Here is a 56,632-nt window from a genome sequence, read left to right as displayed (position 1 = left end):
ACTACCCGCGCCCGGCGGTCGGAATTGTGGCGCTCCAGGATGACAAAGTGCTGCTGATTCGTCATTACCGCTATCTGATCGATAAGGTGGTGTGGGCTATCCCGTCAGGCGGCATCGATGAAGGTGAAGAGCCCGCCGTCGCCGCGCTGCGCGAACTGCGCGAAGAGACCGGCTGGCAGGCGCAACGCGCTGAGGAAATCATCCGCTACAACCCGTCATACGGCAGCAGCGACCAGCTGTTTATCACCTGGCTCGCCACCGATTTAAGCTGGGTTGGCATGGACGCAGATCAGGATGAAGTGATGGAAACCGGCTGGTTTACCTTCGAGGAGATAAACCAGCTGATCGCCCGCGGCGAAATGCCGGACGGGCTGTCTCTGGTGCCGCTACTGCACCTGATGGCGCAGCGTAGATGATTACCAGCCCGGTACCGCGCCGCCGTTGAAGATGGTTTCTGCCGCCTTCACCACTTCCGGCGACTGGTACGACTGCATAAACTCTTTCACGTTTTCGGCGTCTTTATTGTCTTCACGCGCCACAATGATGTTCACGTACGGCGAGTTTTTGTCTTCAATAAAGATGCCATCGCGCACCGGCGATAACCCGGTTTGCTGCAGGTAGGTGGTACTGATAATAGCGACATCGACCTTCGGATCGTCCAGCACCCGCGGCAGCTGCGCGCCCTCCAGCTCCATAATTTTCAGGTTTCGCGGGTTACTGGTGATATCCACCGCCGTCGGCAGCAGGCCGGTACCCGCTTTGAGGGTAATCAGCTGCTCTTTTTGCAATAACAATAGCGCGCGGCCGAGGTTGGTCGGGTCATTGGGAATGGCGATGGTCGCGCCATCTTTAATATCGGCAACGGATTTAATCTTGCGCGAATAGCCGGCCATGGGAAAGACGAAAGTATTGCCGATGGCCACCAGGTGGTAGCCGTGCGCTTTGTTGTCTTGTTCCAGATAGGGACGATGCTGGAAGACGTTGGCATCCAGCTCCCCGGCGTTGGTAGCATCGTTCGGCAACAGCGAGCCGCTAAAGCCCACCAGCTCGACGTCGAGGCCATACTTTTCTTTCGCCACCTTCTTCGCCACTTCCGCCACATCCTGTTCCGCACCGTTAATCACGCCGACTTTTATGTGTTTGGCATTGTCATTCTTCTGGTCACAGCCCGCTAACAGCAGGCCAGCCAGCATCACTGCCGCCGCCGTGCGTAAACGCCATTTCATCGTTAGTACCCCGTCAGTCCATGGAAAATCATTATTATTTTTCGAGCAAAACTATAACGATTTTGTGCTCGATTTTTAAACACGAAAAGGTATCAATAAGATGAAAATCGTCTAAGCGCGGAATGAAGCGATGGCCAGCAGCTCCCCGGTAGCGCTTACGCTTACCGGGGCTACCGGCCGAATGCCCAACCATAGCCCGGATGAGGCATTAGCCGACATCCGGGACTCTTCCCCGGTAGCGCTTACGCTTACCGGGGCTACCGGCCGAATGCCTAACCGTAGCCCGGATGAGGCGTTAGCCGACATCCGGGACTCTTCCCCGGTAGCGCTTGCGCTACCGGGGCTACCGACCGAATGCCCAACCGTAGCCCGGATGAGGCGTTAGCCGACATCCGGGACTCTTCCCCGGTAGCGCTTACGCTTACCGGGGCTACCGGCCGAATGCCTAACCGTAGCCCGGATGAGGCGTTAGCCGACATCCGGGACTCTTCCCCGGTAGCGCTTACGCTTACCGGGGCTACCGGCCGAATGCCCAACCGTGGCCCGGATGAGGCGTTAGCCAACGTCCGGGACTCTTCCCCGGTAGCGCTTACGCTTACCGGGGCTACCGACCGAATGCCCAACCATAGCCCGGATGAGGCATTAGCCGACATCCGGGACTCTTCCCCGGTAGCGCTTACGCTTACCGGGGCTACCGGCCGAATGCCTAACCGTAGCCCGGATGAGGCGTTAGCCGACATCCGGGACTCTTCGCCGGTAGCGCTTACGCTTACCGGGGCAACCGTAGCCGGGGAAATACGCTTAACTCAGGTCAACGTTTTTGCTGGCGAACAGCCAGGTGAGGACAAAACCGCATAGATACGAAACCACCAGACCGCCGGCGTACACCGCCATCCCGGCATAAATTCCGCTTCCGGAGGTCATCAGCGGCAACGCCACCAGCCCCGAGGGGCCGAACACCGTGTTCAGGCCGACCGGCAGCCCCAGCCAGGCAATCAGGCCCACGAAGAAACCGCCGCAGGCGCCGCCGATACAGGCGGTAATAAACGGTTTCATACGCGGCAGGGTTACGCCGTAAATCAGCGGTTCGCCAATGCCGAGGAAGCCTGGAATGATCGCTCCTTTGATCTGGGTTCGCAGCAGCGAATCGCGCTTCGCGCGCCAGAACAGCGCCAGCGCCGCACCCACCTGCCCGGCCCCGGCCATCGCCAGGATCGGGAACAGCGAGTTAAAGCCCTGCGCATCCACCAGCGCAAAATAGACCGGCACAAACCCCTGATGCACGCCGAACATCACCGCCAGCAGGAACAGCCCGGCCAGCACCGCCGAGCCAAACGGATTGCCGTTAAGATGCAGGAACAGCCACGACATACCGGTAAACAGCCAGCCGCCAATCGGCATAATCACCGTAAAGGTCACCGCGCCCATAATCAGCAGCGTCACCGCCGAGGTGAGGATCATATCGAGGTTAGCGGGCATTATCCGCCGCACCTGACGCTCCACCCACGCGCCAAGAATCGAGGCGATTAGCACGCCGATAATATTGCCGCGCGGGTCGATACCGTGGCCGAAGAAGGTCGAAATTCCGGCGTAGAATCCGCTGGTTGCTTCCGGGTTGTAGCCCAGCACGAACAGCGAGGCGATAATCGCGCCGTTCACGCCCGAACCGCCGAAGGCTTTCTGAGCGTTATAGCCAATCAGGATACTCAGGAAGGTAAACATCCCTTTGCTGAATACCTTCATGTAGCCAATCAGCGCCACCAGGCTGGCGTTAGGGTGCGCGTTCTCCAGCACGAAGATTTGTTCCGCCAACGTGGCAAAGCCCAGCAGCAGACCGACGGCGATGAATCCGGGGATCAACGGCGTAAAGATAGTGGCGAACTTCGCGAGAAATTTCTGTACCCCGCTGGTCTGTTTGCTCTTCAGCGCCTGCTTTTTTTCCGCCGCCACATCCGCCAGCGAGGCGGCTGCCTGCGGCGCCGCGTCCATCAGGCCGTTCATCATTTCCGCGGCGGTCTGCGCCTTGCCGGGGCCTAATACCACCTGGAACTGTTCATCGCTGACGATAACCCCCATCACGCCGTCAATCTGGCGAATGGCGGCGCTATCGGCCAGGCTTTCATCGCGCAGGGTCAAGCGCAGGCGCGTCATGCAGTTACCCGCCTGCGCCACGTTTGCGGCCCCGCCGACGTGGGCCAGGATCCGCGCTATCATCTCTTTCGTTATTTTTGCCATTGCCTGTTACCTGTCTGTCGGCGCTCAGGTGTTGCCTAGCGCCTTGCGGATATAACCGTTGTTTTTCGCCAGCAGCGACTGCGCTTCTGCGGCGCTTAAGTCAGCCAACACCATCACAATCGCCGTCTTACAGTGGCGGCCGCAGGCATCCAGCGCATTCTGCGCGGTGGCGCGATCGCAATCGGTCGCTTCCATCACGATAGACACCTGGCGCTCAATCAGCTTGGCGTTGGTCGCTTCCACATCAACCATCAGGTTGCTGTAGACCTTGCCGATGCGGATCATCGCCCCAGTGGAGATCATGTTCAGCACCAGTTTCTGTGCGGTGCCGGCTTTCAGGCGGGTCGATCCGGTAACCACTTCCGGGCCGACCACCGGGGTAATTGCGACATCCGCCAGCTGCGCCATTTCACCGTGCGGGTTACAGCTGACGATAGCAACAAACGCATTCTGGCTATGGGCGTATTCCATCGCGCCAATGACGTACGGCGTACGCCCGCTGGCCGCCAGCCCCACCAGCACATCACGGTTGCTGAAGTTAAGGTTCTGCAGATCCATCGCCCCTTGCGCTTTATTGTCTTCCACGTTTTCCACGGCGCTCAGAATCGCTTTATGTCCGCCGGCGATAATCCCCACCACCTGCTCCGGACGGGTGCCAAAGGTTGGCGGGCATTCGCTGGCGTCCAGGATACCCAAACGCCCCGACGTACCGGCGCCGATGTAAATCAGCCGCCCGCCGGCCCGCAGCGCCGCCGCCACTTTATCCACGACTTCCGCTATCTGCGGCAAGTAAGGCGTTATCGCCTGCGCCACCAGCTGATCTTCATGGTTTATCACCGTCAGCATGTCGACGGTGGAGAGGGTGTCAATGTTGGCGCTGTTGGCGTTGCGTCGCTCGGTCAGCAGTTTGCTCAGGTCGATACTCATAAAAACCTCGTTATTCTCAGTTGCGCGCAGTATAAGGAATTTTTTATTCCATTCATGTGAAGAGTATCACGATTAATACGCTGGGGATAATAGGAGAATTGTAGGTATATCCAGAGATGTTGCGGTAATAAAGGTGGAATATTTTATTACCGCAACCTGGAGTTAACGCATGTGCCAGGAGTGATTAAGGTGCTATAACGCGTCCGAAGAGGAACATTAACTGGCGCCGCCGCCCAGCGATTGCCAGAGCGTAATGCGGTTATTGAGGTCGGTCTGCTGCAGCGACAGCAGCGTCGCCTTCGCCGACCATAGCGTCCGCTGGGCGGTCAGCACCGACAGATAATCGCCGACCCCGGCCTGGTAACTCTTCATCGCGATATCCAGCGACTTCTGCTCGGCGGCAACATACTGCTGCTGGGCATCGAGCTGTTCACTCAGCGTTTCCCGGCGCGCCAGCGCATCGGCAACGTCCTTAAAGGCGCTCTGAATGGATTTCTCGTAGGTGGCAATCAGCCCCTTTTTCTCAGCCTGCGCATAGCGTAGCTGCGCCAGATTACTGCCGCCGGTGAACAGCGGCAGGCTGATGGACGGGGCGAACGACCACACCTGCATGCCATGGCTAAACAGCGACGATAGCGAATCGCTGCCGACCCCGGCGCTGGCGGTCAGCGAAATGGAGGGGAAAAAGTTCGCTCGCGCCGCACCGATATCGGCATTAGCGCTCTTGAGATTATGTTCCGCCTCCTGAATATCCGGCCGGCGCAACAGTACCGATGATGATACCCCCGCCGGCACCAGCGCGATGCTGTTATCCCCCAGGCTCTCCAGCGTACCGGGCAGCAGGCTCTCCGGCGCGGTTTCCCCCGCCAGCAGGTTAATGGCGTTTTTATCCTGCGCCACCAGCGTACGGTAGCTGGCGACGCTGGCTCGCGCCTGCTGATAGACGCTTTCCGCCGAACTTAAATCACCGGCGGAGGCGATGCCCACCGCCATCTGGCGAGCGACGATTTTGCGCGAGTTCTCCGCGCTATCCATCGTCTGCTGCGCCAGCGCCAGATTGCTATTATCCGTCGCCAGCGTCACCCAGGCGGTGGTCAAATCGGCAATCATCGTCAGTCGGGTATTTTGCGCGGTGAATTCGCTGGCAAGCCAGCTTTCTCGCGCCGCACGCGACAGGCTCTGGTTCTTGCCGAACAAGTCCAGTTCGAAGCTCGAGACCGCGCCGTCAGCCTGCGAGGTAGAACTTAAGCCGCTGGCGATCGTTTTGCTGCGGGTATGGCTCAGCTCGGCATCGACGGTGGGAAACAACGATGCGCGCGTTTCGCCATACTGGGCGCGAGCGGCTTCAATATCGGCCAATGCTTTTTGCACATCGCGGTTGCTATTAAGCGCGATGCTGACCACTTTTTTTAACCGCACATCATTGACCACTTTTTGCCAGTCGCCGACCACCGCCGTTGATTCGCCGTGTGCGCCGGGAAGGGTCGCCGGCACCGGCGCGGCCGGGCGCTCGTAGTGCGGGTCAAGAGAGACACAGCCCGCGGTCAGGAGCGCGATAAACATTAAACTCAAACGAAACATAACTTACTCCTGAGAAGGACGTGGGCGGGTAAAGAGACGCTTCACCAACACAAAGAACAGCGGGACGAAGAACACCGCTAGCAGCGTCGCCGTCAGGGTGCCGCCGATAATCCCGGTACCAATCGCCACGCGGCTGTTGGCCCCGGCGCCGGTAGCAATGGCCAGCGGCAGTACCCCGGCGATAAATGCCAGCGAGGTCATGACAATCGGACGCAGACGGGTCTGCGCGGCGCGGATCGCCGCCCGCGAGAGCGAATAGCCCTCATCCACCGCGGATTCAGCGAACTCAACGATAAGAATGGCGTTCTTCGACGACAGGCCAATGGTCGTCAACAGCGCCACCTGGAAATAGACGTCATTACTTAAGCCGCGCAGCGTGGCCGCCAGCGCCGCGCCAAGCAGGCCTAACGGGATGACCATGATCACCGAGAACGGCACTGACCAGCTTTCATACAGCGCCGCCAGGCACAGGAACACCACCAGAATCGAAATGGCGTACAGGCTCATCGCCTGGCCGCTGGCCAGTTTTTCCTGTAGCGAAATACCGCTCCATGCCCAGGTGGAACCCGCCGGCAGGCTATCGGCCAGTTTTTCCATTTTGTCCATTGCCGCCCCTGAGCTGAAGCCCGCGGCGTTTTCCCCCTGGATCTCAAAGGCGGCCGAGCCGTTGTAGCGTACCAGGCTTTCCGGGCCGTATTCCCAATGGGTGGTGGCGAACGCGGTGAACGGCGTCATGCTGTTATCGCTGCCGCGGACAAACCATTTACCAAGATCGGACGGCACGGCGCGCGCGTCGCTCTCGCCCTGGATATAGACCTTTTTCACCCGGCCGCGATCGATAAAGTCGTTGACGTACGTGCCGCCCCAGGCGCTGGAGAGCGTATCGGTCACGTCGCTGAGCGACAGCCCCAGCGAGACGGCTTTGTTGTTATCGATATCCACCTGCAGCTGTGGCATTTGTGGCAGATCGTTGGCGCGAACCGACTGCAGTTCGCCGCTCTGATTGGCTGCGGCCAGCAGTTGGCTGCGCAGCTTCATCAGGCTATCGCGATCGGTACCCCCGCTGGCCATCAGCTCGAAAGTGAAGCCATTACTTTGCCCAAGGCCGTCCACCGATGGCGGCGTCATAGCGAACAGGGTGGCGTCGCGGATCGCGCCCAGCTCTTTGTTGGCGCGCAGCGCAATGGCCTGCGCGGTATTTTCGTCGCCTTTGCGCTGCGACCAGTTTTTCAATGAGACGAAGGCCATACCGGCATTCTGACCGCTGCCGCTGAAACTGAAGCCGTCGACGGTGAAGATAACCTCGGTATTGGCTTTCTCTTTGGTGAGGAACCAGTTGGTCACCTGACGGCGCACCTCGGCGGTACGCACCGCGGTCGCCCCGGCAGGCAAGGTGTACTGGACCATGATTTCGCCCTGATCCTCCACCGGCAGGAAGCTGCCCGGCAGTTTCCACATCGCCAACGCCATCGCCCCGCAAATCAAGGCGTAAGCGCCCATCATCACCGCGCCGCGGCGTAGGCCGCCGAGTACGCGACGCTGGTAGCCCTCTTCCGTACGCCCCCACAGGCGATTAAAGGCGCCGAAGAATCCTTTGTCATGAGGTTTGGAGTGGCTTAGCAGCGCGCCGCACAGCGCCGGAGTGAGGGTTAGCGCTACCACCACCGACAGCATCATCGCCGAGATAATCGTCACCGAGAACTGGCGATAGATTACCCCGGTTGAGCCGCCGAAAAAGGCCATTGGCAGGAATACCGCCGACAGCACCAGGGCGATCGCCACCAGCGCGCCGGAGATTTCGCCCATCGATTTTTCGGTGGCTTCGCGAGCGGGCAGCCCTTCGTCGCGCATAATACGTTCGACGTTTTCCACCACCACAATGGCATCATCCACCAGCAGGCCGATCGCCAGCACCATGGCGAACAGCGTCAGGGTATTAATGGAGTAGCCGAACAGCGCCAGCACCCCAAAGGTGCCAAGTAACACGACCGGTACCGCTACCGCCGGAATGAGCGTCGCGCGGAAATTCTGCAGGAACAGATACATTACGCAGACCACGAGAATAATCGCTTCAAACAGGGTCTGAATGACGTCCTCGACCGAGATTTTGATGAACTCGGTGCTGTCTTTCGGGTAGGCGATATCGTAGCCCTGCGGCATTTGACGCTGGAATTCAGCGATTTTGCTTTTCACCAGCGTTGCGGTATCCAGCGCGTTGGCGCCGGGTGCCATCATCACCGCAATCCCGGCTGCGGGGTGGCCGTTCAGATTAGCGGTAGCGGTGTAATCCTCGCTGCCCATCTCCACCCGCGCGACATCGCTCAGGCGCACCACCGAACCGTCGGACTGGCTCTTTACAATGATCGCTTTGAACTGGTCAGGAGTTTGCAGCCGCGACTGCGCGCGCACGGTGGCGGTCAATTGCTGGGCATTGGACGACGGTAGCGCGCCGATTTTACCCGCGGAAACCTGCACGTTCTGCGCCTCAATAGCCGACTGTACGTCGGAAGGCATCAACGAGTAAGAGGCGAGTTTGGTCGGGTCCATCCAGACGCGCATCGCGTATTCGGCGCCGAATACCTGCAGGCTGCCGACGCCCTCCACGCGCGCCAGCGGGTCCTGCATATTGCTGACCAGCCAATCGGAGATATCAGAACTGGTGGCGCGGTTGGTTTTGTCATACACCGCGAGGATTAACAGGAAACTGCTTTGCGATTTTTCTACCGTTACGCCAGATTGCTGTACTTCACTCGGCAGACGCGATTCCGCCTGCTGCACTTTGTTTTGTACCTGTACCTGCGCAGTATCCGGATCCGTTCCCTGCTCAAAGGTGACGGTAATACTTACCGTACCATCCGAACTGCTGGTGGAGGTGAAATAAAGTAAGTTATCCAGTCCGGTGAGCTGCTGCTCGATAACCTGGGTGACGCTGTTTTCCAGGGTTTCTGCGGAAGCTCCGGTATAGGTAGCGGATATTTTGACCGCCGGCGGGGCGACGTCCGGATATTGTCCCACCGGCAGCGTGCGGATCGCCAGCGCCCCGGCAAGCATGATAAGGATAGCGATCACCCAGGCAAAGACCGGGCGACGTACGAAGAAACGGGAGAACATCAGGCATTGCCTCCGTTATTTTTGACGGCAACGGCCTTCACCGCTTGTCCGGGGGACACTTTACCGGTGCCTTCGACAATCAGCTTGTCGCCCGCTTTCAGACCGCTCAGCACCAGCCATTTATCGCCGTAGGTATCGCCGGTTTGCACGGTACGCTGCTCAACGTTGTTGTCGGCATTGACAACCAGCGCCGTGGCGTCGCCTTTGGCATCGCGGGTGATACCCTGCTGCGGCGCGAGGATCGCGTCGTTCATGATGCCTTCATCGATACGCGCGCGGACAAACATTCCCGGCAGCAGGACGTGCTGCGGGTTGGGGAAGATGGCGCGCAGGGTCACCGAGCCAGTGGATTCATCGACGGCGACTTCGGTGAGCGCCAGGCGCCCTTTTTCGGGATAGGTACTGCCATCTTCAAGGGTTAACGTCACGCTGAGGGTATCGCTATTGCTGGCCAGGCTCTGCCTGCGTAAGCGCAGGAGATCGACACTGGATCGCGTCAGATCGACATACATGGTGTCGAGGCCGCGGATCGTCGCCAGCGCGGTATCCTGGTCGGCAGAGACCAGCGCTCCCGGCGTAACCGAGGAGATGCCGATGCGCCCGGCAATCGGCGCGGTGACGGTGGTCCAGTTCAGGTTGATGCGCGCGCTCTCGAGCGCCGCTTTTTTCGACTCCACGCTGGCCTTGTCCTGGGCGCAGGCGGAGGCAGCGTCATCGGCATCCTGGCGAGAGACGCCGTTATCTCTGACCAACGACGCGTAGCGTTGGGCTTTCTGGCAATCAGAGACCACCAGCGCCTGGGCCTGCTTCAACGCGGCCGCCGCTTCGTTCCAGGCGGCGCGATAACTGGAGGGATCGATCTGGTAAAGGGCCTGCCCGGCCTTCACCATATCGCCTTCGGTAAACAGGCGCTTCTGAATGATGCCGCCGACCTGCGGGCGCACTTCGGCGCTGAGCGAGGCGGTAGTGCGGCCAGTCAGTTGGCTGACCACCGGCACCGGCTGGGCTTGCAGCGTAACAATTCCCACCTCCGGCGTGGGTTGTTGCGGCGCAGTTGTCTGCGCATTATCGCATCCGCTCAGGAGAAATAATGCTGTCGCGATGGGGGCTATGATGTGTTTCATTTTATTTTCTCAAGATGTAAGACGTCCCCCCGTGAATTAAATCGCGAGGAAAAGAGGGGCGCTGCGGCATTTTCGTCTCAATGGAAATATCGCAATGAAGCTTAGATGTTCCTTAACACTATTATTATTGTGGGGATTCTCAGCCCGCCCTTTCGAAAGTCATGGAAAGGTTATTTCGCTTACTTTGAAGGACAAAATTAAGACAAAAAATAATGGAGAAAATAAGAATATTTTGTGAAAGTCAGTAGAGGAAAATATAACGATAGCCTGTGCAACTGGAGAAACTTAATGGCTCTAATAATTACAAAAAGCATTAATCCCGACGATCAACAAGAATTGTTTGCCGGCCTACGGCAGTATAATCAGCAGTATCTCGACGCAGATCAGTTTGGCGATCTGGGCATTTACTCCCGCGATGAGCAAGCGGTAATGCGCGGCGGGCTTATCGCCAAACGCAAAGGCAACTGGCTGTGTATCGAATACTTATGGGTGAGCGAAGCGACGCGCGGCAATGGTCTGGGCCGCGAGCTTATGCAGGAAGCGGAACAGCAGGCGCAGGCGTTGGGCTGCAGTCATCTCCTGGTCGATACCTTTAGCTTCCAGGCGCTGCCGTTTTATCAGAAATTAGGCTATCAGTTGCAGATGTCGCTGCCCGATTTCCCGCACGCGGGTATGCAGCGCCACTACTTGTCGAAAGCGCTGTAACGATAACCGCGGATAAGGCGCGACTTTTGCGCCGGATGGCGGCTACGCCTTATCCGGCCTACAGTTCTTAGGTAGCCCGGACAAGGCGCAACGCGCCGCCTCCGGGAAAATCCCTGCGCCAGGAGAGTCATAACGCAGAAGCAGTGTCGGCATCTGAATTAACACCTTAACCGCCGACCCCGTGGCCCATTAACGCCAGCGCGTGGCTCACAATGGTCTGCCGGGTTACCGCCTGTAAACGCGGATCGCTATGGATGCGCGAGAACGGCACCAGCACCAGGCTAATCACCGTGGTAAACAGCAGCTCCGGCGCCAGCGCCGGGTTAATTTTCCCCTCCTGCTGCCAGCGACGAACCGTCTCCAGCATCACCTGAAAACGCTCCTCGCCGAAGCGCGCATCCATGTGCTGGCGCAGCATCGGCATCTCGCCGATGATCTCCTGCATCCACAGCGGCGCGAACCAGGCATTTTGCTCCGCCATGTCCGCCAGCGTCTCAACCATCATCGTCAACGCCGTCACCGGATCCTGCGGATGGTCGACAAATATGCGGCTGATATCGTTGCGCAGCGGCATAAAGCGCTCTTCCAGCAAATTCTCAATCAGCGCTTCACGCGACGTAAAATAGTAATTCAGCATCGCCGGCGTCACCCCGGCCTCTTTGGCAATGGCATTTAGCGACACGCGGGCCGCGCCGTGACGAGCAAACAGCGCCAGGGCGATATCGATTAACTGCTCGCGGTTAGCGGTTCCCGGCTTTTTACCGCGTGGCCGACCGGGGCGGCGCGGCGCTTCATTAGCTTTTAGTGCTGGCATATGCTGGCGATCTCTTGACCCGATTCATCATTTCCCTAAATATTAATTATGCATTTAATTAATTTCAAGAGAGTGATGCAATGACATCTGAAGTCGCAAGCCAACCGGCGCCGTCAATCCGCCTGCTGTTCAGCGCCCTGCTGCTGGTGATGCTGCTGTCGGCGCTGGACCAGACCATCGTCTCCACCGCCTTGCCTACGATCGTTGGCGAGCTCGGCGGGCTGGATAAACTCTCGTGGGTGGTCACCGCCTATATCCTCAGCTCGACCATCGTAGTGCCGCTGTACGGTAAATTCGGCGATCTGTTCGGGCGTAAAATCGTGCTGCAGATGGCGATCGTGTTGTTTCTTGCCGGTTCCGCGCTTTGCGGGCTGGCGCAGAACATGACGCAATTGGTACTGATGCGCGCGCTACAGGGGCTCGGCGGCGGCGGCCTGATGGTGATCAGCATGGCGGCGGTCGCCGACGTTATCCCTCCTGCCAACCGCGGACGCTATCAGGGGCTGTTCGGCGGCGTCTTCGGCCTGGCGACGGTTATCGGCCCGCTGATCGGCGGTTTCCTGGTACAGCACGCCTCGTGGCGCTGGATTTTCTATATCAACCTGCCGCTGGGCCTGTTCGCACTGCTGGTCATCGGCGCGGTATTCCACAGCAGCAACAAACGCAGCCAGCATCAGATTGACTGGCTGGGGGCGATTTACCTCAGCATGGCGCTGTTGTGCATCATCCTGTTTACCTCGGAAGGCGGCAGCGTCCATGCGTGGAATGACCCGCAGCTGTGGTGCATTCTGGCCTTCGGCATCGTGGGGATCATCGGCTTTATCTATGAAGAACGGATCGCCGCCGAGCCGATTATTCCGCTGTCGCTATTCCGCAACCGCAGCTTCCTGCTGTGTAGTCTGATTGGCTTTGTTATCGGCATGTCGCTGTTCGGTTCGGTCACTTTCCTGCCGCTCTATCTGCAGGTGGTGAAAGAGGCGACGCCAACCGAGGCCGGGTTACAGTTAATCCCGCTGATGGGCGGCCTGCTGCTGACCTCGATCATCAGCGGCCGGGTGATTAGCCACACCGGGAAATACCGGATTTTCCCGATTATCGGTACCCTGCTCGGCGTGACCGGCATGGTGCTGCTGACCCGTATCACCATTCATTCGCCGATGTGGCAGTTATACCTGTTTACCGGCGTGCTCGGCGCGGGCCTGGGGCTGGTGATGCAGGTACTGGTACTGGCGGTACAGAACGCGATGCCGGCGCAGATGTACGGCGTCGCCACTTCCGGCGTGACCTTGTTCCGCTCGATTGGCGGCTCCATCGGTGTGGCATTGTTCGGCGCGGTCTTTACCCATGTGCTGCAAAATAACCTGCAGAAACTGCTGCCGGAAGGCGCGGTGCTGCCGCCAGCCATGAACCCGGTGGCGGTACAGCATCTGCCTGCGGCGATCCGCCTCGATTATCTCGACGCCTTCGGCGCGGCGATCCATGCGGCGTTCCTGATGGCGGCCTGCATTATGGCCGTCGCGTTTGTTCTTTCCTGGCTATTGAAGGAGGCGCCGCTGAAAACCGCGGCGCATTAAGCGGCCCCGGCAATACGCAGCAAGGACTGGCGCAGCGCCGGCGCGGCAAAATCGATAAATTTCCGCAGCTTAAGCGGCGCCAGCTCCCGCGCGGTATATAACAAATGAACCGGCGCGGGCTCCGGCTCGACGCTTTCCAGCAGCAGACGCAGTTCCCCGCAGCGCAGGCCATCCAGCGCCTGATAGTGCAGCAAGCGGGCCACCCCAACGCCCAGCCGGGCGGCATCGGCGGCGCTCTCCGGCGTGGTGACGGCTAACACCGGCGGCAGATGAATGAGCTGGTCCTCGCGCTCAACGGCGCGAAAGCGCCAGCCGCGATAGGGCATCGGCGATTCAATACGGATGATCGGCATCGCCGCCAGATCGCGCGGACGCTGCGGTTCGCCGTATTTCGCCAACAGCGCGGGATGGGCGCAGGCGACAATGCGCATCGCACCCAGCCGGGTCGCCACCATGCTGCTATCAGCCAGTTCGCCAATCCGTACCGCCAGATCGATATGGTCACCGACCAGATCGGCATTACTGTCGCTGAGTAACAAACGTACGCGAATCTGCGGATAACGGGCGATAAATTCACTAATAACTGGCAGAACGTGCTGTCGACCAAACATGGTCGGCGCGGAGATCACCAGCTCGCCCTTCGGCTCCTGGTATTCACCCGTTGCCCGGCGTTCGGCGTTTTCCACCTCTTCGAGGATCCGCCGCGCAGCGGCGACATAATCGACGCCGGCATCAGTGAGGGTGAGTTTACGGGTGGTGCGCGTCAATAAACGGACTCCCAGCGCGCTCTCCAGCTCGCCGATATTACGGCTCACGGTCGTTAGCGGCATATTCATCGCCCGCGCCGCCGCCGACATACTGCCCAGTTCAGTGACTTTCACCAGCAGCGTCATAGCGCTTAATCGGTCCATTATTCTCCCGTTATCTGGAAAGATGATTACCAGATAAGCAGTATTATCATTTTTCACAGCACAGTCCATGATAGCCCCCTACCTTCAGGAGGCGTTATGGCAGCAACCTTTCTCGATATCGCTATCACCCCGGATGTCATGGATGTGCAACATGAAATGGGCAGCGACCAGCTGTGGCAAACGCCGCACAGCCGCCGTCAGGCGGATCGCTTCGGCGCCAGCGAAGAAGGGATGATCGCTACCCGCGACAGTTTTTATCTGGCGACGGTGTCGCAAAGCGGCTGGCCCTACATTCAGCATCGCGGCGGCCCGCCGGGTTTTCTGCGCCTGCTGGATGACGCCACGCTGGCCATGGCCGATTTCGGCGGTAATCGCCAGTACATTACCACCGGCAACCTGCGCGGCAGCGACCGGGCCTGCCTGTTTTTGATGGATTACCCGCGCCGTGCCAGGCTGAAGATCTACGCTACCGTCGAGGTGCTGGCGGCGGAAGAGCAGCCTGAGCTGCTGGCGTTAGTGACGCCGGCAAACTATCGCGCCCGCATCGAACGCCTGTTTCGTTTTCATCTGCAGGCTTTTGACTGGAACTGCCCGCAGCACATTACGCCGCGCTACAGCGCACAGCAGGTCGCGGAATACAGCCAGAGCCTGCAAGAGCGTATTCATGAACTGGAGCAGGAGAATCAGCGCCTGCAGCATCAATTATCCCCAAAAGGAGAGTCCTGATGAGCGAACAACGTCCCCCGTTACCGCCGTTCACCCGCGACAGCGCAGTGCAGAAGGTGCGCGCCGCAGAAGATGGCTGGAACAGCCGCGATGCGCAAAAAGTCGCGCTGGCTTATACCGTGGATAGCGAATGGCGCAACCGCAGCGAATTTGTCCACGGACGGGGGCAAATCGTGGAGTTTCTGCAGCGAAAATGGCGTAAAGAGCTGCAATACCGGCTGATTAAGGAGCTATGGGCGTGGCAGGATAATCGCATCGCCGTACGCTTCGCCTATGAGTGGTGCGACGACAGCGGCAACTGGTTTCGTTCGTACGGCAATGAAAACTGGCAGTTTGATGAGCACGGCCTAATGGCCACGCGCTACGCCTGCATTAACGATTTGCCGATCGCGGAAAGCGAGCGCCTGTTCCACTGGCCCCAGGGTCGCCGCCCTGACGATCATCCGGGGCTAAGCGAACTGGGACTGTAAACAGGCGCGCGACGACGGGTTAATCGGCTTTCGGGAAGTCCACTACCGTGTCGTTAACCCGGTTCACCATGTTGGTGAACAGGATGGCGCTGACGGCGCTGATGATCTCAATCACCTGCTGGTCGCTAAAACCGGCGTGACGCAGCGCGGCGACATCCGCTTCCGGCAGCGTACCGGTGGTGGTCACCAAGGTTTGGGCGAATTTCACCAGCGCGTCCAGGCGCGCATCTTCCGTATACTCGCCGCGGCGCAGGGCGTGGATTTGCTCGCCGCTGAAACCCGCTTTTTTGGCCATCAGGGTATGGGCGGCCAGGCAGTAATCACAGCCGGTCGCTTCGCTGACCGATAAATTAATCGCCTCCAGCTCCTGCGCGCTAAGGCTGCTTTTATGCAGCATCGCGTTGTGCGCCAGCGCCTGCTGGAGCGCCGCCGGCGAGTGGCCGCCGATGGTCAGATAGGCATTCGGCACTTTACCCATCGCTTTTTTAATTCCGGCGAAAATATCGGCGGCTTTACCGGTGGCATCTTGTTCACGGATATCGGCTAAACGGCTCATGGTGTACTCCTGTTATTTGAGGGTATGTTGTGGCAATGGAGACATCTTAGTGGTCGGCGACGTGCTAGACTGGCGCTCTTCGTCTCATTTTTTTGTCTTATCGTCTCAGGAGTCGCATGGATAGTTTGAGCCATCTGTTGACGCTGCTGGCCCCACGTTGCGAAGTGAATCTGCATTGCCGTTTCGGCGGCCGCTGGCAGGCCGGACACGATCAAATGCGCGCGGGCGTGGTGCCGTGGCACTTTGTGTTGCGCGGCGAAGGGCGTCTAACCGTCGGTCATCAAACCCGCCACATGCGCGCCGGCGACGTGATCCTGCTGCCGCACGGTTCGCCGCATCTGATGGAGAGCCTGGTGGAGTGGGGCCAGGTACTGCCCGTCGCCCATCGCTTTAACGGCACGCTAACGGAAGTGCGTACCGCCGTGGAAAGCGACGCGCTGGAGATGCTCTGCGGCGAGTTTTACTTCGGCCCGCACGTCAACTGGCTGTTCGCCGAAGAGTCGGCGCTTATCCATTTACATACCGATGAGCGCGAAGATTGCCCGGAACTGAATATTTTGCTTAACGTGCTGGTACGCGAAAGCCTGGCGGAACATCCCGGCGGTAGCGCTATCGTGCGCAGCCTTGGCGATACGCTGCTGGTGCTGCTGTTACGTACCCTGCTCGGCGCGCAGGAGCCGCCGGGCGGCCTGCTGCGCCTGATGAGCGATGCGCGGCTGATGCCGGCCGTTCTCGCGGTGCTGGCCGCGCCGGAACAGCCGTGGACTATCGAGAGCATGGCGGCGCGGGCGTTTTTATCGCGCGCCACCTTCGCCCGCCATTTTGCCCGCGTCTATCATCTGACGCCGCAGGCGTGGCTGTCGCAGCTGCGGATGGCGATGGCCGCTCGCCTGCTACATCTCGATCGCCAGGCGCGGCTGGAAGTGATTGCCGAACGCTGCGGTTTTCAATCACAGGCTTCATTTGCGAAAACCTTTAAAAAACACTACGGCATGACGCCGGGCGAGTGGCGTCGGCAGTAAAGCGCGCGCCGCGTCGCGCCGTGCTATGATTCCTGCTTTGCGCTATTTCACGCGAGGGAAAAATGGGTTCCAGCAAAAGAGGGATGTTGAACGTATTGATCGCCGCCGTCCTGTGGGGCAGTTCCGGGGTCTGCGCGCAGTACATTATGCAGCAAAGTCAGATGTCATCGCCCTATCTGACCATGATCCGCCTGCTGTTCGCCGGGCTGATTTTGCTGATGCTCGCCTTCGTTCACGGCGACAAAATTTTCCGCGTTATGCAAAACCGCAAAGATGCCCTCAGCCTGCTGTTTTTCTCGCTGGTCGGCGCGTTAACCGTGCAGTACACCTTCCTGATGACTATCGAGAAGTCGAACGCCGCCACCGCCACGGTGCTACAGTTTTTGTCGCCGACGATTATCGTCGCCTGGTTCGCGCTGGCGCGTAAGGCGCGGCCCAGTCCCTTTGTGCTACTGGCGATTGGCACCTCGCTTGCCGGCACCTTCCTGCTGGTCACCCACGGCAACCCAACCTCGCTCTCCATCTCGCCGGCGGCGCTGTTCTGGGGGATCGCCTCAGCCTTCGCGGCGGCGTTTTATACCACCTATCCCTCAACGCTTATCGCCCGCTACGGCACGCTGCCGATCGTCGGCTGGAGCATGCTGATTGGCGGGGCGATGCTGTTGCCGTTTTATGGCAGCCAGAGCGCGAACTTTGTAGTGAACGGCCGTCTTCTGCTGGCGTTTTTCTATCTCGTGGTGATCGGCACCTCGCTGACCTTCAGCCTGTATCTCAACGGCGCTCAGAAAATTGGCGGCGCGAAAGCCGGGATCCTCAGCTGCGCCGAGCCGCTGAGCAGCGCCCTGCTCTCTCTATTGCTGTTGGGCATTACCTTTACTCTGCCGGACTGGCTGGGGACGCTGTTGATTCTCTCTTCGGTCATTCTTATCGCGGTGGATTCCCGGCGGCGGGTACGCGCGGCGTAATAGCAATTGTCTGATTTTAAACAACAAAAAATGTCTAACATTTGCGCAATTCACCTGCTGCGCATATAGTTGACTGAAGCGAAAAGTGAAGGAGAAGCGCCATGAAAGCGTGTTGGATGTTGTGTCTGGTTACTGCCCTTAGCGCCAGCGCGGCGTGGGCCGAATCGCCGCTGCAAAGCCTGCAGTTTGAGCAGCAAAAACAGCAGGTGTTGAAAGCGGTGAAGGAAAAATGCGCCCCGGCGAGCACCCTCAGCGATAACGATTTCGCCAATAAAATCCTCGCCTCGAAAGACAACCAGAGTTACGTTCGCGAAGCGACGCTGGCGAAAGAGCGCAATAATCAAAAAGGCTATCTGGCCGCCATTGATAAAATTCGCTGCCCGGGTAAATAACCCGCAGTGATGCAGGCGGATATTCATATGTTTAAAGTACTACCCCTCCGCCTGCAGCACTGTCACGACGTGGCGCTCAGCATGAGCAAAGCCAGCACTATGCAGTTGCAACAGTTGAAGGCACAGCTTGCCGCAGAAATGGGGGCGCCTGTAGGAATCCATACCATGGGGATCCCGGCAGCATTTAGCACGCTCGGAATAACTATCAGTCTTGCTATTCCGCAGTTGTGGTTAGGCTACTGCATCCTGAGCGTACTCCATCAGCCTGCCGAAAGCGTGTTTGCGTGGGTAGTGCTGATTTCGTTGCTGATCGCTGGTATCAACGGCATCACGATGTTTATGATCGGCAAAGGCAGCATGCGCGCCGTGCGAGTGCATATTATGTTAGCGGTGATGAGTCTGGTATTAACGGTGGTCTACCTGCTTTACGCACTGAGTGACGCCTCTTACCCGGGAGTTAATCTAACAGCGGCACTGGTGGGCGCCATTATGTTGCTGCTCAGCGGCGTCTGTATCCATTCCACCGCCTTTTATAAGATGCTGTTGTTCACGCTGCATAACCGCGCGTGGCGCCAGTTAATCAAACTCACGCGCTAAATGCGCGACCCGTAACCTGGCCCGATATTAGGGAATAATTAAGTCGCCGCGCAGCAGGCTGCCGCCGGGCTGCGGGCTTTTGCCGATCAGCCAGTTGACGATCCGCGAAGCCATCGCATCCATCGAATACTCAATCGCCGGGATGGTTGGAATACCCGGCATCTGCAGCGAACCCGCGAGACTGAAGACCATCACCTTTTCCGGCACCGCGCGGTTAAACGCCTGCAGCTGCGGCACTACCCGCTGCGCCTGCAGTTCATCGCTCACCAACAGCGCATTAAAGTTCAGGGTAGTGGCGTTATTCATCAGCTCCTGCACCGCCACCGACGACGAGGCGCAGTCCAGGAAGACCAGGTTGCGATTAAACGGCAGGAAGTTCTTCTCCAGCGCATGCTTATAGCCCAGCAGCACCTGGTCGGCAAAGCCGCTCCCCTGCGGATGGATCAGCGCAATCTGCCGCCGCCCCTGATTAATCAGATAATGACAGGCGGTTTCCGCGGCGAAGGCGTGATCGAACTGAATACTGTTCTCGCCATCGCTTTCCAGACAATCAATCAGCACCACATCGGGGCGCTCGATCTGCAGCGGAAAGCGCGCGCCGATGATCAGCACGTCATCGCACAGGCCACAGGTAAGTTCATCCAGCGCACTTAATACGTCGCCGCGGTTATTGGCGAAGCGCAGCAGTAGATGTTTCTGATGCTGGCTGAGCTGTTTTTCCAGGGCGTAGAGATAGCTGGTGGTCTGATTGATGTTGTCCTGCGCGCAAATCACGCCGATACAGCCCGTCGACTGGCTCAGTAAGGATTGGGCAATCATATTAGGCCGGTAGTTAAGCGTTTCCGCCGCCTGGAGCACCGCCTGGCGGCTGGCCTCTTTTACCCCGCGCGAACCGCTCAGCACGCGCGAAACCGTGGCTTTCGATACCCCGGCTAACCGTGATACGTCATTGATTGTCGACATCTTTTTTCCCCTGGCAGGCGCGGTTAGGCCCCTGTAACGCTGTGTCCTGAATCGCTTCAATTATAACCAGCGGCAGTATAGCCGTTTCCTTTTTTATTTGGAAACCGATTTTCCATTTTGGCAAAAAACCACGCCAAATAGACATTATTTTGTGAGCAAAATCTAATTAGTAAGGCCACTAACGATGAGTTATTGACCGCGCTCACAGTTCTGTTTTTTATAAATGGAAACCGGTTTCCGTCTGATATCAAATCATCCTCGCAATAACTTTTTACATATGAGGAAAGCCGTCGATGTACAAGATTATGCTGTGCTGCTCCGCCGGAATGTCCACCAGCCTGCTGGTGAGGAAAATGGTGGATGCCGCAAAGGAACGCGACCTGCCGGTGCAGATTGACGCCTATGGCGTTGCCGAATTTGATATGCAGTTTCCGCAATACCAGGTGGTGCTGCTTGGCCCGCAGGTCAAATACATGCTGAAAATGCTTAGCGAGAAAGCCGCTCCCCTGAATATTCCCGTCCAGCCTATCGATACGATGGATTACGGAATGCAGCGGGGAGATAACGTTCTGAATCATGCCCTGTCGCTGATCGCCGCGGCGCACTAAGAGGTGTTCAAATGAGTTCTCTGTATCAGTCGATGATTGCCGTGATCGAGCAGTCTATTACTCCGCTGGCAGGACGCCTTGGGCAACAGAAATATGTTATCGCCATCCGCGATGGCTTTACCGCCGCATTGCCGTTCATGATCATCGGCTCTTTCATGCTGGTATTTATCTTTCCGCCTTTCTCGCCGGAGACCACGAACGGCTTTGCCCGCGGCTGGCTGGATTTTTCCCAGCAGTACCGTGAACAGCTGATGTTGCCGTTTAATCTCAGCATGGGCGTCATGACCTTCTTTATCTCGGTCGGCATCGGCGCCAGCCTCGGACGCCAGTTCCAGCTCGATCCGGTCATGTCAGGCCTGCTGGCGTTTATGGCCTTCCTGCTGGTCGCCGCGCCCTATGCCGATGGCAAAATTTCTACTCAGTATTTATCCGGCCAGGGCATTTTCACCGCGCTGATCACCGCCATTTACTCCACCCGCGTTTACGCCTGGCTTAAGCAAAACAACGTGACCATTCGCCTGCCGAAAGAGGTGCCGACCGGCGTCGCCCGTTCATTTGAGATCCTCATTCCGGTACTGGTGGTCATCGGTACTCTGCATCCGCTCAACCTGTTCATTGAAGCGCAAACCGGCATGATCCTGCCGCAGGCGATTATGCATCTGCTGGAACCGCTGGTCTCCGCTTCCGATTCGCTGCCGGCGATTCTGCTGTCGGTGCTGATGTGCCAGATTTTCTGGTTCGCCGGTATTCACGGCTCGCTTATCGTCACCGGCATTATGAACCCGTTCTGGATGGCCAATCTGTCGGCAAACCAGGTGGCGCTGGCGGCCGGCGCGGCGCTGCCGCACGTTTACCTGCAGGGCTTCTGGGATCACTATTTGCTGATTGGCGGCGTCGGTTCGACCCTGCCGCTGGCCTTCCTGCTGCTGCGTAGCCGGGTCACGCATCTGCGGACTATCGGCAAAATGGGCATCGTGCCGAGCTTCTTTAATATCAACGAACCGATTCTGTTCGGCGCGCCGATCATCATGAACCCAATGATGTTTATCCCCTTCGTCTGCGTGCCGATGGTTAACGCGGTGCTGGCTTACGGCGCAACCCGTCTTGGCTGGCTGAGCCAGGTGGTGTCGCTGACGCCGTGGACGACGCCCGCGCCGATTGGCGCCTCGTGGGCGGCTAACTGGACCTTAAGCCCGGTGGTGATGTGCGTTATCTGCATGGTGATGTCGGCGGTGATTTATCTGCCATTCCTGCGTGCCTATGAGCGTTCATTAATAAAGAATGAAGTGGAAAAGGCGAAAAGCGTCGCACCTGTCGCCGGAGCCGTTAGCCAGTAATTATTGTCTTACCTGAAAATATGAATTTATGCGGAAAAGGGATTTTCGCCAAATGACCTGATAATAAACTCAATAACCTCAGGAAATATTATGATCTATTTTCTAATAAATTAATCCATCTGTATTAGTCGTTAAATTTCGCCACTGAGAATAAGATATTTATTCTCCGGCGTAGCTGTACCCTGAAAAAAACAAATCAGCTTATTTTGGTTATTTTTATTTTAACCAGAATGGGGCGGTTATTGTCTGCATATATTAATTATTAAAGTGAGATAACCATGAATACAGTTAAAAAGCTGCCATTAGCCATGGCGGTTATCGCCGCGCTGTGCCCAATTTCCGTACTGGCGCAGGAGTTTACCCAGGAGCAGATCGACGCCATCGTCGCGAAAGCCGTCGATAAAGCGCTGGCCGACCGCCAGGCCAAAATCGACGCCGCGGCCAATAAAAAAGTCGACGTGATGACCAACCCGCAAACCACCGCGGCTTCGCCGGATCTGGCGATCCCTTTCGGCCTGAAATTTAGCGGTTACGCCCGCTATGGCGCCCACTTCCAGACCGGCGACCAGAAATATGTCGGCGTCGACGGCTCCTATAACGGCGCCTCGGCGATCGGCCGTCTCGGCAACGAAAGCAACGGCGGCGAATTCCAGATCAGCAAAGCGTTCAAAAGCGCGCAGGGGGCCATCTGGGATCTCAACGTCATGTTTGACCACTGGAGCGACGAGGTTAACCTGAAAAAAGCCTACGTCGGCGTCACCAACGTCCTCGAATCTAACCCCAACGCCTATATCTGGGCCGGCCGCGACTTCCACCAGCGCCCGCAACAGGGGATCAACGACTACTTCTGGATGAACCACGACGGCCAGGGCGCCGGGGTGAAGAACTTCGATATCGGCGGCGTGCAGTTCGACGTGGCGACGGTGTCGCAGGTGAAATCCTGTAGCCCGGAAGTGATGGCCGACGAGACCAACCCGTCGCGCATCACCTGTACCGGCAGCTCCGATACCGGCGACAACGGCCACTACGCGTTGACCACCAAAACCCACAACATCAAGGCCGGGCCGATCGACGTCGAGGTATATGCCAACTACGGCTTTGACTCAAAAGCGGTGGACAGCGACGCGCGCCTCGATGCCTGGCAGGGCGGGCTGGTACTGAGCCATAGCAACGACAGCGGGGTGAACAAAGTTATTCTGCGCTACTCCGACAACTCGGATAACAGCGTCTATAACAAGACCGACGACCTGACCACGGTCTATGCCAGCTTCGAGGGTAGCCATAAATTCACCCAACAGGCGCAGATCGAGTATCTGCTGGCCTTCCACGACTACGACAACGGCAAGGACAATACCGATAACCGTAAAAACTACGGCGCGATCGTCCGGCCGATGTACTTCTGGAACGACGTGCACTCGACCTGGCTGGAAGCGGGCTACCAGCGCGTTGACTACGACCAGGGCGGGGATAACCACGGCTGGAAGCTGACGCTATCGCAGAACATCGCCATCGGCATGGGGCCCGAGTTCCGCCCGATGCTGCGCTTCTATGTGACCGGCGGCCAGGTGGATAACGAGCACACCGCGAAGGTCAACGACACCAGCGACGAGCGGCTGGATTCGTTAAACATCGGCGGCATGTTTGAGGCATGGTTCTGAGGCAATAACCTGTGTCCGCATTTATGCCGGATGGCGGCATAAATGCCTTATCCGGCCTACGGTCCGTGCGGCCTGCCTTTAATTTATTCACCATGCTGGCTGAAACTGCCGGTGTTGGCGGCCTCAAAATCCCCGGTGGCGCTGCCGCTTACCGGGGCTACAGCGCTGAGGCAATCCGATTCCCGGCTGGCGCTACGCTGAGCCGGGCTACAGCTCCGGGTACAAATTATCTCTGGCTTAATCGGCGGGCGATGCGCTCAAGCTTCATCATCAACAGCAGCGTGACGCCCACCAGCACAATGGTCAGCGCCGAGCCATCGGCGATATTACCGCGATCGGTGAGGCTGAAAATGGTCACCGGCAGCGTCGTCCAGCCCGGCGGATAGATCATCACCGTTGCCCCTAGCTCTCCCATCGACAGCGATAGGCTCAGCGCCAGCGCTGAAATCATCCACGGCGTCATCAGCGGCAGCGTCACATGGCGCAGGCGATACCACGGCGAAGCGCCCAGGCTTGAGGCGACGTTTTCAATATCGGCGGAAATCCGCGCCAGCCCGGTCGTTACGTTGCTGAAGGTAAAGGCGGAAATCAGTACAAAGTGCGCCGCCAGGACGATCCAAAAAGTACCGTTCATCTGCAGCGGTCCCTGACTAAATGCCACCAGAATGCCCAGCCCGACGGAAACCGAGGGGATAGCGCTGGGCAGATAAAACGCCAGGCCAAGATATTTCTGTAGCGTCGCGCCATACTGGCGCAGCGCCAGCGCCGCCCACATCCCACACAGCAGCGCCAACAGGCTGGCGCAGAAGCCCACCATCAGGCTCGAAAACAGCGAATCCCACGCCGCGCCGCGAAAGGCGTTAACAAAGTGGGCAAAGGTAAAGCCGGTGGGCAGCAGGCCGTTCCATTGTTTACTCAGGCTGGAGAGTAAAATCACCGCCAGCGGCAGCAGGAAAACGCCGGCAAATAGCGTCACCGCCAGCGCGCCCGCCGTCGCGCGGCCTTTACGCGACCAAATCAACATCGTTAACTCCTTACGCCAGTGCGCGCCGCCGCCAGCCGATAGAGCATAAACAGCCCCAGCGACAGCAGAATATTAATCAGCGCAATCATGCAAGCCACGCTGTAATCCGACTCCAGAATCGCCTTGCTGTAGACCATCATCGGCAGGGTATTAACCCCTTTGGCGCCAATAAACAGCACGATACCGAACTCGTTAGTGGTCAACAGCAGGCACAGGCTGCCGCCCGCCATCAGCGCCGGTAGCGCCGCCGGGAAGATAACCTGGGTAATCACCCGTAACGGGTGAGCGCCGAGAATACTCGCCGCTTCCAGCTGGCTCTTATCTATCTGCCGCAGTCCGGCCATCAGCGGGCGCATCACCAGCGGCGTAAAGACGGTAATCTCCGCCAGAATCACGCCGTTAATCGAATAGAGAAAGTCTACCGGCGGCAGTTCAAAAGCAAACAATGCCATCAGGGTGCCGTTGAGCAGCCCCGCCGAGCCGTAAATAAAGGTGAACGCAAGAGTGATAAGAAAGGTCGGCAGCGCAATAAAAGTATCAATGACCCGGCTCACCAGTTGGCTGCCGGGGAACGGAATAAATACCAGAATCAGCGCCAGCACGCTGCCGAGTACCAGGCAGCCAAGGGTAGCGAACACCGCAATCTGTAAGGTATTGAGCAGCGCGCCAATAAAGCGTTTTGAGTCAATCACCTGCCTGAAGGTCTCGAGGCTCAGGTTGCCGCTGGCGTCGCGTAACGCCTGTTCGGCGATCAGCAGTAGCGGATAGAAAAATAGCGTCGCCAGCACCAGCAGCGGCAATGCCAGCCACAGGTAAGGCCGTAAGTTTCGCGCCGGACGCGCAAGCGTTAGGGTTTGCGCCATCATTGCACCTCGATCAGAACCGCATCGCCAGGTTCGAAGTAGAGCGCCAGCTTGTCCCCCGCGCGCGGCAGCGGGTTCACGTGGGTCATGACGATCCGCACCGCTTCGCCGGCAACATCGCACAGCAGATGCGTCAGATCGCCCTGCCAGTGTACCGAGGTCAGGGTGGCGTTGAGACGATTACTGGTTGCCGATCGCGGCGCCAGGCTCATGTGCTGCGGGCGAATGCATAACAGCTTGTTGTTGCCATGCAGGCCGCCCCGGCTGAAGGCGTTAATCAGGCCGCCGCCGCAGCTCACGCTAACCAGTCCCGGCTCGGTGCTATCCTTCAGCGCCGTCGCCTGCAGAATATTAGCGCGGCCGAGGAATTCGGCGCTAAAGCGGTTCGGCGGATAGTGGTACAGCTCGTGCGTTTCACCGTGGGCAATCAGCGAACCGTCTTTCATGATGCCGATTTTATCCGCCAGGGTCAGCGCTTCGGTCTGATCGTGGGTGACGTAGAGAATGGTCAGTTCCGGCAGTTCGCGATGCAGACGGGCAATCTCTTCCACCATGTTATGACGAATTTGCGCATCCAGCGCCGACAGCGGTTCATCAAGCAACAGTACCCGAGGACGCACGGCAATCGCGCGGGCTATCGCGACGCGCTGCTGCTGGCCGCCGGAAAGCTGATGCGGGTAGCGGGTGGCGTAATCCGCCATACCGACGATTTTTAAGGCTTCAGCCACCCGCTCGGCGATAAGCGCCCTGGGCTGCTTTTGCGCCCGCAGGCCGAAGGCGACGTTATCTTCTACCTTCATATGCGGAAACAGCGCGTAGTTCTGCACCACCATCGCCAGCCCGCGTTGATACGGCGGCAGCTGGGTGACGTCAGTATCGCCGATCACAATCCGACCGCCAGCCGGTTGCACAAAACCGGCGATCGCCCGCAGCACCGTGGTTTTCCCGGAACCGGAAGGGCCTATCAGCGCCAGTACCTCACCGGGTTCAATGGTCAATGACAGCGGTTTTAAGACCACGTTGCCGTGGTATGAAACGCGCAGCGAGTCCAGGGTGATCCCGGAAGTCCCCGCCAGCGACGGGGAGGAAGTGACGGTGGTTTTCATCAACATCAGGCTTACTCGCTATCGGTCACTTGGTGCCAGCGGGCAATGTCAGCCGACAGCGATACCGCGACATCATCCCAGTTCGGCTCCCAGCTCTTCACGCCATCGAGCGCCGCTTTCGCCGCCTTAAAATTAGCGTCATCCGGCGCCACGTCGCTGCGTACCGGTAGGCCCCAGGAGCGCGCGCTGACGCTGGATTGCGCCGGTTTATCCAGCAGGAAATTGATCAGCTTCTTGCCGTTTTCGCTGTTCGGCCCGTTCTGCACCAGCCCGATGGTGTAGGGCAGCGCCAGCGCGCTGCGCTCGCCTTTGTCATCCGCCGGCCAGAAAATTTTAACGTTCGGGTTACGCGCCATCTGCGACAGGTTCATCTGCAGATCGCCATTGGCGACGTACAGCTCGCCTTTGTTGACCAGCGCCGTCAGCTTGCCGGTCGAGGCCGATGGGCCAACATTATTGGCCTGTAGCTTACCCAGATACGCAAAACCGGCGTCTTTACCGCCGAGGCTGTGGAACGCCTGCAGCATCACCGCGGTACCGTCGCCCGCCTGCCCCGGCGTGGAGTACTGCAACTTGTTCTTGTAGCGGCTATCCAGCAGATCCTGCCAGCTGGCCGGCGCGCTTTTCAGCAACTGGCTGTTATAGATAAAGGTCAGATAGTTATTCACCAGCGGCGCGTAACGGTCGTTAGCGCCGGGGATCTGCGCGCTACCCTGCGGGGTAAAGGTTGCCAGCAATTGCTCTTTCGCGGCGCGCTGGATAAACGGCGGCACCGTAACCAACACGTCAGCCTGCGGATTGGTACGCTCCTTCGCCAGACGTTCCACAATCGCGCCGGAGCCGCCTTCCACATACTGCACTTTGATGCCCGTCGCTTTGGTGAAGGCGGCGAACTGGCTCTGATACCAGCTGTTATCGCCGTCATGCAGGCCGTCGGCGGAGTAAACCGTGACGACGCCGTCCGCCCAAACCGGAGAGCTGGTCAGCGCGAACAGGGACAGCAGAGCAAGTCGGGAGAGTTTCATCGTTTAAGCCTCATCGGATAGTCAGTTATTCTGGTGTAGACCAGATTTGCCTTCACGCTACCGGGGGTTTATGACAAAACGATGAAAGAAGTGTGTCGAAAGAGTTAAAACGAGGGGAAGTTCGTAGCCCCGGCACGCGCTAGCGCCCCGGGGAGATCAAAAAATTTAACCAATAAAATCAATGGGTATCGACTTCGATCCGCAGGCTGTCATGCCGCCAGTATTCAATATCGTAATCGAGAATACGCCCGTGCTGATCGTAATTCAGCCGGCGCAACAGCAGCGCCGGGCGCCCTTCCATCACCCCCAACGCCTCTGCGGCCTGCGGCGGCATTGAGGTGGGATAAAACGACAGATGCATACTGGTATAGATCAGGTCGTACTGTGTTTGATAAATCTCGGTCAGACTGCCGTTGAGATCGTGGCGCAGCAGCTCAGGCACCCGCGCGGGCAGACAGTGGTTTTCGCAGTAGCACACCGGCCGGCCGTCGGCATAGCGCAGCCGGGTCAGCAAATAGACCTGATCGAAGGGCTGCAGCGCCAGCGGCGCCATCACATCCAGCGGCACGGCAGCCAGGCGGCCATCAAGCAGCACCGTTTTCGGCTCGCGCCCCTGCTCGAGACACAGCTTGTGGAAGTTGGTGTTCTGCGTCGGATCCAGCCATAGACGCTCCGGCGTCACAAACCAGCCGCGGCGGTCGGCGCGGTAAATCACGCCGCTGGCCTCCAGCTGCGCCAGGCTCTCACGCACCGTAATCCGGGTCGTGTTGAACAGCGCGCACAGCTCGCGCTCGGAAGGCAGCTTGTCACCGCTTTTCAACGCGCCGTTTTGAATACGCGCCTGCAGCTGCGCCTTAATCATCAGGTATTGCGGCATCTCGCCAGAGGGTGATTTCATGTTTACTCACTGCCACTTTTCGTGCGCTCATTATACATAGCCAGATGAATTTTTTGTTGCAGCGCCACATTTCCTTTGACCCTGCCCCGGCTTTGTCTCCATGATAAATGCAAATCTGGTATAGACCAAATGGTGAGACAAATGACTTCACGGAACTACCTGCTGCTGACCCCCGGCCCGCTAACCACCTCCCGTACGGTGAAAGAGGCGATGTTGTTCGATAGCTGTACCTGGGATGATGATTACAATCTCGGCGTGGTACAGACCATTCGCCAGCAGCTGGTACAGTTGGCTACCCCGGCCGACGGTTTTACAGCGGTGCTGCTGCAGGGTAGCGGCAGCTACGCGGTCGAAGCGGTACTCGGCAGCGTCATCGGCGAACAAGGCAAAGTGCTGATCGTCAGCAATGGCGCCTATGGCGCGCGTATGATTGAGATGGCGCAAATGATGGGCATCGCCTGCCACCCTTACGACTGCGGCGAAGTCTCCCGTCCGGACGCGGCGGCGATCGAACAGATCCTGCAGAACGACCCGGCGATCACCCATATCGCGATGGTACATAGCGAAACCACCACCGGCATGCTGAATCCGATCGAAGAAGTGGCCGAACTGGCGAAACGGTACGATAAACGCTATATCGTCGATGCGATGAGCAGCTTTGGCGGCATTCCGTTGGATATCGCCGCGCTGAATATTGATTACCTGATAAGCTCCGCCAACAAATGCATTCAGGGCGTACCGGGCTTTGCCTTCGTGATTGCCCGCGAAGCGGAGCTGGCCGCCTGCAAAGGCCGTTCACGCTCGCTGTCTCTGGATCTGTACGCCCAGTGGCGCTGCATGGAAGATAATCATGGCAAGTGGCGCTTCACCTCGCCGACGCATACCGTGCTGGCCTTCGCCCAGGCGCTGAAAGAGCTAGCGCAGGAAGGCGGCGTCAGCGCCCGCCATCGGCGTTACCGCAACAACCAGCGCCGGCTGGTCGCCGGAATGCGCGCGCTCGGCTTCCGGCCGCTGCTCGACGATAGCCTGCACTCGCCGATTATTACCGCCTTTTATTCACCGGATGCGCCGCAGTACCGCTTTCACACCTTCTACCAGAAGCTGAAAGATCAGGGCTTCGTTATCTATCCGGGCAAAGTATCGCAAAGCGACTGCTTCCGCATCGGCAACATTGGCGAAGTCTACGACGCCGATATCACCGCCCTGCTGGCGGCTATCGACAACGCCATGTACTGGAAACAATAAGGAACCGCCATGAACCGTATTAGCGCACTGATCCTTGACTGGGCAGGCACCACCGTAGACTTCGGCTCTTTTGCCCCGACGCAAATTTTCGTCGAGGCCTTCCGCCAGGCCTTCGATATTGAGATCACCCTTGAAGAGGCCCGCGTGCCAATGGGGCTTGGCAAGTGGCAGCACATTGAGGCGCTGGGCAAACTCCCTGCTGTCGATAGCCGCTGGCAGGCCAAATTTGGCCGCGCGATGACTGCCGCCGATATCGATGCGATCTATGCCGCGTTTATGCCGCTACAAATCGCTAAGGTTGTCGATTTTTCCACACCGATTGCCGGCGTTGTCGACACCCTCGCCGCGCTACGCGCCGGGGGTCTGAAGATTGGCTCCTGCTCGGGTTATCCGCGCCCGGTGATGGAAAAGCTGGTACCGGCCGCCGCCGCCCAGGGCTACGCCCCGGACCACTGGGTCGCCACCGATGATCTTGCCGTCGGCGGTCGTCCGGGGCCGTGGATGGCGCTGCAAAACGTGATTACCCTGGGCATAGACGATGTGGCCCACTGCGTGAAGGTCGACGACGCCGCACCGGGCATCAGCGAAGGGTTACATGCCGGGATGTGGAGCGTCGGCCTGGCGGTGTCCGGTAACGAATTCGGCGCTACCTGGGAGGAGTACCAGACGATGTCGAAAGAGGAAATCGCCACCCGTCGCGAGCGGGCGGCAGGCAAACTGTATGCCGCCGGGGCTCACTATGTGGTTGATACCCTGGCGGATCTGCCGGAAGTGATTGCCGACATCAACGCCCGGCTGGCAAAAGGCGAACGGCCGTAAGCGGGTTAATTCACCTTCACTTTGGTCGTCACCAGCAGGCCGGTAAACAGCATTAATATTCCTGACAACACCAGCGGCGACAGCAGCCCTAAGTGGTCGAGCGCAACGCCGCCGACCGCGGCGCCGCAGGTGTTGGCAAGCTGGATCACCGCCACCTGAATCGACCCGGCTTTTTCCGCCTGATCGGAGAGAGAACGGGTGATCCACGTTGACCACCCCACCGGGATCAGCGCAAACGCGAAGCCCCAGATAATCGCCACCGTCGAGGCGACGATTTTGCTTTCTCCCCACAGTACCAGCGCCGCCGCGCAGGCGGTCAGCACCAGCGGCGAAATCGCCAGCGCCGCTTTGACCGAGCGCTTCAGCACCACCGAGGAGAGCGAGGTGCCGATAAAGCTGGCGATACCAAAGCTCAGCAGCACCAGCGTCAGGCCGTCGACGTCAAAACCGGCGAGTGTCATGTATACCGGTCGAATATAGGTAAAGAAGGCGAACTGTCCGGCAAAGGCCATGAAAATGGCGCACATCCCGGCCATCACCCCCGGACGCTTCAGCAGACCAAACATATTTTGCTGCTGAGCCGCCGATTCACCCGGCAGCGACGGCAGCGCTTTCAGCACCCAGAGCGTACACAGCACGCCCATCACCGCCGCGCCGTTAAAGACGTTGCGCCAGCCGATAAGCCCGCCAAGGAAACTGCCCAACGGGGCGGCGATCACCAGCGCGATTGATACCGCGCCGAAAATAATTGATAGCGCTTTCGGCACCACGCGCATCGGCACCAGACGCATGGTCAGCGATGCCGACATCGCCCAGAAACCGCCGAGCGCCAGGCCCAAACAGGCGCGCCCCAGCAGTAGCAGGGTGAAGCTATCGGCAAACGATACCAGCAGGCAAGAAAGGGTCAGCAACAGCGAAAACAGGATAACCACGTAGCGGCGATCGGTTTTACCTATCACCGTGGTGATAAACAGGCTGGAAAACATCGCGACGAATGCCGTCGTCGTCACCGACTGCCCGGCCATCCCTTCGGAGATGCCTAAATCCAGCGCCATCGGCGTTAACAGGCTGACCGGCAAAAACTCGACGGTAATCAGGCAGGCGACGCAGAAAGCAACCGCGAAGACCGCCGACCAGTTTGGCCGCGCGAGATCGCGTGCATGGGGTTTGGTTTCATTTGAATGACTCATGAGTGACCTGCGAAGAAAGTGGCGGAAAGCTGCGCAGTGTAACATTTTGTATGTGACGTACTTAACGTTTTCGCAACTCTTCTCGCTTTTCATAACGTAATATAAAAGCGTAGCCTGAGAATACAGGCCTCGTCATTCTGCCGGATGGCGCTTACGCTTATCCGGCCTACAAGTGACGAGTGCGTAAACCGTAGGCCGGATAAGGCGCAGCCGCCATCCGGCACACAAAAGCGATTAACCACAGGCCGGATAACAATGAGATCAGTGCAGCCAGTGCACGCCGTCTTCCGGGAGAAACAGGTCGTTATAGCGCTGCTGTAGGTTATGTAAATCGCTCACATCCGGGTCCAGTTCGCGCAGAAAACCTTGCGCCAGGCGGATCTGCGCGTCGGTAATCGGCGCCGCTAATCGCGCTTTTTGCATCAGGCGATACCAGTAATGCAGGTTTTTTTCGCTGGCGTCGACAATCGCAACCTGCCAGATGAGCAGCACCTGCGCGGCATTCTGCAGATGTGCTTCGTTCGGCCGCTCCAGGTAACGCAAATACTCATTACCGGCGGTTTTTCCCAGCTGATCGATCATCGATTCCAACGGAACTGGCGTAATGCCAAGGCGTTCGCTCAGGCGACGAATCGCGCGGCGTGAATCAGAGGTAAGCACCCGAAATCCCACAACAAATACCACTACCAGGGTGGCCAGTCCTATCCAGATCATGCATCCTCTCATCCAATCGCAGCCTCACTATCATAATGGGAATTTGCCTGCTGTCGACTGTCGGACGAACCATAATGTGACTTATCGCGTTACTTTATAGTTTTAACGAATTAATCAATCATACTGACATAAAGAAACAATATATTAAAAACAAATATTCGCATTAATGTAATTAGCTTAATCTATGAATTGCTATTTTTGAACTGTAATAATTAAGCATGTTATCCTTTTATGAATTCACTACCCTTATCAAGCAACGGAATGCATATGCTCCCGATCCAGAACCATTATTTAGCAAAGCAAATTACCGATACGGAACTTAAAAACCTTATCGCAGAGACTCCAGGCGATACAAATAAGTTAACGCATGCGGGGAAATTATCCTATGTTAATGATGACTATTGTGAAATCACTCGCAATCACTCTTCATTTTATGGGATGAACATTCTCTATATCATTATGCTATTACCTTTGGTTATTTTATCATGTTTGGGAATCATTATGTTTTTATACTATATGATTTTCGATTTCAAAAGTTACGCGGCTTTTTTTTGGCAAGAGAAAAGTGAACTCCTGCTAACACTCACTATCCACTTTGGCGTCATTATTATATTGACCATAGCTTATTTCTCCTCATTTGCAGTAAATTACTGCTTCTTTTCGCCACGACATTACCCAATTCGTTTTAATCGAAAAACAGGAAAGGTTTATATTTGCGAATACGTTTTTTTTGTGCTACTCCAAAGACCGAACCGCAACTATAAAGCCAGAACCCGCTTTCCATTCTATAAACGGACCCGGCCAGAATACAAAGAATTCTCCTGGGATTCTATAAAAGGCTATTATGATTTTTATCAGCAAAGGTCGTGTATTTGCTGCCATGTTTATCAAAATGAAAACATTGCCGACACATTTACGCTTATTTCAGAAAAAACTATTATTGAGTCTGAATATTTTAATAACTATAAACTCTGGGCTTGGATTAACCGCTATATGGATTTCAAAGACGAGATGTTAGATATGACCGTCAATCCTAACGTGGGTATTTACGGGCGCAAAGTCGAATGGCCGGAGGCGATGCTTAAAAAATCTACCGCGTCATCGTTAGAAGAATATGAAAAAATCGCCGACTAATTTAATGCGTTTGCCGCCCAGAAAACCCTATAAAAAAGCCCGGCGCAATGGCCGGGCAAGGTTACCAAATACCTGGTGAATCAGGCAGTCTGCAAAACTCGATTCTTTTTCTCGCGGCGAATTTTACGCTCTTCGAAGATAGCCACGATGGCCATCAGGCAGATACAGCCGATGGCGGCGGCGTCCAGCGCCGCAAAGGTGCCGGCCCAGCCGGTCAGACCGAAGACCGGCGTGCCGTCGGCGATCATCCCGAGCCCCAGTTTGGCGAAGCTATCGCCGATCAGATAGGCGAAGGTGCCCTTGATTCCATCGGCGGCGCCGATCGCTTTTTTCGGCACAAAGCCGACGGCGGCGACGCCGATCAACAGTTGCGGACCAAACACCAGGAAGCCCAGCGCAAACAGTGAGGCCAGATAGACATACTGGTTGCTGGCGTGTTGATAAACCCCGAGAGTGGCGATAATCAGCGCCAGCGCGACGCAGGCTACCAGCGCGCGGCGGCCATTGGCCAGATCCGACAGCCAACCCCACAGCAGCGTGCCAACCAGTGCGCCGACTTCAAACAGAGTAAAGCCCTGAATCGCCACCTCTTTAGACAGCTTCAGCTCCTGGAAGGCATAGACGGTGGACCACTGATCGATGCCGATACGTACCACGTAGAGGAAAATGTTGGAGAAACACAGCAGCCAGATCACTTTGTTTTTCAGCACGTACTCGACAAAGATTTGCCATTTGGTCATCGCGTTCTCTTCGGTTTCTTTGTCCTCTTCGCTGATCGCTTCGCCAAACAGCTCCTCCGCCGTGCCGAGGCCGTAGGATTCCGGAGAGTCGCTACCGTAGCGCAGGCCAATAAAGCCAACGATCAGCGCAATAATCGACGGGAAGATAAACATGCCTATCACATGGCCGTCGAACAGATAGTTGGCGCCAAACAGCGCCACGCCCGCCGCGCCCGCGCCGCCGAGGTTGTGGGAGATATTCCAGAAGCCGAGGAAGGTGCCGCGTTTGCGTCTGGGCGTCCACTTGGTGATGGTGGAATAGCTGCACGAGCCGCCGGTGCTCTGGAAGAAACCGCTCAGCGCATAGAAGGCGATCATCAGGAACAGGCTGGTTGAGCCCGCCCCCATGCTGGCGCTAAAGCCCAGCATACAGATGGCGGAGAGGATCAGCATAAACGGCAGGAACTGCTTGGTGTTTTTACCGTCGGCATAATAAGAGACCAGCGTCTTGCCCACGCCGTAGGTAATGGAAAAGCCCAGGCCAATCATCCCCAGTTGCGTCATGCTCAACCCGTAGGTGGAGATCATGTCGTTCTGAGCGATGTTAAAGTTCTTGCGGATCAGATACATGGTCAAGTAGCCGATGAAGACCACCAGGTAGGACTGCATGAAAGGTTTGAACCACATTTTGCGCCGCACGTCGAGCGGCAGATCCAGGGTCGGCTTGCGCACCTGATTCAGAAAGGCCAGCATGGGTATCTCCTGAGCTGATTTTTTATGCCTGCGTAATAACCAGGCATTGTAAAAACCAGCGCGCCGTCTGGCCTGAGACGGCGTCCAGGTGAAACCAGGAAAATTTCTTAGTTTTGCCCCGTTCGCGGCGAAAGGGTGAGCTACATCACGCTTCGCTGGCGGTACGCGGCGCCTGCGCGTTTAAAAACGGCAGCAGCAGCAGCGCGGAAATGCCGGCGGCAATCGCAATCACCACGAAGAATCCGGTCCAGTGCCAGATATCCATCACCTGCGCCAGCGGCCAGCCGGAAAGCGAGGCGCCAAGATAAGCGAACAGGCCGACAAACCCGGTCGCCGCCCCGGCGGCTTCTTTATGCGAACATTCCGCCGCCGCCATGCCGATCAGCATCTGCGGGCCGAAAACGAAGAACCCGGTGGTGAAGAAGCAGGCCGCCTGCATGACGTAGCTGGCAAACGGCATCAGCCACAACCCGCCAACCGACAGCAAAATTCCGGCGGCGAAAATCAGGTTCATCGGCCCGCGATTGCCGTTAAACAGCTTATCCGAGCCCCACCCCGCCACCAGCGCGCCGATAAAACCGCCCAGCTCAAACATGGTCACCGCCGAGTTAGCGGTCACCAGATCGACGCCTAGCGTCTCCGACATATACAGATTGCCCCAGTCGTTAATCGCCGCCCGCACCACGTACACCAGCACATAGCACAGCGATAACAGCCAGATATAGGGATTGGCCAATACGTAGCGGGTCAGGATCTCTTTGCGCGTCAGCCCTGCGCCTTCCTGCTGCTGGGCGATTTCCAGCGCATCGTGACGCCAGTCGCCTACGGCGGGTAACCCCACCGCCTGCGGGCGATCGCGCAGCCGCCAGCACAGATACAGTCCGGCGAGGATCGCCAGACAGCCGGCAATCGTCATCCCCGCACGCCAGCCGTAGTGCAGCGCCGCCGCCCCCACGACCATCGGGATCAGCGCGCCGCCGACGTTATGCGCGGTATTCCACAGCGCCCACCAGCCGCCGCGTTCGGTCCGCGAATACCAGGCGGTCAGCAGCCGGGCGCACACCGGCGAGCCCCAGCCCTGGAAGAAGGCATTCAGCGCCCATAGCAGCGCGAAAGCCCACAGCGAGGTGGAAAAACCGAACAGAATATTCACCACCCCGGTGGCGATGAGTCCCAGCCCCATAAAATAGCGGGCGTCGGAGCGGTCGCTGACGATACCGGAGAAAAATTTCGACAGCCCGTAAGTGATGTAAAACAGCGTGGCCAGCAGGCCGATATCGCTGCGGGTCAGCACATTGCTGGCCAGAATTTCAGGTACCGCGGCATTAAAGCTTTTGCGGGTGAAATAAAATAGCGCGTAACCAAGCCAGATAGTGAGCAGAATATGTCGACGCCAGTAACGATAACGCTGGTCCAGCTCGCGTTTATCACTAATTGGCGCGGCGTCCGGCGGCGCTTTTAAAAAGGCAAACATCGGCGCTCCTTTCAGGCGTAACGCAGCGGTAGATTGACGCACACGCGGGTACCGTGTGTGCAGGAGATAGTTAACGTACCGCCCAGCGCGGTCACGCGTTCACGCATGCCGGTCAGGCCGAACCCCTGCAGATTCGAACCCGGCGGCAGGCCGCAGCCGTCATCCTCCAGCACCAGCATCAATCGCCCATCCTGCTGCCAGCCCTGGAGGGTGACGGCGCTGGCGCTGGCGTGCTTGACGATATTATTCAGTCCCTCCTGGCAAACGCGAAACAGCGTTACGCGCTGGTTTTCGCTCAGCCCCGCCTCGTTAATCCGCCATTCAAGGTGGCTGACGATGCAGCGGTCTTCCAGTTCCATTTCGCGCATCAACGAACGTATCGCCTGTTCAAGCGGCAGATCGTCAAGCTGGCGCGGACGCAGACGACCAAGCAGTCTTCGCACGGAGTCGTAAACCCCCAGCGATAGCTGTTCTATCAACTGACCGCTCTGCCGTACGCTACCGTTGTGTGGCGCCAGACGCTGCACGATCCCCGCCTGGGTGCGAATTGCCGTGATAGTCTGGCCAATATCATCGTGGAGCTCGCGCGCCACGTCGCGCCGCACGCTCTCTTCCGTTTCCAGCAGGCGTTCCGCCAGCCGCCGATTACGCGCCAGCTCGTTCTGTAGCGACAGGTTAAGCTCGCGCAATCGCTGGATCCCCGCTCCCAGCAGCAGTCCGGTCAGGCTCTGGGCCAGCAGGGAAAGCAATAAATCAACCGGGTGATCGTGCCAGGTCTGGCTGGCAATCAGCGCGATGGCGTTCATCAGGGTGGCGATCAGCGCCCCCTGCCAGCCATAGTGCCAGGCGAGAGCGATAATCGGCAGCGCCAGACAAAAAGGGGTAAAGCGGGAGAGTTCGGCGGGCAACCCGAGCTGTAGCCACAGGCTGACGGTAAAGAGCAGCAGGTACCAGATCAGATGTCGGCCACGCCAGTTAACCGGCTGCGACACCAGCGACGGTCCCAGCGGCCGCCAGACGGTGCTGGTAAGATAGTGCCAGATAACCAGGCACGTCGGCGCCAGCGTCAGGCCGCCGGTCAACGTCAACAACAGCGCGGTCAATCCTTCGCTCCCTTGCGCCAACCACGGCAGCGATTGCAGCAGCGAGGCGGCGATCAGCGCCCCGCCCTGGCGCAATAATGTCAGCCAGTCGCGCTGATGGCGATAGCGTGAAATCAACGCTACCGGCAGCAGGGTCAGCAGACTTCCGGTCATCAATATTATAGGGTGCGCCAGCGCCACTTCCTGCGCCAGCCAGAAGATAAGCAGCCACTCGGCTCCCAGCAGCACCGGCCAGTAGCCACGCGGGCACTGCAGCATCAGCCCTAAACGCAGGCCAAAGGGAAACAGCAGCACCGCCAGGTCCGCGCGTTCCACCAGATGCAGACTGATGCTCCACAGGCAGAACCAGGCGGCTGAGAAGATAAAGGCGCAGCCGATCACCGACAGCAATCGTGAGACGACGGCCTTCATTGCCAGCTATCGAACATGCGGCGCGCCAGCTCAACGTCGTTACTGACGCCCAGTTTTTCCAGCAGGTTGGCGCGGTGAACGTGAACGGTTTTCGGCGATAGGCCAAGCTCGGCGGCGATCTCTTTCACCGCCATGCCCTGCGCCAGCTTTTCCGCCACCTGGCGTTCACGTTTGGTGAGCGGATCCTGGCGCCCTGCAGCCAGCTTCATGGCGATATCCGGCGTGAGATAGCAACCGCCCGCCGCCACCGTGCGGACCGCGGCGATAAGTTCATCCGGACTGCAGCGTTTCGACAGGAAGCCGCGCGCGCCGGCGTTCAGCGCCTGCTCGATCAGCGCTGGGCTATCGTGCACCGACAGCATGATGGTCGCCATCCCCTTCGGCAATTGGCTTAGCAGCTCCAGCCCGGAAATATCCGGCATTGAGATATCGCAGATACAGACCTGTACACCGCGCCCCGGTAGCCCCGCCAGCGCCTCCCGTCCACAGCCGAATTCAGCGACAACCTGAAAATCAGCTTCCAGCCCCAGCAGCTGAGCAAAACCGGAGCGGACAATCAAATGATCGTCAATAAGGGCGATGGTAGTCATGGTGTTTCCTGGTGCCTGAAAGCGCCGGATGGCGGCGTAAACGCCTTATCCGGCCTACGGATTCACTCCCTGTAGGCCGGATAAGCGCAGCGCCATCCGGCAAAGGCGCTTACCTTAGCGGTAAGCGCGTAGCTGTTCAAGCCTTGAGCGTTATTCGAAGAACACCGCAATTTTGTTAAACATGGTGGGATCGGACTGGTTACGCGCCACGTTGGTGACATCTTCCAGCTTTTCAATCTGGCTAATCATCTGCCCCAGCCGCTGGTCATCATTTACCAGCAGCCAGATGCGGCTGTGCTCGCTGCCCTGGATCGGCAAGCAGAGAATGCCTTCAACGTTAAACGCGCGGCGGGCAAATAGCCCGCAGACGTGGGTCATGACGCCAGGGTGGTTGCGGACGGTGAGTTCCAGAATGACGTTATCGTGTTGCTTTTGCATGGCTTATTCCCCCACCATCTCAGTATTGGCCGCACCCGGCGGTACCATCGGATACACTTTCTGCTGCGCGTCGATACGCACGTGGATCAGCGCCGGACCTGGGCGGTCGATAATCGCCTGCAGCGCCGCCTGCGGATCTGATTCGTTATTTAAATCACAGGTTTGCAGACCAAAACCGGCAGCGATCTGCATAAAGTTAATCATCCCCGGATAGGTCGCGGCGAAGACGCCCTGCTGATAGAACAGGCTCTGCTGCTGATGCACCAGCCCCAGCGCTTCGTTGTTCATCAGGATGATTTTTACATCCAGCTGATTTTCGGCAGCGGTGGCCATCTCCTGAATATTCATCATCAGGCTGCCGTCGCCAGAAAAGCAAATAACCTTACGCTGTGGATTGGCCAGCGCCGCGCCGATGGCCGCCGGCAGGCCGAAGCCCATGGTACCGAGACCGCCGGAAGTCAGCCACTGGCGCGGACGGTTGAGCGGATAGGCCTGCGCCGTCCACATCTGATGCTGGCCAACGTCGGTGGTGATGATCGCCTCATCGTCAACGCAGGCGGCCACGGCGTTAATCAGGCCGTAATGGGAGAGCGGATCGCTTTCCTGCGGGATGGTGCAGGGGAATTCTCTTTGTAAATCAACCACCAGCTGGCGCCACTCATCACGCGGCTGCGCTTCAATCTGCGGAATAAGCTGGGCTAAGACCTCCGCCACATCGCCCTGAATCGCTACGTGCGGTTGCTTAATTTTGCCCAGCTCCGAGCGGTCGATATCGACGTGAATAATCTTCGCGTTCGGGCAGAACTGCTCGGTCTTGCCAATCGCCCGGTCATCAAAACGCGCACCTAAAACAATCAGTAAGTCAGCTTCTTGCAGAATAAAGTTAGTGCTGCGCGCGCCGTGCATCCCCAGCATGCCCAGCGACAACGGATGCGCCTTCGGCAGCATACCCAGCGCCATTAAGGTCATGGTGGTCGGCAGGTTGGCTTTTTCCGCCAGGTCCCGAATCGGCTGCGGCGCGTTAATCACGCCGCCGCCCAGATACAGTACCGGGCGTTTCGCCGCGTTGATCATTGCCGCCGCTTCACGCACGCTTTCAGGCGCGAATGCCGGTGCCGGGGCGCGCTCGCCTGGCTCAGGCAGCGTTTCCAGTTCAATCGTCGCCGACTGTACGTCCTTAGGAATATCTATCCACACCGGCCCGGGGCGCCCGGACTGGGCAATACGGAAGGCGTCGCTCATCACCTGCGGCAGCTCGGCGATGTCGCGCACCAGGTAGTTATGCTTGGTGATGGGGATAGAAATGCCGTAGGTATCGACTTCCTGGAAGGCATCGGTGCCAATCATTGAGGCCGGAACCTGGCCGGTGATGCAGACCAGCGGAATAGAATCGAGGCGGGCATCGGCGATGGCGGTAATCAGGTTGGTGGCGCCCGGGCCGCTACAGGCCATGCAGACCGCGGGTTTACCTTCGGTACGCGCCATCCCCTGAGCGATAAAACCCGCCCCCTGCTCGTGGCGCGCCAGAATGTGGCGGATCTGCGTGCTTTGGCTCAAGGCATCGTAGATGGGCAGGATGGAGCCGCCCGGAATGCCGCTGACCATAGTGATACCCTGGCGTTCCAGTAAATGAACAACCAGCTGCGCGCCGGTAAAGCGCATTGTGTTTGATGTGGTGCCCGAACTTGCCATGCTCCAGTCCTTTTATTCTGGGCCGACTTTACCGGGGGGCTCGCCAACAAAAAACCCCGCTCGGTTTGCGCCGGCGGGGTTTGGAATTCGTGTTGTTCCGGACCCTACGGCGCATTGCCGACGACGACCACCACAGACACGACGACCACCGCGGCAGGCGCGGTTTTTAGTAGGGTCGAAGTCATCATGGCAGCGTTCATTAGGGACCTGTTGTGTCGAAAAATAAGCTGAATTTATACAAACACAGGTTTTGCGTTTTCACAATGGATTTATTTTCATCCACGAGAATTTGCGCGAAAGATCACAATTCGCGACATCAGCGGCAGAAAACAAAAAACCCCGCCGGAGCGAGGTTTTTATCAGCATTTTTACGGGTGGTAGCCGCAAGCACACTGTATTACGTCAACGACAAAAGTATACGCGATCGCTGCAATTCGCGCAATTTAAGGTCGAAATTTCTCTGTCATAGAGTATGGATGGCGGGTGCGAATTTGTCCAAAAAATACTGTTCATGCATACAGTATTTATCTATACTGGATGTGTTCACTTTGTGCCATTCGGGGGCCGCAAGTTTGACCGGCGCAACGAAGTCCTGGCTGAAACGGGTGGTGCCGTCAGTGCCTTAACCCCGAGAGAGCACACTGTGTTACGTCAACAATGCGTCGTGTCCGGCCCGTGCGGCCATCACTGCGCAACCCCTGTGAGAACAGGGATAAGCTGGCAACAGGCAGCGGAAAGGTACGTCAGCTTATTGTGCTCCTTAACCACAGGAGACGCGCGTATGGGCGGAATGGATATTATTATTTTAATCCTGAAACTCATGGTTGCTGTGTTGCAACTACTTGATGCAGTCCTGAAACAGTTCCGCTGATTCAGGTTCAAGTCGCACCTGAGGGGGGTGGGCAACCGCCCCCCTGCAGGCGCCCTGCGGGCGTTCCGGGATGACTTGATGGAGGAACCATGCCACCGCTATTAATTGCCGCAACGACGCCGGATGATCCGGGGTTCGTCGCGCTGCGCGCCGAAAGCCTTGAACAGCACTTCAATATGCTGCGTCGGCTGGCGGAAAACTGGCAAAGCGGCAAAAACTGCTTTAACGCCCCTGGTGAAAAGCTGCTGGGCGCGTTCGTCCGTGGCCAGTTAGTTGGGGTCTGCGGTCTGAACGTCGACCCCTTCAGCCAGCAGCCGCGGGCCGGGCGCATTCGCCATCTCTATATTCGCGATAGCCATCGCCGCCAGGGAATTGGCCAGCAGCTGCTGGTCTCGGTCATCACGCATTCCGGCGCCTGGTTCGATTTCCTTAATACCCATGCCCCGGCGCAGGCCTGGCCCTTTTATGAACGCTTTGGTTTCCGCCCGGTATACGATGAGCCTCGGGTTACGCATCGCCTGTTCTGCTCGCTGTAAGCGCGGCTGGTTGGCGCAGCGGGCGCGTGTTACAGTCCGCTGACCTTAACTGCTGAATTTGCCTGCGATGACCATCACCGTATTCTGCATTTTGCTGTTCGCCGCACTGCTGCACGCCAGCTGGAACGCTATCGTCAAAGCCAGCGGCGATAAAATGTACGCTGCGATAAGCGTCAGCGGGTCGGCCTCGCTGATCGCCCTGGTGATGCTCCCCTTCGCGCCACAACCGACGCTGGCCAGCGCCCCCTATCTGGTGGCGTCATGTGTATTACAGGTGGTGTATACGGTACTGGTGGCGAAGACCTATCAGGTGTCGGATATGAGCCAGACCTATCCGCTAATGCGCGGCACCGCGCCGCTGCTGGTCGCGGCTATCAGCGTGATATTTCTCGGCGATCGCTTATCGCCGCTGGCCTGGTTGGGTATTGGCGTCATCTGTCTGGCGATTCTGGCAATGGCCTTCAACGGCCGCGTCAGTTCCCGCAAAGGCATCATGCTGGCGCTGATCAACGCCTGTTTTATCGCGGGCTATACGCTGGTGGATGGCACCGGGGTTCGGCTGGCGGGATCGGCGCTCGGCTATACCCTGTGGACCTTTTTTATGAACGGTTGCTGCCTGCTGTGCTGGGCGATGGCGGCACGGCGGCGCGAAGCCAGCCGTTATTTACGCCAGCACTGGAAAAAGGGCATCCTCGGCGGCGTCGGCACCATGGGATCCTACGGCCTGGCGCTATGGGCGATGACTCAGGCGCCGCTGGCGGTGGTCGCCGCGCTGCGTGAAACCTCCATTCTGTTCGGCGCGCTGATCGCATTTATCGTCCTGAAGGAACAAGTGGTAGCGCTGCGCATCGTTGCCGCCTGTGGTATTGCCGCTGGAGCAATCCTGCTGCGTCTCTCATAGATTAAAATGGCAACATTAGTTGCCGATCCTGTTTACAAAACCTGCCTGAATTTTCCCCAACAATCGGTGCTATGTAGTTGTTCTGTCATTTTATTGTGGTAGATTCCTCCATCGTTTAAGGGGTGTGCCAGTCACATATTCTTCATTTCTCATTGCTCACGAAGTATTCATCGACATGAAACGGCATAAGAACTTCAATTTGTTGTTGATGCTGGTACTGCTGGTGGCCGTTGGCCAGATGGCGCAGACCATTTATATTCCGGCTATCGCCGACATGGCGGTATCGCTTAACGTCCGTGAAGGGGCAGTACAAAGCGTAATGGCGGCCTACCTCCTGACGTACGGCATTTCGCAGCTGTTCTACGGCCCGCTCTCTGACCGCGTGGGCCGCCGCCCGGTGATCCTCGTCGGGATGTCTATTTTTATGCTGGCGACGCTGGTTGCCATCACCACCCATAGCCTGCCGGTGTTGATCGCCGCCAGCGCCATGCAGGGGATGGGCACCGGCGTCGGCGGCGTCATGGCGCGCACCCTGCCGCGAGACCTGTATGAAGGCGCGCAGCTACGTCACGCCAACAGTTTGTTAAATATGGGGATACTGGTCAGCCCGCTGATTGCGCCGCTGCTCGGCGGCATCCTCGATACCCTGTGGAACTGGCGCGCCTGCTACGCCTTCTTACTGGTGCTATGCGCGGGCGTGACCTTCAGCATGGCGAAATGGATGCCGGAAACGCGGCCACAAGGCGCGCCGCGGACGAAACTACTGGCCAGTTACAAAACGCTGTTCGGTACCGGCGCCTTTAACTGTTACCTGCTGATGCTGGTGGGCGGGCTGGCCGGGATTGCGGTGTTCGAAGCCTGTTCCGGCGTGCTGATGGGCGCGGTGCTCGGCCTGAGCAGTATGGCGGTCAGTATTCTGTTTATTCTGCCGATCCCGGCGGCGTTCTTCGGCGCGTGGTTCGCTGGCCGTCCGAATAAACGCTTCTCAACGTTGATGTGGCAGTCGGTTATCTGCTGCCTGCTGGCGGGAGTTATGATGTGGTTGCCGGGGCTGTTCGGCGTTATGACCGTCTGGACATTATTGGTGCCTGCGGCGCTGTTCTTCTTCGGCGCGGGTATGTTGTTCCCGCTGGCTACCAGCGGCGCGATGGAGCCATTTCCGTTCCTCGCCGGTACCGCTGGCGCGCTGGTTGGCGGCTTGCAGAATATCGGCTCCGGCGTGCTGGCCTGGCTGTCGGCGATGATGCCGCAAACGGGGCAAAGCAGCCTCGGCCTGCTAATGATGTTAATGGGGCTGTTGATTCTGCTGTGCTGGCTGCCGCTGGCCTCGCGCTTTACCAGCCACCAGCAGCCGGTATAAGCGCCGCTGGCGCTCCCCGGATGCGGCTTACGCCTTATCCGGGCTACCGTTCTGATGAAGGCCCCGGCGGTGGGTTCCGTAGAACCGTAGCCCTGCTAAGCGTAGCGCAAGCAGGGAAATCCCCCGGATAGCGGCTTACGCCTTATCCGGGCTACCGTTCTGATGAAGGCCCCGGCAGTGGGTTCCGTAGAACCGTAGCCCTGCTAAGCGTAGCGCAAGCAGGGAAATCCCCCGGATAGCGGCTTACGCCTTATCCGGGCTACCGTTCTGATGAAGGCCCCGGCGGTGGGTTGCGCAGAACCGTAGCCCTGCTAAGCGTAGCGCAAGCAGGGAAATCCCCGGATCGCGGCTTACGCCTTATCCGGGCTACCGTTCTGATGAAGGCCCCGGCGGTGGGTTCCGTAGAACCGTAACCCTGCTAAGCGCAGCGCAAGCAGGGAAATCCCCGGATAGCGGCTTACGCCTTATCCGGGCTACCGTTCTGATGAAGGCCCCGGCAGTGGGTTCCGTAGAACCGTAGCCCTGCTAAGCGTAGCGCAAGCAGGGAAATCCCCCGGGTGGCGGCTTACGCCCTATGTCAGGCTGTGCAGCCATTCGATAAAGGCGTCGATTTTCGGCCACTGACGGCCCGGCAGGGTCGTCACATAGTAGTGCTGGTGACACTTCAGCGTCATGTCGCCGAACGGCGCAATAAGCTCCCCGCTCTCTAACCGCTTCTGCACCAACCGCTTACGCCCCATCGCTACCCCGACGTCATTCATCGCCGCAATCACCGCTAAATCAGAACGATCGAAGCCGATACCCGACGATTGCGGCAATTCAATTGCAAATTGCTGCGCCCAGCTGAACCACTCATCGGTGCCGGAATCATTGCTCCATGCCTGGCGGTCATGGAGTAACGTGCAGTAGCGCAGATTGCCTGGATTGTGGATTAACTGCTGCTGTTGCGCGTATTTCGGCGTACATACCGGCACGATCGCTTCATCCATCAGAAAATGATGGCTGAGCTGTGTTGACGGCGCGTCATCAAAATAGATTGCCAGATCGATACCCGCGCGCTGTAGATTGACGTTATCGTTGCCGGTGAGCACAGTCAGCGAGATGGACGGATAGCGGCGAGTGAAATCGCCCAGCGCCGGTACCAGCCAGCACTGCGCGATCGACGGGCGCGAGTACACCGTCAGCGTGCCGGAGAGCTCCTGATTTTTAATATCCAGAATCTCCTGGTTAAGGCTATCCAGCGAGGATTTCAACGCCCAGAATACCCGCCGCCCCTCGCGGGTCAGCTCCACCCTGCGGTGAGAACGTATAAATAGCTGAATACCCAGCTCTTCTTCCAGCTGGTTGATGCGATGGCTAACTGCGCTCGGCGTCAGCGACAGCTCTTCCGCCGCCAGTGCAAAGGACTCATGGCGAGCCGCGACTTCAAAGGTGTACAGCTTTGACAACTGCCAGCCGTTCAGCAGCCGATTGCCTATCTCTTTCATCACATCCATCACAATTCCTCGCCTTTTCTTTGCCGGTAAGTGTAAAAAAAACGCAGCCGGAGCGCGCCTGAAAGATGAATAAAAGTGACCCAATACACATTTAACGGGCTATTTAAGAACCAAATCACGCTATTGCATCAATTTGGCTCACCTGAAAAGCGATTTATATCGTTTGTCAGCCTATGTCGCTTTTCTGTTCAATAACCACACGTTATCTACGGCGAGGTGGGGTATGGAATCTCAAATCTGGGTGGTAGGCACGCTATTTATCAGTATCGTGTTAATCGTTTTAACGATCGTCAAACTGAAGTTTCATCCGTTTCTGGCGCTCCTGCTGGCGAGCTTTTTCGTCGGCGCGATGATGGGCATGGGGCCGCTGGATATGGTCAACGCCATTGAGAGCGGTATTGGCGGTACGCTTGGCTTCCTGGCGGCGGTGATCGGTCTCGGTACCATCCTCGGGAAGATGATGGAAGTCTCCGGCGCGGCGGAACGCATCGGCCTGGCGCTACAGCGCTGTCGCTGGTTGTCGGCGGACGTAATTATGGTGCTGGTTGGCCTGATCTGCGGTATTACGCTGTTTGTTGAAGTCGGCGTGGTGCTGCTAATCCCGCTGGCGTTCTCCATTGCCAAAAAAACCAATACCTCGCTGCTGAAGCTGGCCATCCCCCTGTGTACCGCGCTGATGGCGGTGCATTGCGTGGTGCCGCCGCATCCGGCCGCGCTGTTCGTGGCGAATAAACTCGGCGCAGATATCGGTACGGTCATCGTCTATGGCCTGCTGGTGGGCCTGATTGCCTCGCTGGTTGGCGGCCCATTGTTCCTCAAGCTGCTCGGCAACCGCCTGCCGTTTAAACCGGTGCCGACCGAGTTTTCCAACCTTGAAGTACGCGAAGAATCGACGCTGCCCTCGCTCGGCGCTACGCTATTTACCGTGCTGCTACCGATTGGGCTGATGCTGGTGAAAACCGTCGCTGAATTGAACATGGCTAAAGGCGGCACGCTGTATATGTTGCTGGAATTTATCGGCAACCCGATCACCGCGATGTTTATTGCCGTTTTTGTCGCTTATTACATTCTCGGTATTCGTCGCCAGATGGGGATGGGCGTCCTGCTGACTCATACTGAAAACGGCTTCGGATCGATTGCTAATATTCTGCTGATTATTGGCGCGGGCGGCGCGTTCAACGCGATTTTGAAATCCAGCGGCCTGGCCGATAGCCTGGCGGTGATCCTCTCGAATCTGCATATGCATCCGATTCTGCTGGCCTGGCTGGTGGCGCTGATCCTTCACGCCGCCGTCGGTTCCGCTACCGTGGCCATGATGGGCGCCACCGCTATCGTCGCCCCGATGCTGCCGCTGTATCCCGGCGTAAGCCCGGAGATCATCGCTATTGCCATCGGTTCCGGCGCCATTGGCTGCACGATCGTAACGGATTCCCTGTTCTGGCTGGTGAAACAATACTGTGGCGCAAGCCTCAGCGAAACGTTCAAGTATTATACGACGGCGACATTTATCGCTTCTTTACTTGCACTCGCCGCCACCTTCCTGCTTTCTTTCATCATCTAAGCGAACGAGACGTAATATGAAAAACGCTGACCTGACCCAATTAACCGCGACCTTCCCGCTTGTGCAGGAGCTGATCGCGCTGAAAGAAACCACCTGGTTTAACCCGGCGACGACGACGCTGGCGCAAGGTTTGCCCTATGTCGGCTTGACCGCCGCAGATGTAAAAGACGCTCACGAACGCCTGCAGCGCTTCGCGCCGTATCTGGCGGAAGCCTTTCCAGAAACGGCCGCCACCGGCGGGATTATCGAATCAGAAGTGGTTGCCATTCCGGCAATGAAACGCCGCCTCGAGCAACAATTCAATCAGCCGATTAATGGCGATCTGTTACTGAAAAAAGATAGCCACCTGCCGATTTCGGGTTCCATTAAGGCGCGCGGCGGCATTTATGAAGTGCTGACCCATGCGGAAAAGCTCGCGCTGGAAGCCGGACTGCTCACCATCGCAGATGATTATCGCAAATTGCTGACGCCGGAATTCAAACAGTTCTTCAGCCAGTACAGCATCGCCGTCGGTTCTACCGGCAACCTCGGTATGTCGATCGGCATCATGAGCGCGCGCATCGGTTTTAAGGTCACGGTGCATATGTCGGCGGATGCCCGCGCATGGAAAAAGGCCAAACTGCGCAGCCACGGCGTAACGGTCGTTGAGTATGAAGAAGATTACGGCGTGGCGGTCGAACAGGGGCGCAAGGCGGCGGAATCCGACCCGAACTGTTTCTTCATCGACGATGAAAACTCGCGCACGCTGTTCCTCGGCTATGCCGTGGCCGGCGAACGCCTGAAAGCGCAGTTTGCCCAGGCAGGACGCGTGGTCGATGCCGATCACCCGCTGTTCGTCTATCTGCCATGCGGCGTTGGCGGCGGCCCCGGGGGCGTCGCATTCGGCCTGAAACTGGCGTTTGGCGACCACGTTCACTGTCTGTTCGCCGAACCGACCCATTCGCCCTGTATGCTGCTCGGCATTTACACCGGGCTCCATGACCAGATTGCGGTGCAGGATTTAGGGATTGATAACCTGACCGCCGCCGATGGTCTGGCGGTCGGCCGCGCTTCCGGCTTCGTTGGCCGAACGATGGAGCGCCTGCTCGACGGCCTGTATACCCTTGACGATCAAACGATGTACGACATGCTGGGCTGGCTGGCAACGGCGGAAAACATTCGCCTTGAGCCGTCCGCGCTGGCCGGGATGGCAGGGCCGCAGCGCGTCTGCGCCAGTAAAGCGTACCATCAGCTACAAGGACTGAGCGACGAACAGCTACGTCAGGCCACCCACCTGGTATGGGCGACCGGCGGCGGTATGGTGCCGGAAGAAGAGATGGCGCAGTATCTGGCGAAGGGACGTTAAATCGCTCGCAGCAGCGGCATCAGTTCGCCCGGTGACCGCTGCTGTTTACGCAGATCGCGCATGACCCGCATACAGGGGGCGCTGGCGACATAGAACTGGCGGTAGCCTTCACAGAGCGGGTCGTCGTCGCCCGCGCACAGCCGCCGCCATGCACAGACAAAACAGGCGCTATTGGCGGCCACCTGCCGCTGTTCGCGCAGCGGTTCGCCGCACCAGATACGCAGGGTTTCCTCAAACAACGTAATCGTTATGCGGCCAATATCTTCCCGCGCCCAGATATGGAAAATGGCGCAAAGGAATTTTCCCCATGCATTGGCATCTTCCGCTCTGAGCTGCGGAATAAAACGAACGGCGCGCACGCCCTGCGCGCGTAGCTCCCGATATAGCTGCTGCGGTTGCTGGCAGTGGTGGCGATAAACTTTGACCTCCTGCACTGCCGGTTCGTTGTGAGCGAGGGAGTGGCATTCTGTCCGACATCCTGTCATGTCACATCCTTAAGAAATAAAATGATCTGCCGTAGATGCGTTACAGCAAACAATAATGACAGCGAAAGCACTGCGAGGGAGATCAAAAATTTGTCACGAACTGCTCCCGGCTGCAAAAAATCGCTCTCGGCAACATCCATTAAATGGCGGCTGCGGGTGTAGCGCCAGAGAACGATCGCCACCACAGCCAGTACGCCAATCGATATCCAGAACGCCAGCCCGGCGCTATGCCAGTTATGTTTGATCGCCAGCGCCATCAGCGCCCCGTAGCCAAGCAGAGTACGGAACCACGCCAGCGAGGTGCGCTCCGGCTGTAAACCGGGATCGTTCTCCCGCCGCGCCCGGCGTTTATCCGCCATACAGCACCAGCAGCATCACCGCCGCCACGACCGCCAGCAGCAGGACGCTAATCACCAGCAGCGTACGGGTATAGGGGAGATCCTGCTTCAGGCGCATCGCCTTTTCGTTACTCAACCAGCGCAGATAGCCATACACCGCCAGCCCGCCGGCAAACAGGCACAGCAGCAGCGCCAGCACTTCGCGAATAAGCGGAGTGGCAAAATCCGGCGCCAGCTGATCGAGCCCGACGCCCGCGGCGAGAAAGCCGAGCGCCGTACGGATCCACGCCAGAAAGGTGCGTTCATTGGCCAGCGAAAAGCGGTAATCCGGCGCTTCGCCAATGCGGGAAATTTTCATCAGCAGTCCTTGTTCGTCACGCAAGCAGGCCACAGCATAGCCTAAATCACGAACAGGAGAGAAGAACCGGCACCCGATGGATGCCGGTAAAACGAGGGTTAATGCAGCTCAGGCCAGTACGCTTTATTGGCGGCAATCAGGTCATCGAGGATCGCTTTCGCCACCGAGGCGCTCGGTACGGTTTTCGATAGCGTAATCGCCTGCCACAGCTTGTGATATGAACGCTGCTCCCACGCATCCACCACCAGTTTTTCCACCGCCACCTGCTGGCTCATCATCCCTTTCTGGAAATGCGGAATATCGCCCACCGTCAACGGCTCCGGTCCGTTATGACCGACCAGACAAGGGATCTCTACCATCGCGTCGGCATCAAAGTTATGGATTGCGCCATTGTTCGGCACAATCAACAACATTCGTTCCTGAGTGTTAAAGGCGATAGCCGTCGCTAAATCGACGATATACGACGCGTGTTCGTCAATCTCCAGATCGCCCGCGGAAGATTTACCGGCGGCAATAATCGCCCGGCAGGCGCTAAAGACGTTTTTCTCCCGATGATCCATTACCTCATTCGCGCGGGTACGTTCCGGGTTGGAGTGCGCGACCACGTAATCCGGGAACAGATAATATTTCAGGTAAGTGTTTGGCATCGTTTGCGGATCCAGCGCCTGTACATCTTTCGCTTTGGCAAACGTATCGTTCCAGCTGGCTTCGGTGTGCGGGTCATTTGATGGCGGTACATAGCCGTATTTCGCCACATACTCGCGCAGTTTCGGCATCAAATCGTTGCCGTCGAGATCTTCAATCGAGGTCCACCAGCCGAAGTGATTAAGGCCGTAGTAACGCACGCGCATCTGTTTGCGGTCTTTCAGCCCGACGATTTGCGCCATCCGCCCTTCAATGCCGATCGGCATATCGCAAATATTGAGAATTTTAGCATTAGGCCGCAGGCGACGGGTGGCTTCAGCCACTATCGCCGCCGGGTTGGAGTAGTTGAGCATCCAGGCGTTTGGCGAATATTTCTCCATATAATCCACCAACTCCAGCACGCCGCCGATAGAGCGCATACCATAGGCAATCCCGCCCGGTCCGCAGGTTTCCTGACCCAACACGCCGTGGCGCAGCGGTATTTTTTCATCTTGCTCGCGCATCGGGTATTTGCCGACGCGGATGTGCGCCATCACGAAGTCGACATCGCTAAAGGCGGCCTGCGGGTCGGTGGTGTAGCTGAACTCAATCTCTGGCGCCTGTTCTTTGAGGATAATTTTACAGGCTTCGGCGATAGTCTCCTGACGCGCGCCGTCGTTGTCATAAAATTTTAGCGCCCGCAGCGGGAAACGATCGCGGTTTGCCAACAGCATTAAAACGATGCCAGGGGTAAAGGTGCTGCCGCCGCCTGCGATAACAACTGAGAATTTTTTCATGATACTGCCTCCGTCATGGTGGTGTGTTCGGTCGATAAAGAATCTTTCATTAAGGTTTCCAGCTGGTCGCGAACCTGCGGGACATGCAGACCAACAATGACCTGAATGCCGTTGCCGCGGCGGACCACGCCGTGAGCGCCGAGTGCTTTAAACACCTCGTCGCTTTGCGTTTTCGCCATATCCACCAGCGCGATACGCAGTCGGGTGGCGCAGTTATTGATGCTTTCAATATTGCCGGCCCCGCCCAGCGCCTGCAGGAAGCCGGCGGCCTGACCCAGCTTGTTTTCCGCAACTGCCGCCACGCTGGTTTTACCGCGCGCCTCCTGATAATCCGCTTTGCTGTAAAGCTTGATTTCGCTGTCTTCGCGACCCGGCGTTTTCAGGTTCAGGCGCAGGATCAGGGTGCGGAAGATGACGAAGTAGATGCCGGTAAAGCAGACGCCGATGCCTATCTGGATAAACATCATCGACGCGTGGTGATGGAACATCGGGATCCAGTTTTGCGGCAGGAACTGATCGAGCAGGCCGCCGCCGAAGTTCCCCACGACGCCGCAGATATACATCACCGTCGCCATGGTGGCCGCCAGCAGCGCATGCACGGCAAATAGCAGCGGTGAGATAAACAAGAAGGTAAACTCGAGTGGCTCGGTAATGCCCACCAGCACCGCGGTCAAAGTGGCGGGGATCAGCAAACCGGCGACCTTCACCCGGTTTTGCGGCGCGGCGGTGAAGTAAAGCGCCAGCGCAATACCCACCGAACCAAAGACTTTCGAATTGCCATGCAGCGCAAAACCGCCCTCAGGGAACAGCGCTTTCAACGGTTCAACGCTCTGGCTAAATTCCTGCAGATGCTGCGCCCAGTAGACCTGGATGCCGCCTTCCACTACCGCCGGACCAAAGATAAATGGCCCATAGACAAAGTGATGCAGGCCGGTCGGGATCAAAATGCGCTCAAGAAAGATGTAAACCCACACCCCGAGCGCGCCGGCTGAGCGCAGGAAAGCCTGCAGCGACTCAATCCCCATCTGTACCTTCGGCCAGCCGAGCAGCGTAAGCCAGGCACAAGGGATCATCGCGAGAAAGGCAACTATCACCACGAACGACGATCCCTGAAAAATACCGAGGAACACCGGCAGCGGTTTATCGAAGTAACGATTGTGCAGCGCGGTGACGATGCCGGAGATAACGATGGCCCCGATAATGCTGGTATCCAGGGTTTTAATCCCGGCAATCATCGTCAGGCCGCTTCCCGCCGTGGGATCCAGGGTGAAATCAACGCCGAAGAAGTGGCCCCAGGTCATCCCCATGGCGTTGATGAAGTAGTTCCAGGTAAGAAAACTGACCAGTACCGCCAGGCAGGCCCGGCCCTGGGCCTGCTTCGCCAGGCCAATCGGCAGGCCGACGGCGAAAATCAGCGGCATATTACGAAAGACGGTCCAGCCGCCCTCTTCAATGATGTGAACAATTTGCGCGAACAGGCTATCGGGTGCGGTGAGCGCTTCGCCGACAAACATCGGATTACGCAGCATAATGGCGATACCCACCACAATCCCGGCGAATGGGAACAGCAAAACCGGGGTAAACATGGCGCCGCCAAAGCGTTGTATTTGACTGAGCATTTGAAAATCCTCATGTAACAACTCGTAGGGTAAGTGGCCTTTTTTTGTTCTTTACCGGCCTGCTTCGAGCATAGGAATTCGCCCCGTCGGCAACATGCTGCGCCGCTGCGATTCGTGATCGCATTCATGGTTTTAATTCGGTCAATGTTGTCTACTTTTTGCGTAAAACATAGACACGATGAATTGAGGTGACGAAATCAATGTCACTTATAGTTTTTAATTTATTGTTTTTTATAATTTTATAATTCACGTCAGCTGGCTATCGCTGATTCATCAATGACGAATAGAGGTCTACTGGTGATCTACAAATCTATTGCTGACAAACTGCGTTTACGGCTCAACTCTTCCGATTTCAACATTGGCAGCCCGTTACCGGGCGAGAAAAAACTGGCGCAGGAGTTCGGCGTGGCGCGCATGACGATTCGCAAAGCCATTGACCTGCTGGTGGAAAGTGGATTAGTGGTGCGCCGCCAAGGCTCCGGCACCTATGTCGCGCGCAAAGATGTACACCATGAGACCAGCAACCTGACCGGGCTGGCGGAAGTTCTGCGCCAGCAGGGTAAAGAAGTGGTAAGTCAGGTATTGGTATTCGAAGTGATGCCCGCGCCGCCGGCTATCGCCAGTCAGCTGCGAATTAAAATTGATGAACGGATCTATTTCTCACGCCGGGTGCGCTACGTCGATGGTAAACCGCTAATGCTGGAGGACAGTTATATGCCGGTTAAACTGTTCCGCCATCTGTCGTTGGGTCATCTGGAGGGGTCGAAGTTCGACTATATCGAGAAAGAGTGCGGTATCACCATCAGCGGCAACTATGAAACCCTCACCCCGGTACTGGCGGATAAACAGCTGGCACGCTCAATGAACGTGCCGGAGCAGACGCCGCTGCTGCGCATTACCTCGCTTTCCTACAGCGATAGCGGCGAGTTTCTTAACTATTCCGTGATGTTCCGCAACGCCAGCGAGTATCAGGTGGATTACCACCTGCGCCGGGTCCAGGCACAGAGCCCGCTAACTCAACCCCCAGAACAGCACGGCCAGTAGTTGAGGGGTGATTATCCGCAGGAACATCACCAGCGGATAAACCGTGGCGTAGGAGAGCGCCGCCGCGCCGCTGGTGGCGTGCAGGTTGTTGGCGAAGGCCAGCGCCGGCGGGTCGGTCATTGAGCCCGCCAGCATGCCGCAGAGGGTCAGATAGTTCATCTTCGCCAGCATCCGCGCCAGTATGCCCACCGTCAGCAGCGGGATAGCGGTGATGAAAATACCGTAGGCGATCCAACTTAGCCCCTCGCCGTGGAGCAGGGTGTCGACAAAATCGCCGCCGGATTTCAGCCCCACCACCGCCAGAAACAGCACGATACCGAGTTCGCGCAGCGCCAGGTTGGCGCTCGGCGGCATAAACCAGTACAGCTTACCGATGCTGCCGATACGCCCGAGGATGAGCGCCATAATCAGCGGCCCGCCGGCCAGCCCCAGTTTTAACGCCGCCGGGAAACCGGGAATAAACAGCGGAATAGACCCCAGCAGCACCCCGAGACCAATGCCGATAAACACCGGTAGCATTTGTACCTGCTGCAGCTTTTGCTGCGCGTTGCCGAGTTCATTAGCCACCGCGTCAATGGCCTGAGGCCGTCCAACTAAGTTAAGAATGTCGCCAAACTGCAGGCTGGCATGGCTGCTGGCCACCAGCTCAACCCCAGCGCGATTAAGCCGCGAAATCACGACGTCATAGCGTTGTTTAAAGTGCAGATCGCGGATTTTCTTCCCTAATACCTTCTCGTTAGTGACCACCACGCGTTCCACTTTGAGATCGGTACCGCGCGTTGAGAGCGAAGTCGCCACTTCTTTACCAATCACCAACTGCGCGTTATGTAAATCTTCCGGCCGCCCGACCAGGTGCAGCAGGTCGCCATGCTGGATAAGCGTAGCCGGCGCCGGCACCATCAATAGCTCATCGCGCTTCAACCGCGAGCAGATAATTTTGTCGCTGTTGAGCATTGGCACGTCCTGAATCGCCATATTATTTAGATTCGGGTTTTCCACCCGCACGTTAATGGTATGCAGATGAGCATGGCCGTTACCGCTGCTCTCATCAAACTGCTGCGCCTCTTTTTCCACATTGATGCGAAAGAACAGCCGCACCAGCCACATGGTCAGCAGAATGCCGCAGATCCCGAATGGATAGGCCATCGCGTAGCTCATCCCCATCTGATCGACGACATCAAACGGCAGGCCAAGGTCGCGCAGGATTTGCTGCCCGGCGCCAAGCGCCGGGGTATTGGTGACCGCACCGGAGAAGATACCAAGCACCACCGGCAGCGGAATATTGAACAGTTTATGCAGGATCGCCGTCACCAGTCCGCCAAGTACGACGATAAGGATCGCGAACAGATTGAGCTTAAGTCCGGAGACGCGTAACGAGGCAAAAAAGCCCGGGCCGACCTGAATACCGATGGTATAAACGAAGAGAATAAGGCCAAATTCCTGGATGAAATGCAGCATCGGGCTGCTCAGCGTAATCCCTGCCTGATCCACGAAGTGGCCCACGATAATGCCGCCAAACAGCACGCCGCCGATACCAAAGCCAACGCCGCGGATTTTGACATTGCCGATCCACAATCCCACCACCGCAACCAGCGCCAACACGCTGACGGTCAATGCTATATCACTCATACTATTTTCCCTGTGAATAACATTATCATTAACAGGGATTATGACTGCTGCCGGGTGGGTTGTATGCCGCATGGCGCACAATAATTGCGGAGTAGCTCCGCTACTCGGGAGCATTTTTCTTTTTTGCAGCACTTTTTACTCGACAGGCGCAGTAGGGACGCCGCTGCAAGGTGCGCTTTGCGTAGAAGACTCGAGGGGCCTGCGGATTTTGAATCGATCGTTATTGAAGCTCCTCATCATTAAAATACATCCTACTTAACATAGCGGGCAAAGACATAAATAATAAAAATAACAAATACCCCCACAGGCCAAACAGGACCTTCAGGGAAAAATCTGAAAAACACAACGGCGAATATAACAACCAACAAAGCTGGAACATAAGCTGATATTAACGTTTTAAAAAACCGTTTCAAAAGTGACTTAACAAACCCCATATCATCTACCTAATCATTCGTTTAATAATATCAGCAATATCATCATCAGAGATTTGATGCACTCTAAATGCACCGGCCTTTTCAAATATAGATGAGACAAGAAAATACATCATTTCCAGCCCCTTTGAATATAATGCAAAATAATACCATGGATGAAGCGAGCGCAGTTGATTAGCACTCTCAGCAGCTTTTTGTACAATGCCATATACTCCAGCAATCCCAACAGCTATACCAGCAGCCCGACCGGTTAATGCACTCATGCTAAAGCTTACATTTGTACTTACTGCGACAGCCGATGCCACCCCCAGAGAAAAGCCCTGTTGTGTCAAGGTGCTTGCTGCTATGTGAATATTTACAGTCATGAGGATTTTTTTTATTTTTTCTAATTGCTGTGTTGTTTTGGACTTAAAAATCTCATCAAAATAAACCTTAACCATTTCAAAAACCACACTATCCCCTTCAATAACACGACCAAGACCTATTGTAAATCTTATATCCTCTTGCTTTTGTTGCTTGCAGACATCCTGATATTCA

The 56,632-nt window shown here is 57.4% G+C and carries 55 protein-coding genes and 1 pseudogene (2 of these 56 cut by a window edge); 23 read left to right on the top strand and 33 right to left on the bottom strand.

Annotation, left to right across the window (positions count from 1 at the left end):
• On the top strand, positions 1-416 hold the 3' portion of the coding sequence (locus KGA69_RS06665; RefSeq protein ID WP_045390543.1) for an NUDIX domain-containing protein. The gene continues 127 nt to the left of window position 1, outside the view; the window shows 416 of its 543 coding nt (coding positions 128-543); its start codon lies beyond the left edge, outside the window; the stop codon is at positions 414-416.
• On the opposite strand, the gene nlpA is transcribed toward KGA69_RS06665, so the two are convergent.
• The 7 genes from nlpA to eefA all read right to left on the bottom strand — a co-directional run bounded on the left by nlpA (position 417) and on the right by eefA (position 10,204).
• Positions 417-1,226: a lipoprotein NlpA gene (gene nlpA, locus KGA69_RS06660; protein WP_045390540.1), complete on the bottom strand. Its 810-nt coding sequence runs from the start codon at positions 1,224-1,226 to the stop codon at positions 417-419. It lies immediately after the preceding gene.
• A gap of 272 nt (positions 1,227-1,498) precedes the next feature.
• Positions 1,499-1,966 (bottom strand): hypothetical protein, encoded by a 468-nt coding sequence (locus KGA69_RS06655; protein WP_213292925.1) that lies wholly within the window; start codon positions 1,964-1,966, stop codon positions 1,499-1,501.
• Positions 1,967-2,027: 61 nt separating this feature from the next.
• Complete coding sequence (murP, locus tag KGA69_RS06650) at positions 2,028-3,461, bottom strand: PTS N-acetylmuramic acid transporter subunit IIBC (RefSeq protein ID WP_063416180.1); 1,434 nt, start codon at positions 3,459-3,461, stop codon at positions 2,028-2,030.
• A gap of 24 nt (positions 3,462-3,485) precedes the next feature.
• Positions 3,486-4,388 (bottom strand): N-acetylmuramic acid 6-phosphate etherase, encoded by a 903-nt coding sequence (murQ, locus tag KGA69_RS06645; RefSeq protein WP_045390537.1) that lies wholly within the window; start codon positions 4,386-4,388, stop codon positions 3,486-3,488.
• A gap of 216 nt (positions 4,389-4,604) precedes the next feature.
• Positions 4,605-5,969, bottom strand: coding sequence for a multidrug efflux RND transporter outer membrane subunit EefC (eefC, locus tag KGA69_RS06640; RefSeq protein ID WP_213292924.1), 1,365 nt, complete (start codon positions 5,967-5,969; stop codon positions 4,605-4,607).
• Positions 5,970-5,972: 3 nt separating this feature from the next.
• Positions 5,973-9,080, bottom strand: coding sequence for a multidrug efflux RND transporter permease subunit EefB (gene eefB / locus KGA69_RS06635; protein ID WP_047066676.1), 3,108 nt, complete (start codon positions 9,078-9,080; stop codon positions 5,973-5,975).
• On the bottom strand, positions 9,080-10,204 hold the full coding sequence (gene eefA, locus KGA69_RS06630) for a multidrug efflux RND transporter periplasmic adaptor subunit EefA (RefSeq protein WP_045390528.1): 1,125 nt from the start codon (positions 10,202-10,204) through the stop codon (positions 9,080-9,082). The genes eefB and eefA overlap by 1 nt, the downstream gene beginning before the upstream one ends.
• 288 nt (positions 10,205-10,492) lie before the next feature.
• Here eefA and KGA69_RS06625 point away from each other — a divergent pair, with 288 nt between their 5' ends.
• Positions 10,493-10,909, top strand: coding sequence for a GNAT family N-acetyltransferase (locus KGA69_RS06625; RefSeq protein WP_045390525.1), 417 nt, complete (start codon positions 10,493-10,495; stop codon positions 10,907-10,909).
• A 166-nt stretch (positions 10,910-11,075) separates the two neighbouring features.
• Here KGA69_RS06625 and KGA69_RS06620 read toward each other — a convergent pair whose 3' ends face one another.
• On the bottom strand, positions 11,076-11,723 hold the full coding sequence (locus tag KGA69_RS06620; RefSeq protein ID WP_045390522.1) for a TetR/AcrR family transcriptional regulator: 648 nt from the start codon (positions 11,721-11,723) through the stop codon (positions 11,076-11,078).
• Between the two features lie 80 nt (positions 11,724-11,803).
• On the opposite strand from KGA69_RS06620, the gene KGA69_RS06615 reads away from it, so the two are divergent.
• Complete coding sequence (locus KGA69_RS06615; protein WP_045390519.1) at positions 11,804-13,297, top strand: MDR family MFS transporter; 1,494 nt, start codon at positions 11,804-11,806, stop codon at positions 13,295-13,297.
• On the opposite strand, the gene KGA69_RS06610 is transcribed toward KGA69_RS06615, so the two are convergent.
• A complete protein-coding gene (locus KGA69_RS06610; RefSeq protein ID WP_213292923.1) occupies positions 13,294-14,265 on the bottom strand; it encodes a LysR substrate-binding domain-containing protein in 972 nt (323 codons plus the stop codon). The two genes, KGA69_RS06615 and KGA69_RS06610, sit on opposite strands and share 4 nt — an antisense overlap.
• 39 nt (positions 14,266-14,304) lie before the next feature.
• On the opposite strand from KGA69_RS06610, the gene KGA69_RS06605 reads away from it, so the two are divergent.
• Both KGA69_RS06605 and KGA69_RS06600 read left to right on the top strand, forming a co-directional pair.
• Entirely contained in the window at positions 14,305-14,934 is a 630-nt protein-coding gene (locus tag KGA69_RS06605; protein WP_063447230.1) for a pyridoxamine 5'-phosphate oxidase family protein, read from the top strand.
• Entirely contained in the window at positions 14,934-15,404 is a 471-nt protein-coding gene (locus tag KGA69_RS06600) for a nuclear transport factor 2 family protein (RefSeq protein ID WP_213292922.1), read from the top strand. The genes KGA69_RS06605 and KGA69_RS06600 overlap by 1 nt, the downstream gene beginning before the upstream one ends.
• 19 nt (positions 15,405-15,423) lie before the next feature.
• Here the strand turns inward: KGA69_RS06600 and KGA69_RS06595 are convergent, their stop codons facing one another.
• Positions 15,424-15,960 carry a carboxymuconolactone decarboxylase family protein gene (locus KGA69_RS06595; RefSeq protein ID WP_015369089.1) on the bottom strand — a complete coding sequence of 179 codons (537 nt, stop codon included), beginning with the start codon at positions 15,958-15,960 and terminating at the stop codon, positions 15,424-15,426.
• A 116-nt stretch (positions 15,961-16,076) separates the two neighbouring features.
• On the opposite strand from KGA69_RS06595, the gene KGA69_RS06590 reads away from it, so the two are divergent.
• From KGA69_RS06590 to KGA69_RS06575, 4 genes are all read left to right on the top strand, one after another.
• Positions 16,077-16,982: an AraC family transcriptional regulator gene (locus KGA69_RS06590; protein WP_213292921.1), complete on the top strand. Its 906-nt coding sequence runs from the start codon at positions 16,077-16,079 to the stop codon at positions 16,980-16,982.
• Between the two features lie 62 nt (positions 16,983-17,044).
• Positions 17,045-17,947 (top strand): EamA family transporter, encoded by a 903-nt coding sequence (locus KGA69_RS06585; RefSeq protein ID WP_015369087.1) that lies wholly within the window; start codon positions 17,045-17,047, stop codon positions 17,945-17,947.
• Positions 17,948-18,048: 101 nt separating this feature from the next.
• On the top strand, positions 18,049-18,339 hold the full coding sequence (locus tag KGA69_RS06580; protein ID WP_045390509.1) for a YicS family protein: 291 nt from the start codon (positions 18,049-18,051) through the stop codon (positions 18,337-18,339).
• Positions 18,340-18,366: 27 nt separating this feature from the next.
• Positions 18,367-18,936: a hypothetical protein gene (locus tag KGA69_RS06575; RefSeq protein ID WP_213292920.1), complete on the top strand. Its 570-nt coding sequence runs from the start codon at positions 18,367-18,369 to the stop codon at positions 18,934-18,936.
• A gap of 27 nt (positions 18,937-18,963) precedes the next feature.
• Here the strand turns inward: KGA69_RS06575 and KGA69_RS06570 are convergent, their stop codons facing one another.
• The gene (locus KGA69_RS06570; protein ID WP_032709465.1) at positions 18,964-19,899 is read right to left on the bottom strand and encodes a LacI family DNA-binding transcriptional regulator; all 936 of its coding nucleotides are present in this window, start codon (positions 19,897-19,899) and stop codon (positions 18,964-18,966) included.
• Between the two features lie 293 nt (positions 19,900-20,192).
• On the opposite strand from KGA69_RS06570, the gene KGA69_RS06565 reads away from it, so the two are divergent.
• The 3 genes from KGA69_RS06565 to KGA69_RS06555 all read left to right on the top strand — a co-directional run bounded on the left by KGA69_RS06565 (position 20,193) and on the right by KGA69_RS06555 (position 23,502).
• Complete coding sequence (locus KGA69_RS06565; RefSeq protein ID WP_213292919.1) at positions 20,193-20,507, top strand: PTS sugar transporter subunit IIB; 315 nt, start codon at positions 20,193-20,195, stop codon at positions 20,505-20,507.
• Between the two features lie 11 nt (positions 20,508-20,518).
• A complete protein-coding gene (locus KGA69_RS06560; RefSeq protein ID WP_213292918.1) occupies positions 20,519-21,844 on the top strand; it encodes a PTS sugar transporter subunit IIC in 1,326 nt (441 codons plus the stop codon).
• A 278-nt stretch (positions 21,845-22,122) separates the two neighbouring features.
• Entirely contained in the window at positions 22,123-23,502 is a 1,380-nt protein-coding gene (locus tag KGA69_RS06555) for a carbohydrate porin (RefSeq protein WP_165430615.1), read from the top strand.
• A 226-nt stretch (positions 23,503-23,728) separates the two neighbouring features.
• Here KGA69_RS06555 and phnV read toward each other — a convergent pair whose 3' ends face one another.
• From phnV to phnR, 5 genes are all read right to left on the bottom strand, one after another.
• On the bottom strand, positions 23,729-24,526 hold the full coding sequence (gene phnV / locus KGA69_RS06550; RefSeq protein WP_213292917.1) for a 2-aminoethylphosphonate ABC transport system, membrane component PhnV: 798 nt from the start codon (positions 24,524-24,526) through the stop codon (positions 23,729-23,731).
• 2 nt (positions 24,527-24,528) lie between these two features.
• The gene (phnU, locus tag KGA69_RS06545; protein WP_213293130.1) at positions 24,529-25,389 is read right to left on the bottom strand and encodes a 2-aminoethylphosphonate ABC transporter permease subunit; all 861 of its coding nucleotides are present in this window, start codon (positions 25,387-25,389) and stop codon (positions 24,529-24,531) included.
• Entirely contained in the window at positions 25,389-26,501 is a 1,113-nt protein-coding gene (gene phnT, locus KGA69_RS06540) for a 2-aminoethylphosphonate ABC transport system ATP-binding subunit PhnT (protein ID WP_045412616.1), read from the bottom strand. Before phnT ends, phnU begins: the two co-directional genes overlap by 1 nt.
• A 5-nt stretch (positions 26,502-26,506) precedes the next feature.
• On the bottom strand, positions 26,507-27,520 hold the full coding sequence (gene phnS / locus KGA69_RS06535) for a 2-aminoethylphosphonate ABC transporter substrate-binding protein (protein ID WP_045397823.1): 1,014 nt from the start codon (positions 27,518-27,520) through the stop codon (positions 26,507-26,509).
• 178 nt (positions 27,521-27,698) lie between these two features.
• Positions 27,699-28,418 carry a phosphonate utilization transcriptional regulator PhnR gene (gene phnR, locus KGA69_RS06530; protein WP_045397821.1) on the bottom strand — a complete coding sequence of 240 codons (720 nt, stop codon included), beginning with the start codon at positions 28,416-28,418 and terminating at the stop codon, positions 27,699-27,701.
• Between the two features lie 141 nt (positions 28,419-28,559).
• Between phnR and phnW the strand changes: the two genes are divergently transcribed.
• Together phnW and phnX are read left to right on the top strand one after the other, a co-directional pair.
• The gene (gene phnW / locus KGA69_RS06525; protein ID WP_049059980.1) at positions 28,560-29,663 is read left to right on the top strand and encodes a 2-aminoethylphosphonate--pyruvate transaminase; all 1,104 of its coding nucleotides are present in this window, start codon (positions 28,560-28,562) and stop codon (positions 29,661-29,663) included.
• 9 nt (positions 29,664-29,672) lie between these two features.
• Positions 29,673-30,482: a phosphonoacetaldehyde hydrolase gene (gene phnX, locus KGA69_RS06520; RefSeq protein WP_213292916.1), complete on the top strand. Its 810-nt coding sequence runs from the start codon at positions 29,673-29,675 to the stop codon at positions 30,480-30,482.
• Positions 30,483-30,487: 5 nt separating this feature from the next.
• Here phnX and nepI read toward each other — a convergent pair whose 3' ends face one another.
• Both nepI and KGA69_RS06510 read right to left on the bottom strand, forming a co-directional pair.
• Positions 30,488-31,672 (bottom strand): purine ribonucleoside efflux pump NepI, encoded by a 1,185-nt coding sequence (gene nepI, locus KGA69_RS06515; protein WP_015369069.1) that lies wholly within the window; start codon positions 31,670-31,672, stop codon positions 30,488-30,490.
• Between the two features lie 261 nt (positions 31,673-31,933).
• On the bottom strand, positions 31,934-32,386 hold the full coding sequence (locus KGA69_RS06510; protein WP_004901545.1) for a DUF1198 family protein: 453 nt from the start codon (positions 32,384-32,386) through the stop codon (positions 31,934-31,936).
• 267 nt (positions 32,387-32,653) lie between these two features.
• On the opposite strand from KGA69_RS06510, the gene KGA69_RS06505 reads away from it, so the two are divergent.
• Entirely contained in the window at positions 32,654-33,520 is an 867-nt protein-coding gene (locus KGA69_RS06505; RefSeq protein ID WP_213292915.1) for a DUF6708 domain-containing protein, read from the top strand.
• A gap of 80 nt (positions 33,521-33,600) precedes the next feature.
• Here the strand turns inward: KGA69_RS06505 and uhpT are convergent, their stop codons facing one another.
• The 7 genes from uhpT to ivbL form a co-directional block, all read right to left on the bottom strand.
• On the bottom strand, positions 33,601-34,992 hold the full coding sequence (gene uhpT / locus KGA69_RS06500; protein WP_015369067.1) for a hexose-6-phosphate:phosphate antiporter: 1,392 nt from the start codon (positions 34,990-34,992) through the stop codon (positions 33,601-33,603).
• A 145-nt stretch (positions 34,993-35,137) separates the two neighbouring features.
• Positions 35,138-36,466, bottom strand: coding sequence for an MFS transporter (locus KGA69_RS06495; protein WP_213292914.1), 1,329 nt, complete (start codon positions 36,464-36,466; stop codon positions 35,138-35,140).
• Positions 36,467-36,477: 11 nt separating this feature from the next.
• A complete protein-coding gene (gene uhpB / locus KGA69_RS06490) occupies positions 36,478-37,959 on the bottom strand; it encodes a signal transduction histidine-protein kinase/phosphatase UhpB (protein ID WP_213293129.1) in 1,482 nt (493 codons plus the stop codon).
• A 17-nt stretch (positions 37,960-37,976) separates the two neighbouring features.
• Positions 37,977-38,570: a transcriptional regulator UhpA gene (gene uhpA, locus KGA69_RS06485; protein WP_015369064.1), complete on the bottom strand. Its 594-nt coding sequence runs from the start codon at positions 38,568-38,570 to the stop codon at positions 37,977-37,979.
• A 150-nt stretch (positions 38,571-38,720) separates the two neighbouring features.
• Entirely contained in the window at positions 38,721-39,008 is a 288-nt protein-coding gene (gene ilvN / locus KGA69_RS06480; protein ID WP_016162014.1) for an acetolactate synthase small subunit, read from the bottom strand.
• 3 nt (positions 39,009-39,011) lie between these two features.
• Positions 39,012-40,700, bottom strand: coding sequence for an acetolactate synthase large subunit (ilvB, locus tag KGA69_RS06475; RefSeq protein WP_045397804.1), 1,689 nt, complete (start codon positions 40,698-40,700; stop codon positions 39,012-39,014).
• A gap of 104 nt (positions 40,701-40,804) precedes the next feature.
• Positions 40,805-40,900 carry an ilvB operon leader peptide IvbL gene (gene ivbL, locus KGA69_RS06470; protein ID WP_016162016.1) on the bottom strand — a complete coding sequence of 32 codons (96 nt, stop codon included), beginning with the start codon at positions 40,898-40,900 and terminating at the stop codon, positions 40,805-40,807.
• A gap of 12 nt (positions 40,901-40,912) precedes the next feature.
• On the opposite strand from ivbL, the pseudogene KGA69_RS06465 reads away from it, so the two are divergent.
• From KGA69_RS06465 to emrD, 5 genes and pseudogenes are all read left to right on the top strand, one after another.
• Positions 40,913-41,081: pseudogene (locus tag KGA69_RS06465) on the top strand (hypothetical protein).
• A 370-nt stretch (positions 41,082-41,451) separates the two neighbouring features.
• Positions 41,452-41,571: a type I toxin-antitoxin system toxin TisB gene (tisB, locus tag KGA69_RS06460; RefSeq protein ID WP_004145059.1), complete on the top strand. Its 120-nt coding sequence runs from the start codon at positions 41,452-41,454 to the stop codon at positions 41,569-41,571.
• Between the two features lie 89 nt (positions 41,572-41,660).
• Positions 41,661-42,107 (top strand): GNAT family N-acetyltransferase, encoded by a 447-nt coding sequence (locus KGA69_RS06455; RefSeq protein WP_213292913.1) that lies wholly within the window; start codon positions 41,661-41,663, stop codon positions 42,105-42,107.
• 67 nt (positions 42,108-42,174) lie between these two features.
• Positions 42,175-43,008: a DMT family transporter gene (locus tag KGA69_RS06450; protein ID WP_063416238.1), complete on the top strand. Its 834-nt coding sequence runs from the start codon at positions 42,175-42,177 to the stop codon at positions 43,006-43,008.
• A 175-nt stretch (positions 43,009-43,183) separates the two neighbouring features.
• Positions 43,184-44,368, top strand: a complete 1,185-nt coding sequence (gene emrD / locus KGA69_RS06445; protein WP_047044642.1) for a multidrug efflux MFS transporter EmrD — start codon at positions 43,184-43,186, stop codon at positions 44,366-44,368.
• A gap of 572 nt (positions 44,369-44,940) precedes the next feature.
• Here the strand turns inward: emrD and dsdC are convergent.
• Positions 44,941-45,864: a DNA-binding transcriptional regulator DsdC gene (gene dsdC / locus KGA69_RS06440; protein ID WP_045395944.1), complete on the bottom strand. Its 924-nt coding sequence runs from the start codon at positions 45,862-45,864 to the stop codon at positions 44,941-44,943.
• Positions 45,865-46,087: 223 nt separating this feature from the next.
• Between dsdC and dsdX the strand changes: the two genes are divergently transcribed.
• Positions 46,088-47,425, top strand: coding sequence for a D-serine transporter DsdX (dsdX, locus tag KGA69_RS06435; protein ID WP_045389052.1), 1,338 nt, complete (start codon positions 46,088-46,090; stop codon positions 47,423-47,425).
• A 16-nt stretch (positions 47,426-47,441) separates the two neighbouring features.
• Positions 47,442-48,770: a D-serine ammonia-lyase gene (gene dsdA, locus KGA69_RS06430; protein ID WP_213292912.1), complete on the top strand. Its 1,329-nt coding sequence runs from the start codon at positions 47,442-47,444 to the stop codon at positions 48,768-48,770.
• Here the strand turns inward: dsdA and KGA69_RS06425 are convergent.
• The 5 genes from KGA69_RS06425 to KGA69_RS06405 form a co-directional block, all read right to left on the bottom strand.
• Entirely contained in the window at positions 48,767-49,255 is a 489-nt protein-coding gene (locus KGA69_RS06425) for a radical SAM protein (RefSeq protein ID WP_063447573.1), read from the bottom strand. The two genes, dsdA and KGA69_RS06425, sit on opposite strands and share 4 nt — an antisense overlap.
• Complete coding sequence (locus KGA69_RS06420; RefSeq protein ID WP_015369054.1) at positions 49,252-49,614, bottom strand: DUF202 domain-containing protein; 363 nt, start codon at positions 49,612-49,614, stop codon at positions 49,252-49,254. Before KGA69_RS06420 ends, KGA69_RS06425 begins: the two co-directional genes overlap by 4 nt.
• Entirely contained in the window at positions 49,604-49,951 is a 348-nt protein-coding gene (locus tag KGA69_RS06415; protein WP_015369053.1) for a YidH family protein, read from the bottom strand. The genes KGA69_RS06420 and KGA69_RS06415 overlap by 11 nt, the downstream gene beginning before the upstream one ends.
• A gap of 98 nt (positions 49,952-50,049) precedes the next feature.
• Positions 50,050-51,372, bottom strand: a complete 1,323-nt coding sequence (locus KGA69_RS06410) for a 6-phospho-alpha-glucosidase (protein WP_020077628.1) — start codon at positions 51,370-51,372, stop codon at positions 50,050-50,052.
• Positions 51,369-52,991, bottom strand: coding sequence for an alpha-glucoside-specific PTS transporter subunit IIBC (locus KGA69_RS06405; protein WP_049059678.1), 1,623 nt, complete (start codon positions 52,989-52,991; stop codon positions 51,369-51,371). Before KGA69_RS06405 ends, KGA69_RS06410 begins: the two co-directional genes overlap by 4 nt.
• A 297-nt stretch (positions 52,992-53,288) precedes the next feature.
• Between KGA69_RS06405 and KGA69_RS06400 the strand changes: the two genes are divergently transcribed.
• Positions 53,289-54,035: a GntR family transcriptional regulator gene (locus KGA69_RS06400; RefSeq protein WP_049059680.1), complete on the top strand. Its 747-nt coding sequence runs from the start codon at positions 53,289-53,291 to the stop codon at positions 54,033-54,035.
• Here KGA69_RS06400 and KGA69_RS06395 read toward each other — a convergent pair.
• Positions 54,003-55,664: a putative transporter gene (locus KGA69_RS06395; RefSeq protein ID WP_047044622.1), complete on the bottom strand. Its 1,662-nt coding sequence runs from the start codon at positions 55,662-55,664 to the stop codon at positions 54,003-54,005. The two genes, KGA69_RS06400 and KGA69_RS06395, sit on opposite strands and share 33 nt — an antisense overlap.
• A gap of 439 nt (positions 55,665-56,103) precedes the next feature.
• Positions 56,104-56,632, bottom strand: the 3' portion of a protein-coding gene (locus KGA69_RS06390; protein ID WP_047044619.1) for a hypothetical protein. Its footprint extends 164 nt past the window's final position; 529 of the gene's 693 nt are visible here — the last part of the coding sequence; its start codon lies beyond the right edge, outside the window — the gene reads right to left on this strand; the stop codon is at positions 56,104-56,106.

It is taken from the genome of Klebsiella sp. A52 (genome assembly GCF_018388785.1).
In the GTDB taxonomy this organism is placed as follows: domain Bacteria; phylum Pseudomonadota; class Gammaproteobacteria; order Enterobacterales; family Enterobacteriaceae; genus Klebsiella; species Klebsiella aerogenes.
The sequence above is the reverse complement of the archived record's forward strand: the minus strand, read 5'-3'. Positions and strand labels throughout refer to the sequence as shown.

Bases quoted from the DNA above. Each gene is read 5' to 3' on its own strand.
- nlpA (WP_045390540.1), bottom strand. From the start codon at position 1,226: ATGAAATGGCGTTTACGCACGGCGGCGGCAGTGATGCTGGCTGGCCTG.
- KGA69_RS06655 (WP_213292925.1), bottom strand. From the start codon at position 1,966: ATGTCGGCTAACGCCTCATCCGGGCTACGGTTAGGCATTCGGCCGGTA.
- murP (WP_063416180.1), bottom strand. From the start codon at position 3,461: ATGGCAAAAATAACGAAAGAGATGATAGCGCGGATCCTGGCCCACGTC.
- murQ (WP_045390537.1), bottom strand. From the start codon at position 4,388: ATGAGTATCGACCTGAGCAAACTGCTGACCGAGCGACGCAACGCCAAC.
- eefC (WP_213292924.1), bottom strand. From the start codon at position 5,969: ATGTTTCGTTTGAGTTTAATGTTTATCGCGCTCCTGACCGCGGGCTGT.
- eefB (WP_047066676.1), bottom strand. From the start codon at position 9,080: ATGTTCTCCCGTTTCTTCGTACGTCGCCCGGTCTTTGCCTGGGTGATC.
- eefA (WP_045390528.1), bottom strand. From the start codon at position 10,204: ATGAAACACATCATAGCCCCCATCGCGACAGCATTATTTCTCCTGAGC.
- KGA69_RS06625 (WP_045390525.1), top strand. From the start codon at position 10,493: ATGGCTCTAATAATTACAAAAAGCATTAATCCCGACGATCAACAAGAA.
- KGA69_RS06620 (WP_045390522.1), bottom strand. From the start codon at position 11,723: ATGCCAGCACTAAAAGCTAATGAAGCGCCGCGCCGCCCCGGTCGGCCA.
- KGA69_RS06615 (WP_045390519.1), top strand. From the start codon at position 11,804: ATGACATCTGAAGTCGCAAGCCAACCGGCGCCGTCAATCCGCCTGCTG.
- KGA69_RS06605 (WP_063447230.1), top strand. From the start codon at position 14,305: ATGGCAGCAACCTTTCTCGATATCGCTATCACCCCGGATGTCATGGAT.
- KGA69_RS06600 (WP_213292922.1), top strand. From the start codon at position 14,934: ATGAGCGAACAACGTCCCCCGTTACCGCCGTTCACCCGCGACAGCGCA.
- KGA69_RS06595 (WP_015369089.1), bottom strand. From the start codon at position 15,960: ATGAGCCGTTTAGCCGATATCCGTGAACAAGATGCCACCGGTAAAGCC.
- KGA69_RS06590 (WP_213292921.1), top strand. From the start codon at position 16,077: ATGGATAGTTTGAGCCATCTGTTGACGCTGCTGGCCCCACGTTGCGAA.
- KGA69_RS06585 (WP_015369087.1), top strand. From the start codon at position 17,045: ATGGGTTCCAGCAAAAGAGGGATGTTGAACGTATTGATCGCCGCCGTC.
- KGA69_RS06580 (WP_045390509.1), top strand. From the start codon at position 18,049: ATGAAAGCGTGTTGGATGTTGTGTCTGGTTACTGCCCTTAGCGCCAGC.
- KGA69_RS06575 (WP_213292920.1), top strand. From the start codon at position 18,367: ATGTTTAAAGTACTACCCCTCCGCCTGCAGCACTGTCACGACGTGGCG.
- KGA69_RS06570 (WP_032709465.1), bottom strand. From the start codon at position 19,899: ATGTCGACAATCAATGACGTATCACGGTTAGCCGGGGTATCGAAAGCC.
- KGA69_RS06565 (WP_213292919.1), top strand. From the start codon at position 20,193: ATGTACAAGATTATGCTGTGCTGCTCCGCCGGAATGTCCACCAGCCTG.
- KGA69_RS06560 (WP_213292918.1), top strand. From the start codon at position 20,519: ATGAGTTCTCTGTATCAGTCGATGATTGCCGTGATCGAGCAGTCTATT.
- KGA69_RS06555 (WP_165430615.1), top strand. From the start codon at position 22,123: ATGAATACAGTTAAAAAGCTGCCATTAGCCATGGCGGTTATCGCCGCG.
- phnV (WP_213292917.1), bottom strand. From the start codon at position 24,526: ATGTTGATTTGGTCGCGTAAAGGCCGCGCGACGGCGGGCGCGCTGGCG.
- phnU (WP_213293130.1), bottom strand. From the start codon at position 25,389: ATGGCGCAAACCCTAACGCTTGCGCGTCCGGCGCGAAACTTACGGCCT.
- phnT (WP_045412616.1), bottom strand. From the start codon at position 26,501: ATGTTGATGAAAACCACCGTCACTTCCTCCCCGTCGCTGGCGGGGACT.
- phnS (WP_045397823.1), bottom strand. From the start codon at position 27,520: ATGAAACTCTCCCGACTTGCTCTGCTGTCCCTGTTCGCGCTGACCAGC.
- phnR (WP_045397821.1), bottom strand. From the start codon at position 28,418: ATGAAATCACCCTCTGGCGAGATGCCGCAATACCTGATGATTAAGGCG.
- phnW (WP_049059980.1), top strand. From the start codon at position 28,560: ATGACTTCACGGAACTACCTGCTGCTGACCCCCGGCCCGCTAACCACC.
- phnX (WP_213292916.1), top strand. From the start codon at position 29,673: ATGAACCGTATTAGCGCACTGATCCTTGACTGGGCAGGCACCACCGTA.
- nepI (WP_015369069.1), bottom strand. From the start codon at position 31,672: ATGAGTCATTCAAATGAAACCAAACCCCATGCACGCGATCTCGCGCGG.
- KGA69_RS06510 (WP_004901545.1), bottom strand. From the start codon at position 32,386: ATGATCTGGATAGGACTGGCCACCCTGGTAGTGGTATTTGTTGTGGGA.
- KGA69_RS06505 (WP_213292915.1), top strand. From the start codon at position 32,654: ATGCTCCCGATCCAGAACCATTATTTAGCAAAGCAAATTACCGATACG.
- uhpT (WP_015369067.1), bottom strand. From the start codon at position 34,992: ATGCTGGCCTTTCTGAATCAGGTGCGCAAGCCGACCCTGGATCTGCCG.
- KGA69_RS06495 (WP_213292914.1), bottom strand. From the start codon at position 36,466: ATGTTTGCCTTTTTAAAAGCGCCGCCGGACGCCGCGCCAATTAGTGAT.
- uhpA (WP_015369064.1), bottom strand. From the start codon at position 38,570: ATGACTACCATCGCCCTTATTGACGATCATTTGATTGTCCGCTCCGGT.
- ilvN (WP_016162014.1), bottom strand. From the start codon at position 39,008: ATGCAAAAGCAACACGATAACGTCATTCTGGAACTCACCGTCCGCAAC.
- ilvB (WP_045397804.1), bottom strand. From the start codon at position 40,700: ATGGCAAGTTCGGGCACCACATCAAACACAATGCGCTTTACCGGCGCG.
- ivbL (WP_016162016.1), bottom strand. From the start codon at position 40,900: ATGAACGCTGCCATGATGACTTCGACCCTACTAAAAACCGCGCCTGCC.
- KGA69_RS06455 (WP_213292913.1), top strand. From the start codon at position 41,661: ATGCCACCGCTATTAATTGCCGCAACGACGCCGGATGATCCGGGGTTC.
- KGA69_RS06450 (WP_063416238.1), top strand. From the start codon at position 42,175: ATGACCATCACCGTATTCTGCATTTTGCTGTTCGCCGCACTGCTGCAC.
- emrD (WP_047044642.1), top strand. From the start codon at position 43,184: ATGAAACGGCATAAGAACTTCAATTTGTTGTTGATGCTGGTACTGCTG.
- dsdC (WP_045395944.1), bottom strand. From the start codon at position 45,864: ATGGATGTGATGAAAGAGATAGGCAATCGGCTGCTGAACGGCTGGCAG.
- dsdX (WP_045389052.1), top strand. From the start codon at position 46,088: ATGGAATCTCAAATCTGGGTGGTAGGCACGCTATTTATCAGTATCGTG.
- dsdA (WP_213292912.1), top strand. From the start codon at position 47,442: ATGAAAAACGCTGACCTGACCCAATTAACCGCGACCTTCCCGCTTGTG.
- KGA69_RS06425 (WP_063447573.1), bottom strand. From the start codon at position 49,255: ATGACAGGATGTCGGACAGAATGCCACTCCCTCGCTCACAACGAACCG.
- KGA69_RS06420 (WP_015369054.1), bottom strand. From the start codon at position 49,614: ATGGCGGATAAACGCCGGGCGCGGCGGGAGAACGATCCCGGTTTACAG.
- KGA69_RS06415 (WP_015369053.1), bottom strand. From the start codon at position 49,951: ATGAAAATTTCCCGCATTGGCGAAGCGCCGGATTACCGCTTTTCGCTG.
- KGA69_RS06410 (WP_020077628.1), bottom strand. From the start codon at position 51,372: ATGAAAAAATTCTCAGTTGTTATCGCAGGCGGCGGCAGCACCTTTACC.
- KGA69_RS06405 (WP_049059678.1), bottom strand. From the start codon at position 52,991: ATGCTCAGTCAAATACAACGCTTTGGCGGCGCCATGTTTACCCCGGTT.
- KGA69_RS06395 (WP_047044622.1), bottom strand. From the start codon at position 55,664: ATGAGTGATATAGCATTGACCGTCAGCGTGTTGGCGCTGGTTGCGGTG.